This window comes from Ruminococcus sp. 1001136sp1_2201st1_G3_2201SCRN_220225 (assembly GCF_040924365.1).
Classification (GTDB): domain Bacteria; phylum Bacillota; class Clostridia; order Lachnospirales; family Lachnospiraceae; genus Blautia_A; species Blautia_A faecis.
In genome coordinates this window covers 1-57,671 of the sequence record NZ_JBCOME010000004.1, presented here as the reverse complement: position 1 = coordinate 57,671, position 57,671 = coordinate 1, and the positions used below count along the sequence as shown (strand labels likewise).

Below are 57,671 nucleotides of genomic sequence, written 5' to 3'. Positions count from 1 at the left end.
GTGTGATCGATCTTCTTAGTCCGACTACAGATAATTACCCATATGTGGTTGACTTTCGGTCGGATTTTTATTACATAGCAAATCAGGCTCTTGAACGCTTCTGTATTCCCAAAAATGGTTTTCATAATGTAATTTCGAAGCATAAGGAATTTGTATATGCACCGGATTATGAAAAACTGAAAGCGGAATTTGATGATCTTCTGGAAACAGACCGCTGCACCCATAGCATGGAATATCGTTGGCTGGATCTGAAAAAAAAGCCGATCTGGATTCATTGCAAAGGGTATCTGGTCCGTGACGATAACATGAAACCTCTTTACATGATTGGTTGTGTGAACGAAATTGGAAAGAGACAGAAGGCAGATAATGTAAGCGGACTATTGGGAGAGTCTGGTTTCCGGGAGTATATGAACCAGCTGGATACTCCTTTGGAGACAGGATATCTGCTTCGTATAGGAATCGATCATTTTAAGGAAATCAATGATAACTTCGGACAGGAGTACGGTGACTTTGTACTTAAGAAAACGGCGGAGTGTATTTCAGGCTGTACATCAGAAGGACAGAAGGTGTACAAGCTTGTGGCAGATGAATTTCTGATTCTGGATGTTGCTTCTGACGAAGCGAAGGATGCGGATAAGCTTTATGATAAAGTGAGAGAGGCAATAGACAGATTTATTGAAACCAATGAATTTAAAGTCATGTATACGGTTTCAGGAGGAATTGTACCATTTGCGGCATTAAAGGGAAATCAGTGTTCAGAAGCATTGAAGCTGACGGATTTTGCCCTGAATGAGGCGAAGAAGCTGGGAAGAAACCGTTGTTATATATTTAATGGGGAAACCTACAGAAAATTTCTTCGGAAAAGGGAGATCACCCAGGAACTGCGGGAAGCTGTAATTAATGGATTTCAGGGCTTTACAGCTTTTTACCAGCCTGTATTTGCTGAAGACAAAAAAGTGCCTTATGGAGCAGAAGCTTTAATGCGTTTTACCTCAGAAAAATTCGGAATGATTTCACCGGCGGAGTTCATTCCCATTCTGGAAGAAACAGGTCTGATTATTCCTGCTGGCCGTTGGATGATGAAAGAGGCTATGGGAAAATGCAGTGAGATCAGGAAGATACTTTCAGGGTTCCGGATGAGTATTAATATTTCCCAGGTACAGGCCTCTAAGTCTGATGTGATTCAGGATATCAGTGCAGAAATGAAAAGGACAGGGCTGCCGCTGGAAGCGGTGATCGTGGAATTGACAGAGAGCGATCTTCTGGAACAAAATATAAATGAGAAGCATTTTCTCACAGAACTGAAGCGAATGGGAATCAGTCTGGCGCTGGATGACTTTGGAACCGGCTACTCGAACTTCCATTATCTCAGCGAGCTGAAACCAGAGATCATTAAGATCGACCGTTCTTTCACTGCGAAAGCAGTTGCAGATGAGCAGGAATATTATCTTCTGAATCAGTTTTGCACCATGATTCATAATCTGGATATGAAGATTTGTATCGAAGGTATAGAAAGTGCCCAGGAATGGCTCAAAATCCGAAAGCTGTGCCCGGAATTCACACAGGGATATTTCTGGGGGAAGCCTTGTGGGTATGAAGAGTTTGTGAGAAAATTTGTACAAGAAAAATAAGAGAAATCCGGTACAAAGTGTATAAAAATGCTTTGTGCCGGATTCTTTTTATGTGTGTATAAAATAATCTGCTACAGCACATAAAATTAAAAAAATGTAAAATACAAAAGTTTTAAAAATACATTTTAAAAACTTGAAAAAATATCAGTGATAAGCAGTTAGGAAATGAGTGAGAAAATGGAAAAAATGATAGAGATAATTTGATACTGGATGTTGATGGCAATAAATTAGATAGATTTTGCAAATTGACGTTGCGTGGGATTTAACCTATAATGAAATTAGTTTTATGAGTGAAATGGGGGAAACTATGCGCGTTGATGAGGTCATGACAGAAATTATACAACGGTGCAGATTGTATGGGGCACAGAAGATAATTCTGTATGGATCCCGGGCAAAGGGAACTGCGACAGAGCGGAGCGATATTGATATTGCAGTGTCTGGAGTCGCTTCACACGAAATTCTTGATTTGCAGGAGAATTTAGAAGAGATTCCAACATTGTACACAATTGATCTGGTTGATCTTGATACTTGTCAGAATCAGCTGTTGTTGGAGGATATAAAACAATATGGACGAGAAATTTATAAGAAGATTTGAGTCGTTTAGAAATTCACTGGACTCTCTGGCGGAGGCGAAACAGCGTGATTTGTCAGATTCTTTTGTACTTAGTGGAACCAGTGCTAAATTCAGTATTACATTTGACTTGGCGTGGAAGGTTATGAAAGATATTCTGGTACAGTATTATGCAATAACTGGATTTGTCACTGGCTCACCAAGAGAAGTTCTCAGAGAATCATTTCAGGCGAATCTGATTACTGGTGATGAGTGGATGGATATGCTGAAAGTAAGAAATCAGCTTGCACACGACTATGATGGAGTGATTGTGAAAGAACATTGCGGGACAATTGTTCATGTGTATATTGATAAATTATATGATTTCAAAAAGGCTGTTGAAAAATTGCTGAAAGAATAATACATCGACCGGGGCATGCCCGGTCGGTTGTTTTTAGGGAGTTTGGGTTATGGCTAAGGTGTATTTTGTGAGGGAAGAGATTAGTATAGAGGTTCCGGTTGGAACCAGCGTTCTGGAGGCGGAGATTCAGGCGGGGCTTGCGCCGGATGTGCCTTGCGGAGGGCAGGGAACCTGTGGGAAATGTCTGGTGAAGGTAGATGGAAAGCCTGTGCTGGCATGTCAGACGAAGGTGGAAAAGGACTGTCAGGTGGAGATTCCCGGGAAGAAAAATAGAGGTAAAATTTTGAGCGAAGGATTTTCCAGAAAGGTGAATTTCCAGCCAGAATTGCAGGTGAAAACAGTGTGGCTGGAGAAGCCGGAGACTGGGGAAAAAAAGTCAGAGTGGGAGCGGCTGGTGGAAGACGTATATGGAATCTCAGACAATAAAAGAACGTCAGATGTAGATTATGGGTGTATAAAAACAGATGTAAAACTTGCCGGAAGTCTCTATGAAAAACGAAGCTTCAATCCAGAGTGGCAAGTAGCCTATACAGATGAAGAAATCCTTGATTTAAGACCAATTGTTGGCGTCCATGAAGATTCTGTCCATGGAGTGAATAGTAGTGGTGAAAAAGGTGATGGGATTTTTACTGCGGCAATCGACCTTGGAACGACTACAATTGTGGGGTATCTTCTGGATGGTAGAACTGGGGAAAACTTGGCAGTAGAAAGTAGAATGAATCCTCAGATGCAGTATGGCGGAGACGTAATTCAAAGAGCCAATTATGCGCTGGAACATGGCACAGAAACGCTGAGCAAGTGCGTGCAGAAGACAATAAATAAAATACTGGAAAGTCTTATTGTAAAAACTCAAAAAGCTCCCAAAATAGCAAGTGGAAGGAAAAAAGTGAATGATCAAACTGTCAATGGCAAGACGAAAAGCGCTGAATGGATGCCTGGAGTGGAAGATATCTATCAGGTAAGTCTTGTTGGAAACACCTGTATGCACCACCTGTTTCTTGGAATTTCCCCGGCTTCTTTGGTACATGCGCCATATACGCCTGCAATCAGTCAGTCCCTTACTTTGCGCGCAGCCGATTATGGTATTCACATCCACCAAAAAGGCCAGTTGCTCCTTCTTCCGAATATCGCCGGATACATAGGCGCAGACACCAGTGGCTGTCTTCTGGCTCTTCGACAGGATCTGAAGGATGAAATAACTTTAATGCTGGATATCGGAACTAACACAGAGATGATTCTTGGAAATAAATATGGCCTGGCAGCCTGCTCCGCGGCATCTGGCCCAGCCTTTGAAGGGGCGAAGATCCAGTGCGGAATGCGGGGGCTTCCGGGAGCTATTGATCATGTAAAATATGAAGATGGAAAATGGCAGTATACCACAATTGGCGGTGAGAAGCCTGTAGGCCTATGCGGTTCCGGGCTGATTGATCTGGTGGCAGAGCTTCTGCGTGCAGGTCTGTTAGAGGAAAATGGAATTCTTCACAGTGGGCAGGAAAGATCAGACACGTTTATGCTTGTGCCACCACAAGAAACTGTTTTTGCCCAATGTGAGCAGAATATGTCAGAGGATGCGCAAAGTGAGAAAACGGAGTGCCTACAGAGAAACGAAAAAAATGGGAGTGGGCAGTCGCGTTTTGAGAATGATTGCGGAGTCTATCTTACCCAGAAAGACATTGGCGAGGTTCAACTTGCCAAAGCAGCCATTGCCGCTGGAATCCAGCTTTTATTAAAGAAAAGAAGCATAGAAGAATCCCAGATCCAGACCGTGTATCTGGCAGGTGGATTCGGCAATTATATGAGTGCAGAAAACGCAGCCCGGATTGGGCTGATCCCGGAAAGCTTTGTGAAGAAAGTACAATGTGTGGGAAATATCGCCGGGGAAGGTGCTAAGATTGCATTGCTAAATAAGAATGAGCGTCACGAGATTGAAAATGCAGTGCGAAACATGGAATTTCTGGAACTGGCGGCCTGCCCGGAATTTCAGGATTGTTTCGTAGATGAGCTGGGATTTGAAAGGTAAAGAGATTTCCGTGTTTATTACAGGAAATTTTAGTGCTGATTTTATAAAAATAGAAGCAAGATAAAAAATAGAAACAAGATATAAAAATAGAAGACAGAGAATTATAAAATGTTTTTGCATATTGTTATCTGTGGATAATAATGATTAAAAAAGGATTAGAGACATGAATTTCAAAGACTTAAAACAACTATGCCTGTCCCACGGTTTCACCAACGTGGTACCCCTTGCCTGCGATACCATTGAACTAAAGCCAGAAGTACGCCAGATGTGCGCCTCCGATTCCTGTCACAAATACAACAAATGCTGGAGCTGTCCGCCCGGCTGCGGAACCCTGGAGGAATGCAAACAAAGAGTAAGAAAGTATAAACTTGGAATCTTGGTACAGACAGTGGGACAGCTGGAGGATTCCATGGATGGGGAAGGTATGATGCGCACAGAAGCTATGCACAAAGCCTCCTTTTACAGCCTGGAAAAAGATCTGCGGAAATTTTACCCGAATATGCTTCCAATGGGCGCAGGCTGCTGCACAAAATGCAAAACCTGTACCTGTCCGGACGCTCCCTGCCGCTTTCCGGACCAGGCCTTTTCCTCTATGGAAGCCTATGGAATGCTGGTCATGCAGGTTTGTCAGGCAAACCACCTGGACTATTACTATGGCCCGGGAAAGATTGCATATACCAGCTGTTATTTATTAAAGTGAAACTGGGAAGATGAAATGCAGGTGGCTGGACATTCTGCATATGCATTAAGCTGTGAAATTATTCACAGTAAGATAGTATAATCGAATGAGAAAATAACAGAAGAGGAATTTCCCCCAATTGATATAAAATGAATTTGTAAAAAGCAAGTCCATTTAGCGGAGGACTTGCAGCGGAGAGAACGAAACTGTTACAGCTTGCGGAGAAGATTGTGACAGAAAATTACAAGTTACTGGTCACGGAGTGAACAGTAGCAATTACAATTTCATATTGGAGGGAAAATGCCATGATTATTATTGGTGAGAAGCTGAACGGATCCATTCCGTCAGTTGCAAAAGCCATTGCTGAGAAGGATGCGGACCTGATCAGAGAAAGAGCCAGAATGCAGGCAGAAGCGGGAGCCACATTTCTGGACGTATGTGCCTCAGTAGAAGAGGCTGTAGAAGTAGAAACCTTGAAATGGATGATCGACCTTGTACAGGAAGTGACAGATACACCAATCTGTGTGGACAGTCCAAGTGCCAGATCCTGCGTTGCAGCCATTCCATTTTGTAAAAGACCGGGACTTATTAACTCTGTTTCCCTTGAAGGAGACAAAATTGACACGATTTTTCCAGTGATCGCAGACACAGACTGGGAGTGCGTAGCCCTTCTCTGCGATAACGATGGAATTCCGGATTCCGTAGAGCGTCGTATGAAAATTTTCTTTGGAATTATGGAAAAAGCGAAACAGTACGGCATTGCACCAAGCCGTTTACATATTGACCCACTGGTTGTAACCCTGGGAACAGACCAGACTGCGCTGACTGTATTTGCAGACTGCTGCAGAAGAATCAAATACGAATATCCGGAGATCCACATTACAAGCGGACTTTCTAATATTTCCTTCGGACTTCCGGTGAGAAAAAATATTAACCAGGCATTTATGGTTCTTGCTATGAATGCTGGTATGGACAGTGCCATCGTAGATCCGACCAACAAAAACATGATTGGTATGATCTATGCAACAAACGCACTTCTGGAGCGTGATGAATACTGCCTGCAGTATATTGATAAATTCGGAAACAAAGCATCCGAGGAAGCCGCTCAGCCGGCTCCTGCATCTCCGCTTGATGAGAAAATGCAGAAGGTTTTCAAATTAACCCAGGATGGAAAAAATAAAGAAATCGGACAGGCTGTCCAGGAGGCACTTGATGCAGGATGTGATCCAACTGCAATCCTCAACGACGCCATGATCGGCGCCATGGCAGTTGTTGGCGATAACTTTAAGAAAGAGATTATTTTTGTACCACAGATGCTGGCTGCAGCCAGAGCCATGAAGGCTGGTGTGGAAGTACTGAAGCCATATCTTGCAACCGGAGAGGCCGGAAGCGCAGGAACCATCATTCTTGGAACGGTTGCCGGAGATCTTCATGACATTGGTAAAAATCTGGTTGGAATGATGTTCGAAAGTGCAGGCTTCGAAGTAATTGACCTTGGTGTTGATGTGCCGATCCAGACTTTTATTGATGAGGTAAATAAGCACAAAGAAGCAAGCATTGTAGCACTTTCCGCTCTTCTTACCACTACAATGCCGTCACTTCGTGACACAGTAGCGGCACTTCTTTCACAGCCATTCAGAAGCCGTATTAAGATTATGGTTGGCGGTGCGCCTATCAGCCAGGAATTTGCAGATGAGATCGGAGCAGACGCTTACACAGAGGATGCAGCTTCTGCGGCAGAGTGTGCAAAAAAATATGCGGAATCCGGATTCTGTGCAAAGGCAGCAGCCGGGGAATTTGACCAGGTTTCAGTAAAGGGCGAGGAAAGCGTAACTGCAGGTGCGGAAGACAAAGAGAAAAATATTGCGATGACTGATGCGCAGACAAAGTCAGAGCCGGATGCAGAAGAAACTCCGGAAGATGATTCCTACGAAACATCCGAAACCAATGGTACCTGGGTACGCAGACCGCTTCATGAGGCACCTCATTTTGTGAAGGATAAAGTGGATCTGAGCAAAATTCAGCTTCCAAAACCTGGTGAAGGCTACAAAGTAAATATGGAAGCTGCCAAAGAGAAATTCCGCAACTACTGGGCGCATAAGAACACGGGAAGACCGCTTATGTGCGTAATCGCAAGAAGACCTGAGGTGGAGCAGTACTCCGACGGAACACCTGTAGAGGGCGGTTATCTGGATCAGATCTGTCAGGGAAAATACTATAATATGCCGGAAGAACTGAAGTGGAAAGATATGGAGGACAAATACCAGAACCCTCAGAGAATTGTTGACCGCTATCGTTACTTCTGCCAGACACATGCATTCCTTGGAGAGAGCTTTCCGAATCTGAATATTGATTTTGGACCAGGCTCACTTGCTTCTTATCTTGGTTCTGAAATTGGGTTTAAAGAAGATACAGTATGGTTTAACAAATGTCTGGACGGCTGGGACGGTGTGCCGAAGCTGACCTTTGATCCGGAGAATAAATGGTTTAAGAAACATCTTCAGCTTGCAAAGGATTGTCAGGCACTTGCCGGAGATGACTTCTATGTGGATATGCCTGACCTTATGGAAAATATTGACGTTCTTGCTTCTCTTCGCGGAGCCCAGGACATTCTCTTCGATCTTCTGGATGAGCCGGAAATGATTGGGGAAAGAATCCAGGAGGTAACGGACATTTATTATGAATATTATGACCGTTTTTATGATGTTATCAAAGATGAAGAAGGCGGAAATGCATACACCGTATTCCAGATCTGGGGACCAGGCAGAACGGTGAAGCTTCAGTGCGATTTCTCAGCAATGATGTCACCGGAAGATTTCCGTAAATATATCCAGCCGTCCTTACGCAGTCAGTCTGAAAATGTGGATCATGTACTTTATCATCTGGATGGTCCGGCTGCAATTAAGCACATGGATGCGCTTATGGAAATTGATGGAATCGATGCTCTTCAGTGGACCAGCGGCGATGCCGGCCCGGACGGAACACTTCCGGATTGGGATGTGATCTACGACAAAGCTATCGCAGCAGGAAAATCTATCTGGGTAAAGGTATATTCCGGTGAGTTTGAAGACTGGATCCGCAACGTAGACCGAATTGTAAATAAATACGGCTCCCACAGCCTTTTCCTTCTTTTCCCGGAAATGTCCATGGAGCAGGCTGCATATCTTCTTGATTATGCAGACCGCAACTGGAGCGATGTGAAGGGAACTTTTGTAGAGTCTCTGGGACGCTGAAACATATGCAGTCTTATTGATGGAAGTAACCCATATTCAAATTAAGTTTGTTTTGTTAACTCCATAATAAAAACCAAAAAGCGCCGGCAGGTAAATCTGTCGGCGCTTTGCGTTGTCTGTATGAGATATACAACGTGCAATAATTCATATAAAACTAATAGGAATAATTATAATATTTGTGTAATTAGTACAAAAAACAATAAGAAAGTATAAAGTAACAGGAAGAAAATAGAAGAAAAAGTTTTTTTAAAAGATATAATTGAAATTAATACGCGGGGGAAACACAAAAATTGAATGGGGAAAAGAGGTATTTCAAACTATGAAACAGAAAGCTATGGATGTAAAACTTGTTGTAAGACCATTGATCGGTTGTCTGACACATACTCATTTCTGGGAGGGACCGTGCCGTGCCGGACGAAAAGAAGACATGACTGTAGAGGCAGAGACAAAGGTTGCTGATGAAACCTTCAAAAGCTCTGTAGAGGCCCTGAAGGACGTGATTAGCGAGGTTGAATTTAAAGAGGCATTGGATGTAAGATATAATGAATCCTTTGTTGTAGAAAAAGAAATGTTCGACAAGATCGGTGAAGATGTAGATGAAATTGACTGCTTCCTTTGCATGGGATGGAGAATTCCGAAGCTGGAACGCTACAGAAAACCGGTCATTATCTGGCAGAATGGAAATGAGGGCATTGATTTTGCAGCATATTGCCGCTCAATTGGCGTGGAAGCATATGTGGCAATGGATCTTCAGGATGTAAATGAAATCGCACATATTCTCTGGGTAAGAAAAGCAGTTCGCAATACAAGAGCACTTGTGCTGACCGCAGGTTCCCAGCCTACATTTGGAATTCAGAGCCTTATCCGTGATCCGGAGGTTCTTCGTCAGCGTTATGGATTTGAAGTGATCAAGCTTCCATTCACATCTATTTTCAAATATATGGATGAGATTACGGATGAAGAGGCAAAGCCAATTGCGGATAAGCTGATTGCTGGTTCTACAGATACTCAGGTAAATACCGACTGGTTTATCAATGACATTAAATATTATCTTGCAGCAAAGAAAATGATGGATATTTATGATTGCAATGCATTTTCCACAGCCTGTCATGAGCTTTGTACGACGGAAATTCCACAGAACCGTAAATTTACACCATGCATGTGTCATTCAATTATGAAGGATGAGGGAATTCCAAGTGGATGCGAGGAAGACTTGAATGCACTTATGGCAATGCTGATCATGCAATACGCTGCAAACCGTCCGGCCTTTATGGGAAATCCAAATCATGAGACAGATGAGCTGCTCAGGATCCATCATGCAGTTCCGGCACTTTGTATGAACGGATACGGAACAAAACCGCTGGAATACAAGCTGTGGGCATTTACCGGACAGGGCTTCGGCGGTAAGCTTCAGGTTGATTTTACACAGAACGAAGACGATTATATTACACTTGGTCGTTTCAATCCGGCAGGTGATACCATGTGCATTAAGAAAGGAAAAGTAATCCGTTCGGAATATGCCGAGACCTATTGCAGCCCGTATTACTATATCCAGATGGATGATGCAAGGGAGTTTATGCACAATCTGGCTGGCTTTGGACATCATCAGGTTCTGATTTTTGGTGATTATACCAGGCTGATCAAAAAAATTGCAAAGGTTATGGATTTCAATATCCTGGAAGGATGAGTTAGATGATCTATCTGAACAATGCGGCCACTTCCTGGCCCAAGCCTTTCTCTGTATGTGAAGCTGTACAGGCGTGTCTTATGGACACGCCTGCTTCGCAATTCCGGGGAGGAAGCGCAATTTTGAAAAAAGATACAGAAGAAAGGTGCAGGGAAAAGCTTGGAAAGCTGCTGGGCATCCAGGCTCATGACCGGATCTTTTTTACCTCAGGTGCTACGGAAAGCCTGAACACAGTGCTGTGTGGACTGGATTACGGAGAAGAGGGGTGTGGAATCCTGGCAACCCAGACAGAACACAATAGTGTATTGCGCCCGCTTATGAATCAGCCGGTATTAAAGAAGCATCCGGTAACAATCATTTCCTGCCTGGAAAATGGAGCAGTTACCCGGAATGCGCTGGAAAAAGGTCTGAAAGAAGCAATGGAAAACACAGGAAAAAATCCGTCAGCTCTTATTGTAAACCACTGTTCCAATGTGACCGGATATGTGCAGGATATGAAGCTGATTGGAAATTTTGTAAGAGAAAATAATCTGCTTCTGCTTGTTGATGTATCGCAAAGTGCAGGCTGTATTCCGGTGGATGCAGACAGCTGGAGGGCAGATGGGGTTATTTTTACAGGGCATAAAAGTCTTTTGGGAATACAAGGCACCGGGGGCTTTTTCATAAGAAAGGGGCTGGAACTGAAGCCATTGAAGTATGGCGGCACAGGGCGGAACAGTCAACAGCTTACTTATGAAGACGGTGATTATGAGTATGAGGTCGGCACTCAGAATCTGCCGGGGATCAGGGCACTTCTTGCCGGTGTGGAATTCGTGCTGGAAAACGGCGTGGACAGGATAAAGAAAAAAGAAGAAAGGATGATGAAGCTTTTGTATGAAGGGCTTGGGAAAATTCCGGGGGTACAGGTATATGGCAGCTTTGCGGAATGTAAGGGACCTGTTATGAGCCTGAATTTTCAGGGGCTGAAGGCTTCGGATGCGGCATATATCCTGGAAAATGGTTATGAAATTACAGTGCGCGCCGGATTTCATTGTTCCCCCCTGATTCATGAGGCAATGGGAACAAAAAATAGTGGAACTGTGAGAGTGAGCGTTTCCTGGTTTACGAAAGAAGAGGAAATCCTTGCATTTCTGGAGGCAGCAGGCCAGATTGCAGTATCATTGAGAGGAGCCGATTAAATGAAAATTCTTGGAAAACAGCCGTCAAGAGAAAAGTGTGCAGAATCAGGCTGGTTCGCAACGGATTACCTTCTGGATGCGCCTATAGACAGAGCTTTTATATTAAGTCTGAGACCTCTGGGAAGTTTTGTGTATCTGGATATGCTGAAAGAGCCTTTTTTCAAAATAGAAAATGATTATTATATGATAAAGGGAGTGCAGGGAAAAGATTATTTCAGAATTGCAGTTCATGGGAAGCATGAGGATGAGCTGCAAAGGTTAGAAGAATTTTTGTATTCCGGTCAAAAAAAAGAATAAGTTACTGCTTACTCCGTGTTCCTGTTCACGGAATGAACAATAACATAATCTTTAAGGCTGATTGCATGCAGAACACAAGTCTGCTATACTGTGCTCATGAGATTATTACAGGGGGCAGAGTATGAGACTGGAACGAGACAGCATTCCTCTTGATAAAGAATTTCCTTTTCAGATATCAGAAGTGGAGCTTAACCCTTCCAACAGTCATCCGGGAACCTGGCACTGGCACAGCTATTTTGAGATCACCTGGGTTCTGGAAGGAAAGGGAAACTATTTCGTCAATGGACAGGAATATACCATGGAAGAGAATGATATTATCATTTTCAATAATGTAGAGCCGCATGGCTGGAAGCTTCTGGGAGGCAGAATGAAGCTTTTGGTTATGATCTTTTCGCCGGAGTTTGTAGCAGAGAAGATCAGTACTTTTGATACGGAATATCTGCGGCCCTTTGTTGAGCGTGGAACTAATTTTAAGAATAGAGTGGGCCATGAAGAACCGGTGAATACGGAGATCCGTACCAGCATACAGGAGATTTACCAGGAATGGCAGGAGCGCAAGGAGGGCTATCCGCTTATGATTAAGGCGAATGTTCTGCGGATTCTGACCATGCTGATCCGGGCTTATCAGGATGAGACCAAGTCCGGTGAAATGCTTCGGGAAAAGAAAAATGCCATGAAACGTCTGGAGCAGGCTTTTACTTACATAAACGCTCATTATTGTGAGAAGATTACGCTGGAGGAGGTTGCAGCGTCTGTTTATATGAGCTCCAACTATTTCTCCTCCTATTTCCGTAAGTTCACCAACATCAGCTTCAGTGATTATGTGACACGTCTGCGTGTGAACCGGGCCCGGGAGCTGCTTCGGGAGGATGGGGCAAATGTGACTGAGATTGCCTTGGCATGTGGGTTCAATAATATTTCCAATTTTTACAGATTATATAAGAAGCATATGGGAAAAACTCCCGGATATGAGAAGAGTAAAAATAATTAAAATTCAGGAGCAGATAAGACATAGACCTTTTTCAGGCTGGCATGTTAGGATAAAAGCAGGAAGCTTTGTCCTGATGTGCCAGCTTTTTATGTAATGGAAAATTTCGTTGGAATTTATTATCACGCAAGAGGCTCTTTCAGACAGACAACGTAAAAAAAAGGGGATTGAAAAACGGAGGGAATGGAAAATGATAAAAACAGACAGGTATGTACAGACGGAAGCGGCAGGAATGTTATACCGGCTGATTCCGGTTACAGAGGAAATTATCCGCTGTGTAATTGGAAAAGAGGAGATTAAGGGAAACGACTCTCTTATTATTGAAAAAAAGGAATATCCGGCAGTTGAGTTTGCAGCAGAGGAAAACGAAGAAAAGCTGGAACTAAAGACTGGAAAAGTTCTGGCCTCTCTGGAACTTTCATCTGGAAGAATAGAGTGGAAGCACGCGGACGGAACCAGGTGGTGCATACAGGATAAGGCAGATTTAACAAAAATTGACGTAGTACGCTATACAACTGGAGGTGAGAAGCCGGTTATCAACCGTGTAAAAACAGTTGACGGTGAGCGTAACTTTATTCAGAATCTGAAGCCGGAGAAGGTGCGCGACGGTTATCGTGCAAGGGTATTTTTCGACTGGAAAGAGGAGGAAGAGATTCACGGTCTTGGCCAGGCGGAGGAAGGAATTTACAATTATCGCGGACACAATCAGTATCTTTACCAGCACAATATGAGGATCCCAATGCCTCTGTTTGTTTCTACAGAAGGATATGGAGTGCTGTTTGACTGCTGTTCTTTGATGACTTTTAATGATGAGGGAAGGGAGTCTTACCTGTTTTTGGATACAGTGGATCAGATCGATTATTATTTCATGGGCGGCAATACCATGGATGGAATTATCCATGCTTATCGCTATTTGACAGGCAAGGCGCAGATGCTGCCGAAGTGGGCTTATGGTTATATCCAGTCCAAGGAGCAATATTATACTTCCAAAGAATTAGAGGAAATTGTACGCCATTACAGAGAAATCGGGGTTCCGCTGGATTGTGTGGTTCAGGACTGGAATACCTGGGATCCGGGCAACTGGGGGGAGAAGATTCTGGATCAGTCCCGTTATGGGGATAACAAGGAGTGCATGGAGCGGATTCATGAGATGCATGCCCACAGCATGGTCTCTGTATGGCCGAATATGAATGCCGGAGGAAAAAATCATCAGGAATTTTTTGATGCCGGATATCTTCTGTATGATTATGCAACCTATGATGCTTTTAATGAAAAAGCAAGAGAAATGTACTGGAAACAGGCGAAGGAGGGGCTGTTTGACCAGGGCTTTGATTCCTGGTGGTGTGACTCCACAGAGCCGTTTTCCGGTCCGGACTGGGGCGGTGCGGTGAAAAGAGAGCCCTGGGAGCGTTTCCAGCTGGTTGGAGGCGAGCACAAGAAATACCTGGATCCTGCTGTGGCCAACGCTTTTGCCCTGGAGCATGCAAAGGGAATTTATGAGAACCAGAGAAAGGATCGGGAGGATATGCGTGTACTGAATTTGACACGTTCCGGTTATGCATCTGGTCAGAAGTATGCAGCTATGCTGTGGTCTGGAGATACCTGCGCGGACTGGAAGAATCTGAAGATCCAGATCGTAGAAGGTTTGAATATGGGACTGAGCGGTTATCCCTATTGGACCTTGGATATCGGAGCCTTTTTCACAGTTGCAGATAAGTGGCAGAACCGTGGATGCGGATGCAACACGGATCCGGAGCCCAAGTGGTTCTGGCAGGGAAAATATAATGAGGGTGTGAAAGATAAGGGATATTGTGAGCTTTATACACGCTGGCTTCAGATGGGAACATTTCTTCCTATGTTCCGGTCTCATGGTACAGATACGCCGAGAGAAATCTGGAATTTCGGGGAAAAGGGCACTATGTTCTATGATGCTATCGAGAAATTTATCAAGCTGAGATATCATTTTATGCCTTATATTTATTCGCTGGCAGGGGCGGTACATTTTGAGGATTATACCATTATGCGAAGCCTGTTGTTTGATTTCCCGGAGGACAGGGAGGCGCGAAAGGTGGAGAATGAGTTTATGTTTGGACCATCCCTGCTGATCTGTGCAGTTACGGAGCCTATGTATTATGGTCCGGAAAGTACCGTGCTTAACAGGGAAAAGACATGGGAGTGTTATCTGCCGGCTGGTACGATCTGGTACGATTACTGGACAAATGAGAAATATGAGGGCGGCCAGTATGTGAAGGTGGAGACACCTATTGACCGGATCCCGATTTTCGTGAAGGCGGGTGCGATCATTCCGGTGGCTGATGGGCTGGTTTATGCAGAGCAGGAGCCAGAGAAGCCGGTACAGATTATCGTTTATCCTGGGGCAGACGGAGAGTTTGTGCTGTATGAGGATGAAGGAAATAACTATAACTTTGAGAATGGGGCGTATGCGATGACCAGATTCCAGTGGAAGGATGCGGCAGGACAGCTGGTGAATGGGCGTAGAGAGGGCAGCTTCCCGGGAATGAGGGAAGCGGTTTATGAGACGGTGATTATAAAGTAGGATACTGCGGTGCGGGAAGCGAAAGTGGAGAGAAGGAAAGATATATGGTTGTAGAGAGAAATAGGGCTGTATTTACTGAGGCTCCGACGGCTGTACCAGACGGAAATGTGGATGTTTCCGGGGGAGGACGATGGAAGATCTGGCAGAATGCGGGGACGAAGATTGATGCGCCGATTTTGGGAAATGGAGATTTGCTGGCGGCAGTGGCTGGGGATGGGAGGTATCCACAGTTCTGGTTTACTACCAATGACTTCTGGCAAATGGAAAGTGCGGCGAACTGGGAATTCTTTCATGATAACAGTTCTGCCAAATGTGATCCGGCGGTAAGCGGCGGAAGCCCCAGACCGGTAGGGCGTATGGTGTTTGATATTCCTGCTATGGAAGGTGCCCGGTGGTATACGGAGCAGGAGTTTGCCATGGGAGAAACGATAACAATATTGACAAATTCCGCCGGAGAGAAATGTTCTCTGAGAAGCTGGGTGGCTGCGGATGAGAACATTCTTGTGGTAGAGTTTGAGAGTGAGACAGATCTGGATGTGGAATTTGATTTTTATTTTCCGGACGAAACGGGAAAAGGCTGCGAAAAAGCTGTGGATGTCTGGGGAAGCGGCGAGTCGGAGAATGTCCAGAACGGAATGTTCGTAGGACTGGTGACGGGACGTCCGCTGCAGGTAAAGAAAACCGGCGGTGGGATTGTAAGTGGATACCGGCAGTTTTCAGATCATGTTGATATTCCAACTAAGGTCGGTTTTGCAGGGGGCTTTCTGAAGGAAACGAAAGTAATTGGCGGCGTTGAAAGTCTGGCTTCTTTAAAGAAGGGATCTATTATATTCACTGAGGAAAGTGGGAATAAATCAAATAAAGCGGTATTTACAGAACCTTCGGCGGGAAACGGTATTTTAAAGAATGCTGAGGCAGTTAAAGCATTTGGAAATACAGGAAAGCTAAGTGACAGAAGCACTCATAAAAAAATAAAAGCCGGTAAGCGGGCAACATTCGTTCTGCCAGTGCGCTCCTGGGCGAAGTGCAGCAGGCCTTATGAGTATGCCTTTTCCAGGGCAAGGTGGATAACGGAAAAAGATGTGGAAACTCTTCATGAACGGCACCGGGCATGGTGGAAAAAGTTTTGGAGTGTTTCCGAAATTTCCCTGGATGATCCGGTGATCGAGCAGAGATATTATCTGTCGAAGTATATGCTGGCAAGTGTAGCACGGGATCCGGAATATCCGCCCAATATTCTGGGAATCAGTACTTTTGACCGTCCGGCATGGAATGGAAATTATAAGATTAATTATAACCATCAGTCTCCCTATCTGAATCTGATGGTCTCCGGACATTTCCAGCAGTCTGATCCTCACGATGCGCCTTATCTGAAACTGATGGAAATTTCAGATGAGATGTGTAAGCGGCTGCTTCACCATGAGGGACTTTATTATCCGCTGGGACTGGGACCTCACGGCCTGGTAAGTGAGGCCCTGCTTTTGCATATGAAATCTCCTGCCATTCACGGTGCTTTGAATATGATCTATCGTTATGGAATCACGGAGGATGAGGCGTATGCACAGAAGGTTTATCCCTATCTTCGCGGTGTGGCAGATTTCTGGGAAAAGGATCTGGTGTGCAGGGATGGCGTTTACCATGTAGTTGGAGATGGTATGCACGAGCGCACAGATGGGAACATCCGTGACAATGGCGTTCCGGAAGATCCGGTGAATACATTAGGTTATCTGAAAACCTTCTTTACCTGGATGCCGAGAATCAGTGAGGCACTTGATCTGGATGAGAAAAAGAGGGAAAAATGGCTGGAAATCGCAGAGAACCTGGCACCTTATCCAAAGGGGACAATTCGGGAGATTCAGGAGAATCCAACTCTTTGGAAAGAGGTGGATGTGAAGCTGGAGGATCTGCTTCCGGAAGAAATGCTGGACAAAGAGATTTATTATGATGAAGGTATCGGTGGCAAATGGTCTTTCCATTTTCCGGGAAATGTGATGCAGATATATCCGGGCAATGCAATTGGGCTTGGAAGTGCCCCGGAAGAGCTGGAAGTGGCGCGAAATACAGTGCAGATACATGCACTGGTGGAGAATGCGCTGGGAGAGCTGGAATACAGGAAGGCACTTGAAGAAGCAGAATTTGCAGATAAAGATAATGCAAATAACTTGCTGTTCAATAGCAATGGTGAATTAGAAAATGGCGAAGCTTACAGCAATGGAATGGAATCTGGTGGAGTAAAAAATCCTCATTTCTACAAGGCTGGTGCTTTTAATGCCTCTAACCTAAGCTGTCTGTTTTTCACTGCCGCAGTACGTGTAGGCTACGCTCCGGAAATCATCTGGAAAGAAATGCGCGATATGATCCTGAACCGGGGAATCCCAAACGGTTTTCTGAAGGAAAATCCTCATGGAATCGAGCAGCTGAACACCATCCCGGATGCCATCCAGGAGATGATGCTGCAAAGCTGCGAGGGCATGATCCGCATTTTCCCAGTATGGCCGAGAGCTGAGCATCCAAACGCCTTTTTCCGGAATTTCCGTGCCTGGGGAGGGCTTGAGGTAAGCGCTGCTTTGAAAGACGGTGAGGTAGAGCGGGTTAGCATACTCAGCCACAAAGGACACCCATGCAGAGTGGAAAACCCATGGCCAGGAAAATCTGTGAAGGTTTCCTATGAATACGGAAGACCAGATGAAGTGCACTTTGGAGAGTACTTAAATATAGAGCTGTATAAAGAAGAGCATGCAGAATTATTCCGGATCTAGAGCCTGTTTGAAAAATCATTCCCGCAATCTGTACGCCCCGCTTTGCGGTATATTTCACCCGAATTTGGTTGCTGTAGCCCGCTACGGCGCCCTCATCCGGGCGAAATCTCCCACAAATTGTGACGCACATCTTGCAGAAAGCCTTTTTCAAACACGCTCTAGAGCGTGTCAGAAGGCCGGCAGGGAACAATCCCTGCCGGTCTTCAAAGCTTTACCCCCGGAATTCCAACGGGCTTTTACCTGTATGTTTCTTAAAAATTCTGCTGAAATATCCCTGATCATGATAGCCGCACATTTCCCCGATCTGTTTCACGGACAGACCAGGCTCATGGACCAGAAGACGCTGGGCGTGGCTCATGCGCAGGGTGCTCAGATATTTGGACGGGGTACAACCGTAGACCTGGCAGAAAATTTTGGTCAGGTAGCTGGGACTGTAGTTCATGTTATCTGCGATCAGGTTCAGATTAATGTCCTCGCTGTAGTTTTTTACAATGAAATCTTTCAGTAATGTGGCGATCTGAGTTGGTGTCATGGCAGCAGTCCGGGCATTAAACACCTCTTCGTAATCATTTCCGGCAATCTGAAATTCCTGTTTGATCTTGGAGAGAGCTTCTTTAAGCTCCTCTGAATCAACTGGCTTCAGCAGATAATCAGAAACCTTTAAAGTGATGGCCTTTTTTGCATATTCGAAATCTGAAAATCCACTGGTGATAATAAATTTAGTAAATGGAAACTGCTCCCTTACTTTTGTGAGCAGGGTGATTCCATCCATCACAGGCATACGGATATCCGTAATTACAAGATCAGGGCTGAGCTTTTCTACCAGAGCCAGAGCCTGATCGCCTGTTTGTGCAGTTCCTGCCACCAGAAAATCCGGATCCGCTTTCTGGATTTTCTGGACAAGATTTGTGAGCAGAAGTTCTTCATCCTCCGCAACGATGACAGTGTACGTCATACTGTTTTGATTCCTCCTTGCTTATTCACTTATGCAGTCAGTTTCATCTGCTGATTTAGCTGTCTTGGAAAAATACCGTCCAATAGACACGATTCCGTGCCCTTCAGCGGTATTTCCATATCTGAAAATAATGTCTCCTTTACAGAATATTTTCCATCTGAGATACACATTTATAGTTCCCAGCCCATTTATTTTTAGTTCCGGAAGTCCCGGATTCTGAATGGCTTTCATAATGTTGGCAGTGATCCTCTCTTTGGCTTCCTCTGTAAAGCCAGGACCGGAATCCGTTACTTCAATCTGCCAGCTTCCTTCCGTGACCACGCTGGTGATCGAAATGTTCCATGGCGGTGCACAGTTCGAACCATAGCGAATGGCATTTTCCACAATAGGCTGGATGATCAGCTTGGGGACTGGTTGGGAAAGAAGGCTTTCATCTACATGGATGCTGTAATTCAGGCTGGACTGATAACGGACCTTCATACAATACAGATATTTCTGTACATAATCCAGTTCATCCTTTAAAGTGACCGTTGTCTCTGTGGTATTGGTAATATAACGCATGATCCGGGAAAGATTCCGGCACATTTTTACCACGGTCTCAGAATCTCCGTTCTCTGCCAGAACTATAATGCTGGACAAGGTATTGTAGTAAAAATGAGGATTGATCTGTGTCTGCAAAGCCATGCTTCTGGCTTTCATTTCCTGCTCCTTAGCTTGATTCAGCTGCTCCATGGAATCCTTCAGATTGTCGCTCATCAGCTGAAAGGCCTGGTAGAGCTCTTCCAGTTCATTAACGGAAACCGGATATGCAGTTACCTTTTCCTGTCCAAGTGTATCAAGCTCCATGCGCTGAATAATATGCTTCAGATGCTTTACCGGTTTTACGACTGAACGGGAAAGCCGGTAGGAAATAAAGATGGAGATTGTCAGAAACAGCGCAACAATTGCCGCAAGAATACGAAGCAGATTGTAAACCGGAGCCAGAACTACAGATTCCGGCTGAATTGTAAGATAGGTATAGCCGGTATAAGAGGATACGGCCTCTGCTGCATACTCTGTTTTTCCTGTAAGAGGACTGATAAAAGTGAGGGCTGAATCATCTCCCTTGGTAAGTTCATAGTAGGGCTGAAGTGCTGCTTTGTATTCCTGGGAAATATCGTAGGGATAGATCAGATCGCCATTGCTGTCAAAAACATAGATGCTGGCAGCATCTTCATGGTTCTTTTTTTTATAAGTGATGATACTTTTAAAAACAGATTTGCACTGCTTGGCTGTTTCAATCACACCCACGCCACGTTTATATTGATTATTAAAGGATCGGTACAGGGAAATAAACCACTGGTCATAGGTGGCTGTTTTTGTATATTCTCTGGTACAGTAGGGTGGAGTAAGGACTTTTTTTCCCTCCAGTTCACGGGCGACCTCAATCCACTCATCCTTTGAGCCATCCGTCTTTTTGACTATAGTTGAGATGCCGGCTTCCAGAACATATCCGGAAAAATCATAGAGATTTACCTGATCTGCCTTCAGCTCGGTTCCGGAAAGGGAAATAAACAAATCAGACATGGCAGAAAGCATGTTGCTGGAAATATTTAAGTTGAAGGAATTGTCCAGAATGGTTTTTGACTGATTGCTGTAGTTAATGTTTACAGATACTGCATCCAGATTGCGGATGGCGGAATCTACCTGAGTCTGAAAGCTGGAATTGAGAGTGTTCATGGCACTGATCTGACTTTGCTTGAGCTGTCTGGAAACAAAAGCATAGAAAAAAACAGCAAAAGAAAAAAGAATCAGGCAGGCCAGACTGATATAGGCAAAAAAAAGCTTGGATTGTAAACTGCGTGATTTCATCTGGCGATACCTCCTGTAATTGTTTTGCCCGCGCTGCTGACTATATTATGAAAGCAGATGCAGAAATCCATGTGTGAAACATTAAAAATCAGTATATCATATTTGTTTAAAAAGTACAAATAAATGCTCGAAAACAGAGAAAATATATATAAGAATTTCGGGTGACTTTTCGAAGAAACATAAGCTTATGTGAAAAAAGTATAATATGTGGTGAAAAAAGTACAAATTGAAAGTAAGAATATCCATGGATTAAAAAGCATCTGGCTGATAAAATAATATCATCAAAAGAACAGAGGAATCAGCGGAGATTCCTGAATGAGGTAAATGCCATTTTATTAAAAGGAGGATATGTAAATGAAAAGAAAGAGTTTTGTGGCAGTGGCTTGTGCAGCAGCAATGATCGCGTCCATGACAAGCGGACTTACCGTATTTGCAGAGGAGACTGCAGATTTTTCCGGTGAGGAACTGAGTATTCTGGTATCAGCAGGCTGGATGGATAACAGATATGATGCAACAATCGAGCGTTTTGAAGATACTTATGGTGTAACAGTTGACCTTCAGACTATTCCGGCTGACCAGTATTCTGACCTGCTTCAGTCCAAACTGGCTACTGATTCCTGCGCAGATATTTTCTGGATTCAGTCTAACCCATTTGCAATCGAGTCTACAATCGTTGATCCAGAGAAATACTGTATTGATTTCACAGGAGCTTCCTGGGAAGATCTTATGCCGGAAGCAAGAAAAACATCCTGTGTATACAATGATAAATTATACGGACTTCAGATCTGGCACAATTCACCAGAATATGTAATGGTTTATAACAAAACATTGTTCGAAGAGAATGGTTGGGAGATACCATCTACTTATGCAGAGCTGAAAGACCTTTGCGCTAAGATCGCAGAACAGGGAATTACTCCATGGTTTATGCCAGGTGCAGATGGATGGCAGCATCAGCTGGCATTCTTCCAGATCGGTGGTGTTTACGAAGAAGCTACACCAGGACTTTACGATGCTTTGAATACAAATCAGGCTACATTTGCTGACAATGAGAAAATGCTTGAGGTTCTGAACGAGTTCAAAGAGCTTTCCGATGCAGGATATTTCGGAGAGGACTGGATTGGAACTGACAGCACCAACCTGACAAATGAATTTGGCGACAGAAACATTGCAATGGCTATGGCAAACTCCAGTTACATTCAGCAGATCAAAGATGACACAGGCACAGAGGATGAGTTTGGTATGTTCCTGATCCCACTTGGCGATAACACCTGGTATCCGACCAACCCGGCTGGACCTACCATGTTTGGTTACAAGGGAACAGAGCATGAGGATCTTGTAAAAGAATTCTTCAATTTTGTTACAACCACAGAGAGTCTTCAGGAAATCCTTGACAACTCTCCTGCATACACAAACGTTGATATGAACGATGATGCAATTGAGCAACACTGGCTGCCAGAGGAAGAAGAGTTCCTTGCAACAGTAGATGACAGTAAGAAGAGCGTATCTGTTCTGCAGACCGGCACAAAATATACAAACGATTACTGGATGCAGTTTGGTCAGGATATGGTTGCATTCTGCCAGGGCGAAATGGAAGCAAATGACGTTCTTGCAAATATGGACACCAACCGTGCAGAGGCTGCCAAGACAGTTGGCGATGCAAACTGGAACTAAATAAAGTTTTCCGGTAAGAAATTGACATAATTATTTAAGCATAAGATATTTAATAAGGGTATATCTTCAGTGCGAAGGAGTGATTCCTTCGCACTGTTTGATAGAGGGGAGGTATCGCCTTTGAATAAGAAGAAAATTTATCCACAGTGGTTTCTGATACTGCCGCTGGCTTTGTACATTATCTTTTTCCTGCTTCCCAGTATAATGGGTGTTGCATATTCATTCACAGACTGGAATTCAAGAAGTGTATTAAATGGTGTCCATTTTGTGGGACTGGACAATTTTAAAGAGATTTTTACATCAAATAAGGATTACTTAAGCGGTATTGGAAATACATTAAAATTTACCATTATTTCCAATATTGTGAAGCTGATCCCGGCACTTCTGATTGCCATCATGCTTCAGGAAGGACTGAAGGGAAAAGGACTTTACAGAACCTTACTGTATCTGCCGTCCATTCTTCCATTTGTTATTATCGGTCTTGTTTTTAAGTCTATCTTAAACTATAACAACGGTCTTCTTAATGCAATCCTGGATGCACTGCATCTTGGTATCCTGAAACAGAAATGGCTTTCGGATCTTGGCGTTGTATGGAAATCCATTTATGGTGTGGATGCATGGAGAGGTATTGGTTATGTAATGACGATTTTCCTTGCCGGTCTGAATACCATTCCGAGATCCTACTATGAGGCAGCTGAGATCGATGGGGCAAACTTCTGGCAGAGACTTCGCTATGTGACACTTCCAATGCTCAGCGGCGCCATTATGATCAACCTGGTATTTGGTATTACATACGGTCTGAAGGTATTTGATATTGTTTACGTTCTGACAAACGGTGGCCCTGGACATGCAACAGAGGTTCTTACCACCTATGCATTCCAGCTTTATTCCAGAGGTCAGTACGGTATGTCTTCTGCTTTGAACAGTATTCTGCTTCTGATCACAGCAATTGCTGGTGTTGTAATTGTTAAAACTTTAGGAAAACAGGAGGTACAGCAATGACAAAGAAAAAAGTTCAGAATCTGCTGAAACATCTGGTCTGCCTCCTGCTGTGCCTGACCGTTATCCTGCCTTTTTATATGGTAGTTATAAACTCTTTCAAGAGTAAAGGCGAGGCTTCCCGAATGAGTCTTGCCCTTCCGAAAGAATGGTTGTTTTCCAATTACACCGAGGTTATCGACAAAGGAAATCTGCTCCAGGGATTTTCAAACAGTTTACTTTACGCACTGGTTGCAACCACTCTTGGTGTTGTGCTCTGTGCAATGGCTGCCTTTGTAATGTGCCGTAAGCGTACCAGATTAAATGTATTTTTATATTATTTCGTACTTTGCGGACTGTTTTTCCCGGTTAACTATGTAACATTGGTGAGAGTATTAAGCACTCTTCATCTGAACGATACACGACAGGGAATTATTATGGTGTTTACCAGCGCCATGATTCCGTTCTGTGTATTCACCATCCGCAACTTTGTGGTTTCTGTTCCTGTGGAACTGGACGAGGCAGCAGTTATTGATGGCGCAGGTCCTATCAGCCTGTTTTTCAAGATCATCATGCCGCTTCTGAAGCCTACTATGGTAACCTGTTTTATCCTGCAGTTTATGGGTGTGTGGAGCGATTTCCTGACTCCGTTGTATCTGTCAAGCAAGAGCAAAATGTTCCCGATGACCATGGCAGTTTATCAGTTCTTTGGAAAGAATAAAAGCTATTGGAATTATATTTTTGCGGATATTGTGCTTACCTGTATTCCAGTTGTGATCGTGTATATGATTGGCCAGAAATATATTGTGGGCGGTATGACTTCCGGTGCGGTGAAAGAGTGATCTGGGGTGCGCAGTGCGACCGCGGCAATCTATAATTGAAATTCCTTCTAAAAACGGGAATGGTTCTTTAAATTTTAGAATTTATAGAGCTGTTCCCGGTATTTTTTTGCCCAAAAGATGTCTGTATTTGCCAGAATGCTGAAAAATAAGAAGAAATCTGTTATCTTCATTTGAGGGGAAAATGATTGTGCACGGCGTGGTTGCTGTTCACAGGGAAGATTCGGCGAAGCGTGTTTCTGTGAACGGAGTGAACAGTAACGCAGTTGGCGGTTTCTGGGCTGCAAATTGCGGATTTTGCAGGAAATGTTTTGCGAAATGTGATAATGTATTTGAAGAAAATGTAGGAGTGAGAAATGATGAAACAGAAAATTGAGAAGACAGCAGATGAAAAAATGTGGAACCGGATCAGCCGGATTCCCGCAGTTATTCTGGTGTTACTTTCCGGAATTGATATTGTCCGGTTTGCAATTCTGGGAGATAAGACAGCATTTATTACATTCAGTATGATTGCGGTGACTTTTATGCTGGTGGCGTATATGGCATGGAAAAGCAAAATGCCTTTTCTGTATCTGGTGATTGCAGCGGCAGCTTTTGTTTTGTATTTTAATACTAATTTTTCTACCAGCATTTATTACTTTAACTGGTTGTTTCTGGTAGAGAGTATTATTGCGGCGCTGGGAGGAATCCTGGGAATCGCAGTAATGATCGGGAAAAAAATCCCTGTGGGGCGTGTGGCAGTTTTGCCGCTTTTGGCAGCTGTTTTAATTCTGGCAGGTTTCCTAGGATTTTGGAAAGTAAGGTATGAGGCAGGGCATGAGGCGCAGGGACAGGCCCGGGATGAGCTGTGGGCAGTTCCGGCGAAATATGATGCGGAAGAATCAGAACAGGCGGGAACTGTGGAAGAAGTAGTGTACGATACCAAGGCATATGCTACTGATGAGCGGGACGTGAAAAAGACAGCTTATGTATATCTGCCTTATGGCTACAGCGAGGAGAAAGAGTACAATATTCTGTATCTGATGCATGGAACAGGTGATGATGAAAAATACTGGCTGAAAACAAATCCGTATAACAAAACTATGCTGGATAATATGATTGCAGATGGAGATATTGAGCCTTTGATTGTGGTGACACCGACTTTTTATGTGGAAGATGACTGTGCAGATGATCTGGATCAGCTGACCTATTCTTTTGCAAAGGAGCTGCGAAATGATCTGATGCCTGAGATTGAATCCGTTTATTCTACATATGCAAAATCGGCAGATGATGAGGGATTCGCAGAGAGCCGGGATCACAGAGCATTTGCCGGTTTGTCAAGAGGGGCGGTAACGATGTATCATTCTGCGTTGTGTCAGAGTCTGGATTATTTTTCATGGTTCGGGGCATTCAGCGGAAGCAGGACAGACAGGACTGCATTTGAAGATACCATTCAGACAGGCGATTTTGCAGAACTGCCAATTCATTATTTATATGTGGCAAGCGGCAACTTCGACTTCGCCCTGCCTGGACAGGTTCAGGATTACCAGGCTCTGCTGGATATAGAACCCAGATTGCGGTCTGGTGTAAATACCTGTTTTGATGTATTTCCAATGCGGTATCATTCTATGGGAAACTGGCATCTGGCGTTGTATAATTTTTTACAGAAGATTTTTTAGCGGGAAACACGTTGCTGTGAATTGGGAGAACAGCAATCCGCTTTTTTCACAGTTTACGTGTGTTTTCGGGCAGGTTGCGATTAAAATATGGCAGCCTGCTTTTTATTTGGTAAAATACGGGTAGAAAATAGCGACTGAGATATAGTTGGGAATTTTAAATTAAACGAAAATTATAGAAAATTTCAGGAGGAAATCATGAAGCAGTCATTTAACGAAAACTGGGTATGCTACAGAACCGGAGAGAAAGAAAAGGCATTTGCAGTGACTCTTCCGCATGATGCCATGCAGCTGGATGAGAGAAGCGAGACAAGTGCCGGCGGTGTGAATATAGGATGGTATGAGGCGCAGGATTACACTTACGAGAAAACATTTATCCTTCCAGAGAAAGCGAAGGACGAGAAAGTGATACTGGAATTTGAGGGCGTTTACCGTAAGGCAACTGTATATCTCAACGGCGAAAAAGTGGCTTATCATTCTTATGGATATATCGGATTCTATGTAGATGCCACCAAGTATGTAAAATTCGGGGAAGAGAATGTGATCCGCGTGGAAGTGATCAACCACGATCAGCCAAACAGCCGCTGGTATTCCGGTACCGGAATTTACCGTCCGGTGTGGCTGTATACAGTGCCGAAAAACCATCTGAGATTTGACAGTGTGAAGATCACTACACTGGATTATAAGGAGCCGAAGATCCGCGTGGAGGCATGGCCGAATGCTGCCGGCGAGGTGAAAGTGGAGATTCTGGAGAAACAGATTGTTACCAGAAAAGCTGTGGCTGGCGAAAGTGCAGGCCAGACAGACGAGACCATAGAGCCGTGTATTGACGAAAATGCAGTACAACCAACTGTTCAAAATTCTGACAAAGCATCAGATAAGATCATCGCCTTGGAAATTCTCCAGGCAGATGGTAAATTTTCCAGAGAAATTGCTCTTCCGGGAGCAAACCTTTGGAGCCCGGAAGCACCGAATCTTTACACCTGCCGCGTAACCTTCGGCGAGGATATTCAGGAAGAAACCTTTGGAATCCGTGTAGTAAGCTGTACTCCGGAAGAGGGCTTCTGTATCAACGGAAAACGTGTCCTGTTAAAAGGTGGCTGTATCCATCACGATAACGGTCTTCTTGGTGCATGTGCGTATGAATTTGCAGAACGCCGTAAAATCCGCATTCTTCTGGACGCTGGCTATAATGCAATCCGTTCTGCACATAACCCATGCTCCAAAGCACTTCTTCGTGCCTGTGACGAAATGGGAATGCTTGTAATGGACGAATATATTGATGGCTGGTATATCCATAAAACAAAGTATGACTATGCAGATGAGATTCTGGAAAACTACAGAAAAGACTTAAAAGATATGGTGGATAAGGACTATAATCATCCATCTGTGATCATGTATTCTACAGGAAATGAAGTGTCTGAGACTGCGCAGAAAAAGGGAATTTCCCTTACAAAATCCCTTACAGACAGACTTCATGAGCTGGATTCCACCCGTCCTGTAAGCTGCGGAATCAATATCTTTTTTAACTTCTTAAGCTCTATGGGATTTGGTGTTTACAGCGATAAAAAAGCAGACGAAGCTGCTGAGAATGCCAAGAAGAAAAAGGCTGTGGGAAGTGAATTTTATAACACGGTAGCCGGAATTTTTGGTGCCGGATTTATGAAAACAGGAGCAACTCTTTATCCATGTGATGTGAAAACAAGAGATGCATATGCCAATATGGATGTTGCAGGATATAACTATGGAATCAAGCGTTACCATCATGATTTAAAGAAGTATCCCAAGCGAATTATTCTTGGAAGTGAAACCTTCTGTGCAGATGCGTACAGATTTATGCAGGAAGCAAAACGTGATAAGCGTATCATTGGTGATTTCGTCTGGGCTGCTCAGGATTATCTGGGTGAGGTTGGAATCGGCGCATGGGAATATAAGGATTATGCACCTCGTTTTGATGGCGGCTGTGGCTGGGTAAGTGCCGGATCAGGCCGGATTGATCTCACAGGAAAGCCTCTTGGCGAGATGGCATATACCAGAGTTGCCTTTGAACTGGAGGATCTGGCAATTGCAGTTATGCCGGTTGATCACACAAAGGATGCCCATTCCCCATCTGCATGGAAAATGACCAATGCCATGGAAAGCTGGTCCTGGGAGGGCTGTGACGGGAATGCTGCAAAAGTAGAAGTTTACACCCGTGCAGATCATGTGAAGCTGTATATAAACGGTAAGTGTGTAGGCACTAAGAAGCCGAAAAATGACTGCAAGGTATTCTTTGATACAACCTATCAGAATGGAGAAATCAAGGCTGTTGCCTATGATGCAAATGACAATATAATTGCAGAAAGGACACTGACAACAGCTGGAAAAGAGACGATTCTTGTAGCAGAACCAGAGCTTACCCGCGTGAATGCAGACACCGATCTTTGCTATGTGAGAATGCGCTATACAGACGAAAATGGTCAGACAAAACCGCTGGTAAGAGGTCGAATCCAGCTTACAGTAGAAGGTGGCGAGCTTCTGGCATTTGGAAGCGCTTGCCCATATTATCCGGAAAGCTACCAGAGCAATGAGACAGATACTTATTATGGAGAAGCGCTGGCGATTATCCGTCCACAGGCTGGAGCTGGTAAAGTAGTTGTGAAAGCTGAATCTGAGCTTGGAAATGCAGAGACAGAGATTGAAATATTAGATTGATTTAAAGTTCATATGCTTACCAGTTTTGCCAGAAACGGTTCCAAATTTGCCGAATTTTTCACAAATCCCATTCCTTTTGCTATAGTAAATCCAGCGGTTCAAACAGAACTGAAAGGACAGAGTAACTATCTGAAAAGTATGTGTTTATCTGTCAAAGGAAATTTATTAGGAGGAAAGGAAATATGAAAAAGCATACCGGGAAAATCTGGCGTGGTTTGGCAACAACTACAGCCTCACTTCTCACAATCACACTGGGCGGAAGCTCAATTGCAAATGCAAGAGTGGATTTCATTAATGCGACACTTGGAACCTCAAGCTACAAAATCGAGCAGGGAGATTCTGACTCTGATGGCATTTATTATGAATCTGAATTTGATAATGTAGAGGATCTGGTAAAGGCTAAAGAACAGCTGGCTGCTGAAATTTCTTCAGAAGGTTCCGTTTTATTCAAAAATACAGATCAGACCCTTCCACTTGACAAATCCAAAGAAGCTGTTACCCTCTGGGGCTTAAACAGCCATCTTCCGGGAACCGGCGGATTAATTGGTTCCTCTGTTGTGGCTGATTCAGAGAATGGTCAGATCGCTTATGGTATTGAAGAAGCTATGGATGAAAGAGGCTTCACAGTAAATGAAACCATGAAAGGCTTTTATGCAAGTGAAACCTGCGCACCATATTACAGAAAAGCTTCTTTCTTTGGAAATGAAGTTCCGGGCCATAGCCTTGTACCTGCTTTTTCCGCTTCTTATAATGAAGCAGATACATATACAGTAGGTGAGGCACCTGCTGAACTTTACACAGATGATATTCTGGAATCTGCTAAGGATACAACAGCAATTGTTGTTCTTTCCAGAGACAGTTCAGAGGCGTCTGACTACAGCACAAATATGAAGGATCCTAATGGGGACAGCTTCGACACCCCGATGTCTATCTCAGCTTACGAAAAAGAGATGATCCAGCTTGCAAAGGAAAATAGCAATGGCAAGGTGATCGTTTTGATCAACTCTGACGTTCCTATGGAAATCCAGGAACTGAAGGATGATCCGGAGATTGGAGCAATTCTTTGGACTGGACTTCCGGGAATGAATGGATTCCTTGGAGTATGTGATGTACTTTCTGGCGATGTGAATCCATCCGGTCATATTTCTGATACTTATGCCACAAGTTCTGTTTCTGCTCCGGCAATGACCAACTTTGGTCTTTATACTTATACTAATGCTTCCAATGCAGAATCTGGTGCAGAACTTACAGAAGCAGACAAGGGTGACTGGTATGTAGTAGAAACAGAAGGTATCTATATTGGTTATAAATATTATGAAACCCGTTACGAGGATACTGTTCTGGATCAGGGAAATGCAGCCACCACAGAAGGCTCTTCTACTGGCAAAGCATGGAACTATGTAGATGAAGTAACTTATCCGTTTGGATATGGTTTATCTTATACAACCTTTACTCAGGAGCTGGAAAGTGTAGATGTAATATCTGGGGAAAAGGGACTTGCAAAAGTGAAGGTAACCAATACCGGTGACGTTGCCGGAAAAGATGTTGTCCAGCTTTATGTACAGACACCATATATAGAGGGCGGACTGGAGAAAGCTTCTATTCAGCTTCTTGATTTTGGAAAAACAGAGGTTCTTGAGCCTGGCGAATCACAGACTCTGGAAATTGAGTTCGCTCCGGAATATATGGCAAGCTATGATGAAAAAGCTGTAAAAGAAGATGGAACAGAGGGCGCATGGGTGCTGGATTCCGGTGATTATTATTTCACAATCGGAAACGGTGCGCATGAAGCATTAAACAATGTCTTGGCGGTAAAAACAGATTCCACAGACGATCTGATCACAATTACAGACGATGAAACAATTGAGCCGGAAAATGTAGTGACAGTTTCTCTTGGTGAAGATAAAGAGACTTATTCTGAAAACGTAGAGAATGCATTCCAGGATTGCGATATTAACAATCTGATCCCGGATACTGCTGAATACACTACACGTTCTGACTGGAGCAAGGGTTGGAAAGAAGTGGAAAGCATTACTCCAATAGAGGAAATGATGAAAGGTCTTACAAACTCCACTTATGAACTTACTGAGAATAGTGACGAAGAAGTTGTCTGGGGAGCTGACAACGGATTAAGCACCGTTGATTTCCTCCAGTTTAATGAGGATGGAACTTTCGCAGGTGCACTTCCTCTGTCTGATGAAAAATGGGATCAGCTTATGGATCAGCTGACTTTGGAAGAGGCTGCCAACTTTATTGAGAAAGCAGGAGATAAAAACTTTGAGAAGCTGGATTCTATTTTCCTGCCAGAAGCAATCTGGTATGACGGACCGATCGGTTACAGCTACGACCAGATTGCAGGATATGCAACCCGCTGGAATGAATCCAACTCTTCCGAGCCGACTTATGTTTCTTCAGACAACGAATATGCTTCCTACTCTATGAGCTCCATGCCTACAGAACCTGTAGTTGCAGCAACATTCAATAAAGAACTTGTAGAGAGAGAAGGAGAGCTCTTTGGTGAAGATGGATTGTGGTCCAATGCCAACTCCATTGCAGCACCTGGTCTTAACATTCACCGTGCACCTTACTGCTCCAGAAATCATGAATATTATTCAGAAGATGCCATGCTTACCAACCTGTTGGGACAGGCTGTCTGCAAAGGCGGAAAATCCAAAGGTCTTATGATGATGCCGAAACACTATATCATGAATCATCAGGAGTTAAACCGTTCCGGTGTTTCCACATTCTTCACAGAGCAGGCTGCAAGGGAAAATGAACTCCGTGCATTCCAGGGAGCTATGGAAAATAACTATGCGCAGGGAATCATGACAGGCTTCAACCGTCTTGGAACTGTATATTCAGGAGCTTCCGAAGCTTCACAGGTGCAGGTTGCACGTAACGAGTGGGGCTTTGAAGGCTGGATCGTAACAGATATGATCAACGGTGCTGATTACATGAACTGGAGAGATATTGTATTTGGCGGCGGTGGCGGATGTCTTACAACTTCCGCATATGAAAGCGCTAATATTGGTTCCATGACTTCAACCGAGAACCTGAAGCTGATTGCAAAGGACTCTGCTTTCCAGAAAAAGATGAAAGAAACAATTAAATATTTCGTATATAATACAGTTGCAAGTAATGATATGAATACAATTACAACCTCCACTAAATATATTCACGTTCTTACATGGTGGCAGATTGCCTTTATGGCAGCAGAGGTGGTATTTGGACTTCTGACACTTTTGTTTGCAGTTATGTACCTTCGAAATTCACTTCGCAAAAAGACAGTTTACGTGAAGGAGGACAAGTAATATGGGATATCTGAAAAATAAAACATTTGGTTTTTACTTAAGCTTTGTGGCTGCAATCCTTGCGCTGATCGGCTTTGTAATGTACCGCCAGTCAGGACATACAGAATCTTATATTGAGGTTCTGCTGCTTGTAACAGTGGTTCTGCAGATTCTTGCGATGATCGTTTTGAAGGTGGCACCTGATTTTAAGTGGACAAGCCTTCTGCTTACTGCAAATGCAATTCTGACTGCAGCAGCACTTGTTAACAGTTTTTATACACAAGTTGATTTTATTGGATATGTGGTATCAGGACTTTATGAGTTTGCAACCATAAAAAAATTCATAATTTCAGCCGTACTTATGGCACTTTCCATGATTGCATATATTGTTTCCTCTTATTCTGGATTTCAGAAATGCACTTGTAAGGATGAGACAAAAGCTTGATTTATCTGCTGTAAAATATGGCACAAATTAATATTTACATGGTATAATGAAAAAGCCGGAATGCCCAAAAGGACTCCGGCTTTTTCATTATACCATGGAGGATAACTATGATTACCATTGCTATTGTGGAAGATGATAAGAAAAGTGCAAAAATTCTTCAAGACTATATATTACGCTATTCAGAAGAAAAACAGGAACCGTTAGCTGTAGAATGCTTTGAAAACGGATTAAATTTTATCAGCGATTATAAAGCCAGCTGCGACATTGCTCTTATGGATATTGAAATGCCTCATATGAATGGTCTTGACACCGCCAGAAAACTGCGGGAATTTGATAGCCAGATTCCTCTTATTTTTATTACCAATATGGCGCAATATGCCATTAACGGATATGAAGTGCAGGCTCTTGATTTTATGGTAAAGCCTATTGAATATTTCAACTTTTCGCTGAAACTGGACAAAGCGATCCGAATCTGTAAAAAGCTTCATGGTTATCAGATATATGTTCCTTCTGAACAGGGAACTGTTAAAATTGATATTGCAGATCTGATTTATATTGAAAGTGCAAAGCATTATCTTTATCTTCATACTTCGAAAGAGACTTTTCGCCTGCGAAGCACAATGGGAGATTTTATAGCACAGCTTCCGACAGGTCGCTTCTCCTGTTGCAGCAAATCCTTTTGTGTAAATCTGGAATGGATTTCCCGCTATCAGGGAAACAGCGTGTTTGTAAATGGAAAGGAATTATCGATTTCCCGTTCTTATAAAAAAACTTTTATAGATCAAATGACAATGTACATTAACCGGGGAGGAAACTGACGTGGCAATTTATGAAATATTAGCTTCATCTACAAGTGAAATACAGGGAATTACCTGTTTTATCATCCAGCTTTTTATAGCGGAAGCTATGTTCTTTTTCCATCTAAAAAAAAGGAAACGCTTCTGGTTACGCCTGCTTGTAGGGGGAACTGCCTGTCTGCTTTTGGGAGTTACCCTTCCAATTATAATTGGTCAATATATAAGCGGAATTCGAACCTTTATTGTGCTTGTTTTTATGCAGCTTTACATGTGGTTTTGCTTCAGGCGTTCTTTTTTGGATATTTTATTTTGTACAATTGGAGCTTTTACTGTACAGAATCTTGGAAGCAATATTCAGGTGCTGATTTGTATCGTGACCAAAACTTCTTTCAAGATGCTTTCCACGGAAATGGTCATTGGATTTACCATTGTATATATTATTTGCTATCTCACTTGTGCAGCAAAAATAAAAAATTTTCCGAATATCAGCCAGAACAGAGTCCGTGTACTTTGGGTAGCCATTATTTCCTTATGTGTCTGCTGGCTCCTTCAAAGCTGGCTGATCAGTGAAAAGTTGGATATGGTTATGGCGTGCCGTGTTCCATTTGTATTCTGCTGTATTTTATCTCTTTTTATGCAGTTTGGGCTTCTGGAGCAGTCCCGGCTCAATGAAGAAAATCTGGCTCTTGAGCAGTTAATAAAGGAAAATGCAAAACAGTATGAGTTGTCAAAGAAAACAGTTGAAATCATTAACATGAAATGTCATGATCTTAAGCATCGGATTCTGGAATTGGAACAAGCCGGAAATGCAGATCATGGCCAGCTGGAAGAAATACGTAAAGCAGTAGATATTTATGACGGGCTTGCGAAAACAGGCTGCCAGCCATTGGATATTATTCTTTCAGAAAAGAATCTTCTTTGTGAAAAATATCAAATTAAGTTTTCATATATGATTGATGGAGAGAAGCTTACTGGTATTAAATCGGGAGATATCGCTGCCATATTTGGAAATGCTTTAGATAACGCTATTGAATGTGCAGCGGAGCTGCCAGTTGAAAAGAGAATTATCAGCCTCATCGGATATGCGAGACAGGATGTGATGGGGATTCATATTGAGAATTATTGCGAGGATGAACTGGAATTTCGTAATGGGCTTCCGGTGAGTACCAAAGGAGATGATAATTATCATGGCTTTGGCATGAAAAGTATTCAATATGTGGTGGAAAAATATGGCGGAAATCTTGTGGCGAATTTGGAAGAAAAGATTTTTAGTGTAGATATTATTTTTCCAGTTCTAGATTAGAGCCTTTTTCAAACTGGGGAGGTGCCTTTTTTTGAACGCAGATAAGTATTCTCCCGCTTCAAGTGCGCGGAGCACTAAGCGGCAGGTGAGGGGGGATGCTTCTGTCAGTGGGAGCCTTCAGCTCCTACTGACAGATCACGAAGCGACTGCGTTCATGAGCAAGTAGCGAAGCGGACCTGGAATGTCCGCTTTACTAATATACGACAGCAATAAGTTAACTGGTAGTATTCCGGCGAATCAGCACCGGAGTGATCTGTTTGTGAATTGGCTTTTCCAGTGGCTTAGGCGCTCGCTTTTTTTGCTCTTCCATCTGCTGCACCAGAAGCTCCATGGCAGTCTGTGCAATAACATCAATTTGCTGACCGACAGTTGTGATCGGAAGGATTGATTCACTGGCAATTGGAGAATTATCAAAACCTATAATTTCGTAAGTAGGTGGTAATTTACCATATTTCTGGAAAATTAAATTGAGAAACATATTGGCATAGGTATCATTCGCAAGAAAGATACCTTTTTTTTGATTCGGATACTTTTCTTCAATTCTTGTAAAGATACGTCTTATCACATTTAAAATCTCTTGATAAGAATTGCCGCTTACGCTTAGATCAATGTCATAAGGAACCTGATATTCTTTACATGTTTCCTCAAATGCACGTATACGATCATAAGCCGGGACTGTTTTTTCAACATTGACATTGATATGAATCAATATATCACATTTATCACGAATTAACAGGGAGGTAGCCTGAAGGGAACCCATATAATTGTCAGTGGTAATGCTGCTGATATATTCTGCCTCTCGCTCAATGGCAATGACAGGAATCTGATAGGAAGCCAGTTTTTGGGATGACAGTGTATGGCTTAAAACAATAAGCCCCTCAATCTGATAGGAAAGAAGCTCTTCAATATACTGTTGTTCCTCTTCGGCACCGTGTTCACTGGAAAAAACAAGAAATTTGTAATGGTAGTTACTATAGCTTGAAAGAAGCTGTGTCAGCATTTCAGAGTAGTAATGCAAGTAGAGATTTGGAACAATAATTCCGATAAACTCACTTTTACCATTTGCCAGAACTTTTGCAAGTTTATTTTTTTTATAGCCAAGGGTATCAAGGGCCTGTGAAATCTTTTCCTGATTTTCAAGCGTAAGAGAATCGGGATGATTGAAATACCGTGATATTGTAGTTTTTGAAAAATGAGTATATTCTGCAATATCTGCAAATGTCACCTGTTTTTTTGCCATAAAAATTTAATCTCCTTATAAATAAATGAGAATAATATTGGGGAATCTTTTAATTACTGGGATTATATTATTTTTTTAGTATAGCAATTATTTAAAAAAAAGGCAATGCTAAAATAACCGATTACGTAACCGGTTATTTTAGCTTGAAAAAGTGTTGACATATGAACTTGGATGTAGTAACATCGAGTTATAAAGTAACCGGTTACTTAACCGGTTCCAAGAATGGAAAAGGAAAGGAATGGAGGAGAAGTGCATGAAAAGAATGCAGAACCAAACAATGCCCGTGAAAAAGCAAACGTGGAGAGATAAGGCTACATATGTGAAGAAAAACTGGCAGTTATATCTTTTTTTCTTAATGCCAGGACTTTTACTGACAATCATTTTTAAGTATCTTCCTATGGGGGGACTTCTGATTGCATTTGAGGATTACAACGTAATCAAGGGAGTGCTTGGAAGTCCATGGGTTGGACTTGAATATTTCAGGCGGTTTTTATCTTCACCGGATTTTATGAACTACCTGTTGAATACGTTAAAACTGAGTATTTATGGACTGTTGTGGGGCTTTCCGGTTCCGATCATTCTGGCATTGCTTTTAAATCGTATCCGCAGAACCGGAGTTAAGAAGAAAGTACAGCTTCTGGTCTATATGCCGAACTTTATATCTGTAATTGTACTTTGCGGTATGGTACGAATGCTGCTTTCTCCAGTCGGACCTCTGAATAAACTGTTAGGAATCAGTACAAACTGGATGACAATGCCATCTGCTTTCCGCACCATTTACATAGCAAGTGGAATCTGGCAGACAGCAGGCTGGGCCTCTATTATGTACACGGCTGCTTTATCCAATGCAAGCAAAGAACTGGAAGAAGCAGCTATTATGGATGGCGCAAATCTTCTGCAGCAGATCTGGTATGTGGAGCTTCCTGCAATCAAGAATATTATTGTAATTCAGTTTATTCTGTAGGCTGGAAATATTATGAGTATTGGATTCGAGAAAGCCTATGCATTACAGACAGATATGAACCTGCCGGCATCAGAAATTTTATCAACATATGTATACCGTATTGGTCTTTTGAACGGCGATTATGGTTATTCGACGGCTGTTGGTCTGTTTAATTCAGTAGTAAATGTAATTCTGTTAGTTTTTGTAAACTGGGTGGTAAAGAAGCTGAACGACGGAGAAGGATTATAGGAGGAAGCGAAGATGGAGAAAATAAAGAAAAAATATTCGAAGACAGACGGTCTTATCCTTGGAATTGGATTCCTGATTCTTGGACTGTTTGTACTTTCTATTGCAATTCCAATCGTGTATGTAGTGCTTGCCTCTTTTATGGATCCTACAGTTTTGAATAATCAGGGACTGAGTTTTCATATTAAGGACTGGACTTTGGATGCATATCGCAGAGTACTGGAAAATGAGATGATCTGGCGTGGATTCCTGAATTCTTTTCTGTATTCACTTGCATTTACAGCTATTTCTGTTTTTATAACATTGCTGGCAGCGTATCCATTGTCCAAGAAGGAATTTGTGGGAAGAAAATTTTTCAATCTCATTTTCCTGATTACAATGTTCTTTGGCGGTGGAATGATCCCGACTTTTATTTTAATCAATCAGCTGCATATGGTAAATACAGTCTGGGCAGTTTTGATTCCTGGAGCATTTAATGTATGGAATATGATCCTTGCAAGAACATACTACCAGTCAATCCCGGCAGAATTAAGAGAAGCTTCCGCAATTGACGGAGCCAATGAGATCCAGCATTTCTTCAAAATCATGATGCCGGTATGTAAGCCGATCATTGCAGTACTTGCACTGTGGTCATTTGTAGGAATGTGGAACAGCTATTTTGATGCAATGATTTATCTGAATGATGCAAATCTTCAGCCTCTGCAGTTAGTACTTCGTTCCATTCTGGTACAGAATACTCCGCAGCCAGGTATGATTGCAGATATTCAGAGTACTGCTGAAATGGCAAAGGTAGCGGAACAGCTGAAATATGCAACCATTGTAGTATCAAGCTTACCGCTTTTAGTAATGTACCCATTCTTCCAGAAGTATTTTGATCAGGGAATTATGGTCGGATCAGTAAAAGGCTGATAAGAAAGGAACGATACAGATATGAAGAAAAACAGAGTAAAAGGTTTACTTGCACTTGGACTTTCTTTGACGATGATGATAAGTACGGCAGGGTGTGGAAAAGAGCAGCAGCTTAATGCGGAGATCAACCCGGACACACCAGTATCTGAGGTACAGTTTCCATTAAAGGAAACAGAGGAGCTTTCTTTTATTACAAGTGCACCGGCTACTTCCACACAGGATCCCAATGAAAGAGTGATTTTCCAGCGACTGGAAGAACAGACAAATGTTCATATTGACTGGACCTGTTTTGTATCCGATCAGTTTTCAGATAAAAAGAATCTGGCTCTGGCTCAGTTTGGAAATCTGCCGGATGGTCTGTTTAATGCAGGTATGAGTGATTATGACCTGCTGCGTTATGCCAAGCAGGGAATTATTATTCCATTGGAAAATCTGATTGACAAATATATGCCGAATCTTCAGGCTGTGTTTGAAAAATACCCAGAGTACAGGACTATGTGTACAGCACCGGATGGACATATCTATTCTTTCCCGTGGATTGAACAGCTTGGTGCAGGAAAAGAAGCAATTCAGGCGATTGGAGATATTCCATATATTAATAAAAAATGGCTTGACTACCTTGGACTTGAGATTCCTACAACAACAGACGAACTGGAACAGGTACTGATTCAGTTCCGCGATCATGCAGAAGAACTGGAGAAAGAATTTTCCATTGAAGGTGATGTAATTCCAATGTCCTTTATTATCAATAACGGAGATCAGGATCCGGCGATTTTAATAAACGGATTTGGAGAGGGTTACGGAGACACAGGAGATCATTTCGCGGTAACAGATGAAGGAAAAGTTATTTATACAACTGTTCAGGAAGGCTACAAGGAAGGAATTGAATGGCTTCATAAACTGGTGACAGAAGATCTTGTAGATCCGGAAGCCTTTACACAGGAGTGGTCTACCTATGTTGCAAAAGGAAAGAATCACCGTTACGGACTCTGCTTCACATGGGATATTGCGAATATAGATAACAATACAGATTATGTGATGCTTCCAGCACTGACCGGGCCAGATGGCATGAGAAATATTACCAGACAGAACAACAGTGAAACCAGTGGATTTGACCGTGGAAGATGTGTTCTTACATCCAGTTGTCGTAATACAGCACTTGCTGCTGCATGGATTGATCAGATGTATGCACCCCTCCAGTCTCCGCAGAATAACTGGGGTACTTATGGCGAAGAGGATTCCTTTAACATTTTTGAACTGTCTACAAACAAAGACGGCGGCGAAATGTTAAAACATATGGATTTGGGAGAGCAGTCTCCAGTGGAAGTGCGTGAGGCGCAATCTGTAAATGGCCCTCTGGCTGTGCTGAATGAATATTATGATGTATATGTGACACAGCCGGAAGATGCGAAATGGCGTCTGGATAATATGCATGAGACATATTTACAGGATATGAACAGCAAATATGTTTATCCGAATGTATTTATGAGTATTGATGATACAAACAAAGTATCACAGTATGATACCGATATTAAAAAATATGCAGAACAGAAGAAAGCTGACTGGATCCTGAATGGAGGAATAGAGGAAGAATGGGATTCCTACCTGGAAAAAATGGAGAAGTACGGACTTTCAGATTATCTTTCAATCAAACAGAAATATTTTGATCAGTATCAGGAATCCTTAAGCGCGGAAAAGTAACAAAAGATGTAAGAACTGAACAACGACTTTGACAGGAGATTTTTCATGAGCGAAATGTTAGAAAAGGCAAGAAAATATGAATTTACACAGGGACAGCAGATTAAAGAGGAAGACAGACCGGCTTTTCATATAACTCCTTATGTTGGATGGATGAATGATCCCAATGGATTTTCCTGCTATAAGGGAGAATACCATTTGTTTTATCAGTACAATCCATATAACACACATTGGGACAGCATGCACTGGGGGCATGTGGTAAGTAAGGATCTGTTGCATTGGGACTATCTCCCGGCAGCATTGGCACCAGACCAGGATTACGATAAAGTGGGCTGCTTTTCCGGAAGTGCCATAGAGCTGGAGGACGGCAGACAGCTGCTTATGTATACTGCTGTGGACCGGGAAATACTGGAGGACGGAACCGCAAGGGATGTTCAGACACAGGCGGTGGCTGTGGGAGATGGAAAGGATTACGTGAAGTATGACAAAAATCCGGTCCTGACCTTTAAAGATCTGCCGGAAGGTGCAAGCAAAGTAGATTTCCGTGACCCAAAAATCTGGAAAGAAAAAGACGGAAACTTTTATTGTGTTATAGGAAGTCGTCCTGCTGATGGAAGCGGACAGATTCTTCTTTACAGAAGTAAAAATGGTTTTGAATGGGAATTTGTAAGTACTTTGGCAGAGAATAAAAACCGCTATGGAAAGATGTGGGAATGTCCGGATTTCTTTGAACTGGACGGCAAATATGTGCTTCTGACAAGCCCACAGGACATGATTCCGGAAGGAATGGAATATCATAATGGAAATGGAACATTATGTATCATAGGAGATCTGGATTCTGAGACACATACTTTGAAGGAACAGTCTTATCAGAGTGTGGATTATGGAATTGACTGTTATGCAATGCAGACATTGCTTGCTCCAGATGGAAGAAGAATTATGATTGCCTGGCTGCAGAACTGGGATACTCTTGCTTATCGCAGAAATGAATCTAAATGGTTTGCACAAATGAGCCTTCCGAGAGAATTGTCTGTGAAAAACGGAAGATTGTATCAGGTTCCGGTCAGAGAACTGGATTCCATGCGTGCAAATAAAGTCGAGTACAGGGATGTTGTGATTAAAGACACCAGAATCACACTTGACCAGATTGAAGGACGTACCGTAGATCTGGAGCTTGTAATACGACCGGTAGATAAAGATAAGCTTTATAAAAAATTCGAACTCTGTTTTGCAGAGAATGAAAAATATCATTCCACTTTACGATTCCGTCCAGATGAATCAGTTTTGAAAATCGACAGAAGCTTCTCCGGAAGCGAACGTGCAGTGGTTCATCAGAGAGAATGTCTGGTAAATGGTGACTGTAATGAATTGAAATTACGAGTAATTCTGGACAGATTCAGCGCGGAAATATTTATCAATGACGGAGAACAGGTTATGTCTGCTGTGATTCTTACAGAACAGAATGCAAAGGGAATTTCTTTCTTTGTTGACGGTGCGGCTAAGATCGATGTAGTGAAATATGATTTGGTATGAAAGTTCCAGAAGCTTGTCATGAATGAGTAAGGTAAAAATACAAGAATTGGGAGCAACGTATGAAGAAATATGATGTAACGGCACTGGGAGAATTATTGATTGATTTTACTGAAAACGGAAAAAGCAATCAGGGAAATCCACTTTTTGAAGCAAATCCCGGAGGAGCACCTTGTAATGTGCTTGCAATGTTAGCAAAGTTAGGGCATAACACGGCATTTATCGGAAAGGTAGGAAATGATTTCTTCGGAGAACAGTTGAGGGCTGCAATAAAAGAAGTTGGAATTGATGACACTGGATTATGTACAGACGAAAAGATCCATACAACCCTTGCTATGGTACATACATATCCCGATGGAGACAGGGATTTCTCTTTTTACCGTAATCCAGGTGCAGACATGATGCTGAATAAAGCTGAAATTTGTGAAGATATTCTCAAAAATACGAAAATTTTTCATTTTGGTACATTGTCTATGACACATGAAGGGGTGCGGGAGGCAACGAAAGAAGCAATTCATATTGCAGAAGAAGCTGGCGCTATTATTTCATTTGATCCCAACTTACGTCCACCGCTCTGGGAGTCTATGGAAGAGGCGAGAAAGCAGGTATTATATGGTCTTGGTCATTGTCAGATACTGAAAATTTCAGATAATGAAATTCAGTGGCTGACAGGAGAAGAAGATTATAGTGATGGCGTAAACTGGATTAGAGAACGTTATCAGATTCCGCTGATTCTTGTGTCTATGGGAAGAGAAGGAAGTCGTGCTTATTATAATGAAATGATGGTGGAAGTAAAGCCGTTTTTACAGGATAATACCATCGAGACAACCGGAGCAGGAGATACCTTCTGCGGCTGTGTATTGCACTATGTCTGTGAACATGGAATTAATGGACTAAAAGAGGAAAATCTGGCTGAAATGTTAACATTTGCCAATGCAGCTGCCTCAATTATTACAACAAGAAAAGGTGCGCTCAGAGTAATGCCGGAAGAAAAAGAAATAAAGCTATTAATATAAAATATTCAAAAGAATAGGAATACAATAAAGGGACTTCTTCGGAGGTCCCTTTTAAAATGGGAAAATGTTAATAAAACTTTTTCTTGCTAAATCGTAAAAGTTTGCTAGAATAGTTGTAACAAACACAGTCAGAAAGAACGTTCACAAACGAGGTGACCGCTATGATTACACTGAATGATTATTTATATTCCGGAGATACGGTTTTAAAAATTTTACAGAAATATACAGAGGATCTGCGTAAGGAAGCGAAGAAGAACCATAACGAAGTTGATTTGGTGCACAGCAATTTTCTGCTCCAGATCACGGAACTTCTGGAGCATAATGATTTCCTGACAGCTCAATCTCAGAAGATTCGGGAATTTTATAAATATATGGCCCATGAATATCCATTTCTTGCTTTTACATTTAAAGGCAGGATTAAGTCATTGATCCGGGCAGAAGAGAAATTTAATGGATATGTAGTGGAATATATTTACGATTATTACCGGGAAAATGGTACCTATCCGTCGGTTGCAGAGCTGAAAAATAAGCTGAGCTGCTTTCGTGATTTTATTGCTTACCGGATTGTGGTCTGTATGCCAAGATGTCACTTGAAGCCAGGGGAAGACCAGGAGCAGGCGTCTATCCGCTATCTTTATGAGATCGCAAATGTGCTGCCAGGATTTCTGGAAGAGAGAGGCTTTACAGCAGAATCGGCTCAGGGAGTGAAATTGAGTACTTCTGATCAACTAAATGATGATGTAAAGCCCTATTACAGAGATTATATTTGTGGTACCAGTGAATATGGGTATCAGTCTTTACATATTACATTTTATGATAACAGCTCCAGATCCTACATGGAGGTACAGCTCCGTACCCAGAAAATGGATGACATTGCAGAAATCGGTCCGGCCAATCACCTGGGCTATGAGAAACGCCAGCAGGACGAGCGCGCCAGAAGAGATGTGATCCCGGAAGGGGAATGTGTTTACTTTGATGAGGCTTATGAGCGGGGGATGAAGCTGCTTTCCCTGGAATTAGCAGATCTTGACGTGAATATGTTTTCTGCGGTAAATAACAGTCTGATCAACGATGGCTGTGGATTGTTCCGAGGCAGATTGATTCTGCCTTATGAGCATTTGTCCAGATTTCAGAATGATGTGATTGATTGAGAAAAAAGTAAGTGGAGCAATAAAGATGTTAAAGAAAAAGATGTTAATTGCTTTAGGGGTGGCAGCAGTATTGAGTGTGAGCTGTGTAAGTGTGACTGTCTGGGCTGAGGAAAACGCAGAAGAGCAGACAGAGGAAGCAGAGGACAGTTCTAATTCTGAAGGAGAGGAAGATGCTGATTTAGAAGAGTCTGACAATCCGGAGATTGAAGAGGGATACACTACAGAACTAGAAGGCTGCACAAAGGTGGTTTCCTGGTGCAAAAATGGAGACAATAATATTTACGGACAGTTCTATTATCCGGAAGATTTTGACGAAACAAAGACTTATCCAGTAATCATTATGAGCCACGGAATCGGTTCTACTTCCCAGATGGTAGAGCGTGCAAAATGGCCGGAAAAGGCGGCTCAGGATGGATATGTGGTTTATACATTTGACTTCTGCGGCGGTTCCCTTAACGGAAACAGTGACGTAGATTTCATGGATATGACAGTGATGACTGAGAAAGAAGATTTAAGTGCTGTTATGGACTTTGTGAAAACAAAGGATTATGTGGATCAGGATCATCTTTTCCTTCTGGGACAGAGCCAGGGAGGACTTGTAAGTGCTCTGACTGCTGCAGACAGAAAAGATGATGTGGCTGCTATGATCCTGATTTATCCGGCGTTTTGTATTGCGGATAATGCCCGGGAAATGTATGATTCCGCATATGATATTCCGGAAGACAGAGCTGAGATGCCGGTAGGAACTGTGGGTTCTGAGTATGTGAAAACAGTTTATGATCTGGATGTTTATGGCACTATCAGCGCATATGACGGAGACGTGATGATCATTCACGGAATCAATGACAGCCTGGTGCCATACAGCTATTCTGAAAAGGCAATTGAGGAAGCGTATACAGGGGAAGGTTCTGTTCTGATTCCCATTTATGGAAAAAAATCTACCCATGGTTTCGAGATGAACTTTGAAGAGGGAAGAGACTATGCGGAGACAGTTGGATTGGAATTTTTTGATGTGCATTTGAAAGAGGAAGAATAAAGGTTTAGGAAACCAAAAAGTGAAAAAACATGTAGGGCGTATTTATAGATCGTTATGAATTAAAGGCATTGCAAGGATATTATACCGCGTACTAAAAGTTAGATTTTAATGTCTGACTTTTGGGCGGCATGTTCTACAATGCCTTTTTTTATTTAAGTATATATTTTATAAAAATAATATTGTATAAAATAAATACAAATGGTATAATATTAACGAGGAATGATTCTTAAAAAAATATAAACTCCTTGCAGTACATTATATTTTATGTTACGCTGAATTCACATCTCAGGAACTCTATGTACTATTCGTAGGCGGTTCAGCTCATGAACAGCAGTCTATTCATTGCCATTCGGTGAAGTATTCCTGTGAAATAAGCGTAATAAAGAAGGTGGTGAAACTTGGGTGTAAAAGACCAGGGACTACAGGAGTATCTGAAAGATAACGAACGCTTTGCAGATTTTGTGAATGGTACCTTATTTGCAGGAAAGCAGATTGTGGATCCATGTTATCTTAAGGAAGTACAAAGGAAGAAGAGAGTATCATATAAACAGTCGATTATGGCAAAAAATATACAAAAGAAAAACAGTTCTGAAAAATACGGCGAAGAGGAAATTGCCAGGGAAAAAGGTGTTTTTGAAGAGGGAGAATTCGGGGATGACAGCGCGAAGCTCATGTATCTGGAAAGAGAGCGCGATTTCCTTCGTCTCCACGATAAGCCAGGCTGTAGATTTTTGTTGGCATGTGAAGTTGAATCTGGGGCAAATTATGAGATGCCTGTGAGATGTTTTACATATGACAGCATAGAATATACAGATCAGCTAAAAGAGTGGAAAAGAAAATCCCAGCAAATGTTTTGGGGAAGAGGAAAACGTGGGAAAAAACGGCGCCGAATCCGTCGTCCATTGCTTCCGGTATTTCATCAGGTATTATACCTGGGAGAGAAAAGGTGGAAGAGTAAGTTAAAATTACAGGAAATGATGGACATCCCGGAAAATGTGATGAGTTTTTCAGACAGGCTTCCTGATTATGATATTTGTATGATAGATATTCATGAACAGAATCCTGAGTTGTTTCACACGGAATGGAAAGATATTTTCCAGCTTATGAAGCACAGCCGTAAAAAAGACGAATTGAGAAAATACGTAGAAGAGAGTACCGAAGAAATACGAAAGCTAAGTCAAGAAACCAGATGGCTTCTGGCGATATTACTGGAGCAATATGAATTTGTTGATGAAGAGGTTGTGGAGGTGAAGGATATGTGTAAGGCATGGGATGGCGCAATGCAAATGTATGCAGATGAAGCGAGAGCAGCAACGCGGAAAGAAATGAAGAAAGAGATGAAAAAAGAAATGAGAAGACAGGCCAGAGAAAAAGATCGCAGGACCGTTTTTAACATGTTTTCTCGGGGGTATTCACAGAAAGAAATTGCGGCAATTTCCGAGCTGCCGCTTAAAAAAGTACAGAAAATGTGTGAAGGGTTTATCGAGAATACAACAATGGCAGTACATACTTCTTGATTTGGATTAGAAATTACAGAATAGTAGCTGAGAAAGTTTAACGAGAAAAGGCATTGCAAGGAATTATATGGCGTCTGTAAACGATTTGATTTTGGAGTCAAACGTTAGGGAGAGGCTATATCCTGCAATGCCTTTTAAAATCCTTCAAATTTATATGAAAACTGCTAACAGGTACGCTTATGCATCTTGTTTCTCCGGAAACATTTTCCCGAAGAGAAAACGGATCAGCGGTCCACAGTACATAAGCTGCCAGAAGAAGGCTACCGGGAAGTTCATGAAAGTGGTCTGGAGCCATACGGCAACGAACTGGGAACCCGCATTTTTAAACAAGATTGTGGCAATTAAGCTCATGATCGGGCACATAATGCAGATGATCATAACAGAAATTGCAACTGTGATGGCGAAAGGTCTGTCTTTAGGTGTGACAATACGAAAAGCAAGCTTATGGGCAAGGTTATCAACAATAAAGAACTCCAGTACAAATGCAACCGGCCACATAATCTTCATTTCGCCGAAAGCCATGAGAAATACCTGGTTGCTCATTCCACCGATGTTCAGGGAAATGTTGTAGCAGATCATGGCGTAGACCATAAGGAAAGCCATCATCAGAGTGAAAATAACATTTTGAAACTTAGTTTTTGGCATAAAATTGTTCTCCTTTTTCTAAAAATGGGTACAAAAAAGACACATGTGTTGTTCGTTATCAAGTGTACACTTGTGTCGTTTCCAATTTTATACCAGAGCTAATTTGTTATTGAATTGTTTACCGAATGATTATTATACCAGATAAATGGGAAAATGCAATAAAAAAAACGATATATAAGATGGACTAAGAAATGATAATGGGGATTTTTTATAAGTCAGAATGCAGTTTTACTTAAGTTCCTTGGTTATATTAAACTAGTGGTTTATTGCAGAATATATAGTTCTTCTGGTAATATAAAACATGTAAGAAATCATATCGGTCATTATCCCGTTAAGGAGGCGGAGCGGACTGTAAATCCGCTGTTATCATAACACGAGTGGGTTCGATTCCCTCATGGCCGAGTATACTCCTGTAGCTCAGCTGGATAGAGCACGCGTCTACGAAGCGCGGTGTCGAGAGTTCGAATCTCCCTAGGAGTGCTTCCAATGGCAGATGTCTTGGAATAAAGTGAATCAGGTAAGGAAATGGTGCAAAGGAAGAAAGCTGTCTGTGACTAGACGGCTTTTTTTCATTGAGATTCAACTTCTGGATTTTGAAGATGTGCTATTTGCGATGGATTTCTTACACTTTACGTAAAAAACAGGTACAGAAATTGCAGGGTGTTATAATAAATCCATATTATGAATTATGTAAAATAATCGATGGAGGATGAAGGTATGAAAACAAAGCAGGCTGTAAATCCGTACCTGCCAAGCTGGGAATACGTGCCGGATGCGGAGCCGCATATTGTGGACGGACGTGTATACATATATGGTTCTCATGATCTTTTTAACGGTTTGAATTTCTGTCTTGGAGACTATGTATGCTGGTCAGCACCGGTAGACGATCTTGGCAACTGGCGTTATGAGGGTGTTATTTTCAAAAGAGAGCAGGATCCGGCAGCGCCGAAGATCCGTCTTACAAATGGTCTGGCAGCACCGGATATGATCCAGGGACCGGACGGAAGATTTTATCTTTATTATTTCATGGGCGGCACCAAGATGATCTCTGTGGCTGTCTGTGACAAGCCGGCAGGCAAATATGAATTCTATGGTTATGTAAAATATGCAGACGGCACTCCTATTGGAAAGAAAGAGGAGCCGCTGCAGTTTGACCCGGGCGTTTTTATGGATGACGATGGAAAACTGTATCTTTACACAGGCTTTGCCCTTCAGGGAAATCCTCTTCTGCTTGATGGCTCCAAGCCGACTGAGCACGGTGCAATGTGCTTCGAGCTGGACCCCGCAGATATGCTTACTGTAAAAATGGGACCGAAATACATTGGAATTGCCAGTGAGAAAGAAGCACCAGGAAGTTCTTATGAGGGACATCCCTTCCTGGAAGCAAGCTCCATGCGTAAATTCAATGGAACCTATTACTTCATCTACAGCTCCCTGAACAGCCATGAGCTTTGCTATGCAACAAGCGATAACCCTACAGATGGCTTTGAGTTTGGCGGTGTTCTGGTCAGCAACGGGGACATCGGCCTTCCTGGAATCACAGATGTAAAAAATGCAAGAAACTGTACCGGAAACACTCACGGAAGCCTGATCGAGATTAATGGAAGCTATTATGTTTTCTATCACAGACACAGTAACCGTAAGCAGTCTTCCCGTCAGGCCTGTGCAGAGCGCATCCGCTTCGAGAATGGCAAATTCTATCAGGCAGAGATGACCTCCTGTGGTCTGAATGACGGACCGCTTAAGGGAAAAGGAAACTATCCTTCCTACATTGCCTGCAACGTATATGGCAAAAAAGGAACCCGTTTCTTAAGTATGATCAAACATCCAAAGTCCGGTCATCCATATCTGACTCAGGAAGGAAAGGATCGTGAGCAGGGGTCAGATCAGTATATTGCCAATATGTGTGACGGAGCAGTTGCAGGCTTCAAATATTTTGACCTGCGTGAGACCTCTAAGGTTCGTATTAATATTAAGGGAAAAGCAACTGGAATTGTTTATGTATCCACAGAGGAAGGCGGCAAGCCAGTGGCAAAGATTCAGGTAAAACCTTGCAAGGAACAGCACGGTTTTGCAGCTGATGTAAACGGACTCGGTGAGAAAGAGGCACTGTACTTCATTTACAAGGGAACTGGCGCATTTAATTTTATGTCTTTTGATCTGAAGTAAGATTCCATTAAATGTGCAGGAAATATTCTGCCTGCAAATGGAAGACAGAGCTTAAATAAAGGGAAAAAGAGTTTATCTTAAGAGTCAAATAAACCCAGGAGGCGAAATATTTGAACATTACTAATTTTGCAAAAAAACTTGCAGAAAAGCCGGTTTTTAAAACAAGAATCAAATCCGATCAGGTGAAGCTTCCGGAAATTGCCATTGGATATTTTCTGGCGCCCTTTTGCGCCATGTTTGCCAATGCCATTTTCGGTGCCTATCTGAACCGTTATTATGTGGATGTACTTGGCTGGACGAAATTCGGAGCATTTGCCACACTTCTGCCAATCGTATCTGTGATTTTCGTAGTTCTCGGAAATCTGATGATCGGGCAGTGGATCGACAACACCAGAAGTACCCAGGGAAAAGCAAGACCTTATATGATCATTGCGGCCCCCATGCTGATCATAGCCATTATTCTTATGTTTATGACACCAGCTAAGGGCAATAATGCGGTGCAGATGATCTGGATCGCAGTGTCCTATAACCTGTACTATGCACTTGCATATCCATGTTTTTACTGTGCACACAGCTCCATGGTCTCTCTTTCTACCAGAAATTCTGAGAGCCGCGGACTTCTTGCAACACTGTCAAATGCAGCAATGGTTGCTTCTGCCGGAGTTGGAGCCAGCATTGTAGTGCCGATCCTTCTTCAGAGCTTTCTGTTTGTGACAAAGGAAGGCGGAATTGATGTGGATGCAAGCTATTCACACTGGAGGATTATTTCCATAGTTCTTTGTCTGGTAAGTGCATTTGGCTGTATGCTGGAATATTATTTTACCAGAGAGCGTATTACAGAGGAAACCATCAATCTGAATGTAAAGGAAGAGAAGATGCCGCTGAAAAAACAGCTGGAAGGCTGTATCCACAACAAATACTGGTGGATCATCATTCTCTATTTCCTGATTTTCCAGTTTGGCCAGCTGATCAAAAACAGTTCCATGAGCTTCTATGTAAGATGGATGTTTGACAGTGTAATTAATTCTGCAAATCCGGAGCAGACTTCCGGAGCATTAATGTCAACACTTGGTCTGGTTGGTGGAATCCCTACTGCGGTTGGTATGGTAGTGGCATGGCCAATTGCCCGTAAGCTGGGCAAAAAGAGAGCCGTTGTTACAGGACTTTGCTTCTCCGTTGTAGGTGGCCTTGTCTGCTTCCTGAATGTACACAGCTTCGGAATGGTTGCTGCAAGTATGGTGCTGAAAGGAATCGGAAGTATTCCGGCAGTGTATGTGACGATGGCACTTCTTTCTGATGTGCTTGACCATCTGGAAGCGAAAAATGGTTTCCGAAGCGACGGATTTACAATGTCTGTGTACAGTTCCATTATGGTAGGCTTAAGTGGACTCTGCATCGGTGTGCTGAACAGCCTTCTTACCTTTGCAGGCTACAGCAATACCGGCATTGCCTGCAATCCGCAGACTCTGGAAATTGTTGAAAATGTGGCAAACTATACAGGCCAGATCGTCTACCGTCAGATGGGCGGCGTGGAGCAGGTGCTTGCATTTGCATTTTTGGCGGCAGATGTGATCACATATGCAGTTGTTATCATTCTCATGAGCCGTCTGGATGTGGAAAAACACATTGAAGAGGACCAGAAAAAGATCAAAGAAAATCAGAAGAAAGCAGCTAATATTTAATTGTTTCAGAACCTGATTCCTGTTATACTATTCTTAGTTAACGCAAGTGATTCCGGCTCCCTGGTGCAGTGTCACTGTGCCAGGGGGCCGTTTTAGCCGAATTAACTGTGAAGAAGCTATTCGGGTATGAGAAGGCAGCAAAACGGATTGGAATATCCGTTTGATTGAATAGGATAGGTGAGAAATAATTATGATAAGAATTGCAATTGTAGAAGATGACAGGCATGACCGGGAGGCGTTGAAGAAATGCCTGAATCGTTATGAAAAAGAGAACCAGGTGAAATTTACTGTAACAGAATTTCAGGACGGAGAGGATATTGTAACTGATTACACTGCCAGCTATGACCTTATTATTCTGGATATTGAGATGGCGTTTCTCAATGGAATGAAAGCAGCAGAAAAAATCCGCGAGCTTGATACAAATGTAATTATTATTTTTATTACAAACATGCCTCAGTATGCCATTCAGGGATATAAGGTAAATGCGCTGGATTATATTTTGAAGCCAATTTCCTATTTTTCATTTTCAGAGAGTATGGTAAGGGCTCTGGCAAAGGTGAAGACACCGGAGAAGGAGTACATTACCATTGTTCTGAAGGGAGGTAAAAAGAAGCTGGATGTGGCGCGGATCTGTTACGTGGAGGTTCAGGACCATGTGCTGATCTACCACACTCTGGATGGGGATTTTGAGACAAAGGGCACTATGAGGGATACAGATAATCAGTTTGATCCCAAGAAATATTTCCGGTGCAACCGCTGTTATCTGGTAAATCTGCTCTTTATATAATTATTCCTCTAACTTTCCCCATTTTACAGGCTTTTCCGCCTGTCCATTAGTGAAATGATATGTAGTTTCCCTTATTTTTGCCCTTATGAGATAATCACAAGGGAAATAAGGGAATTTTTTTAGTCATTACCTACCACTTTATCAAGAAGCCGAACCGATTTTCGTTTCGCATCTCTTGTGGAGTGAGCATAGACATTCATTGTGGTACTGACATCTGAGTGTCCCAACAATTCCTGTACATCTTTTGGGGCTGCTCCATTTGCTAAAAGGTTGCTTGTATAGGTGTGACGTAACTGGTGGAAATGAAAGCCTTCAAATCCCTCTAATGCTTTTGCCACCTTTCTGCATACCGTCCCCAAAGTAGTCGGAAGTTCCAGACAACCATCCGGTCTTAAGCAGACAAAAGAAATTTCTTTATAATCTGCCGGGACTTCCTGCGTTCTGTCTAAGCAATAATATTCGTAGTACACTCTGTTTTTCTCTTTGACCTCTTTGTAGTAGTTCGTGTGATAAAGTTCTTCGTACTGCATTCGATTTTTTAACTGCTCTTTCCGGGCATTACGGAAAATCTCTACCAGTGTATCTCCAAAATCAACAACCCTTACTTTTTTCCGCTTGGTTGGTCCGATGATATATTTGCGCTTTGAGCCATCATATCGGATGCTGCGTCTTATGGTAAGGCATTGTTCTTCCAGATTTACGTCCTGCCATGCCAAACCACAGGCTTCTCCAATACGAAGCCCGGCATAATAGGCTATCTGGATTGGAAGTATTGCGGCTGGGTTCTTTTTTTGCAGATAAGCAAGCAGTCTTTCATAATCTTCTCGTGAAATTGGTTGGACATTTCCGTCCATATCCTCATCAGAAAACAAATCCACTTCATCCGTCTGATACCGCAGTTTAATATACTGCATGGGATTGAACGTAATATACTGTTTTGGAAATACTGCAAAGCGGAATGACTGCTGCATGACTGCGGAAAAAGAATGGATGTAATCTTTGCTGTAACCCTTTCTCTCTTTTCCATCGGGATGAACTCCCCCGAAGGAAAGCAAATCGAAGAAAGATTGCAAATGTTCAGAGGTTACATTTTTCAGTTTACGTTCTGCCAATGGGTGTTTCTTAATATTTCGGATTGTTCCGAGGTAATTCTCCACCGTACCATTGCTGAGCGTACCTGTTTTTAATTCCTCCTCTGCCCACACATCCAAAAGCTGTCCGACTGTGAGATTATCCGCTTTGGCAACAAATTTCTTTTTCTCATAATCATCCATTGCCTGACGGAGCAGTTTTTCAGTTTCACTTTTGCTTTCTGTTCCAACGCATTCTTTCTGAACAAGATTGCCGCTTGCGTCCTCTACATAGAAGCGGTAGTACCATTTCTTTCCTTTTTTTCTTACAGATCCTTTTGCCATAATCGTATGTCTCCTTTCGATATTAGACAATCGGAACTGATGAAATGCTTCGTGCGTGTAAGTATATCATAACTCCGGTTGTCTTACTATACCGATTCGGAATCTTCGTATAAGACTTCTGATAAAAGATTTGCAAGCCTTTGTTCTGCTGTTTTTGGTTTCTTGGAATAGAGCCTTACAATGTCTGCCATCTCATTAAAAGCATTGATGGTATGAGTGATTTCCCTTAAGAACATAATCTCATTATATTCCTCATTCGATTCAAACCCTATTGTTTTGGCAATATCCGTCTGACCAGCATTTCCCTTGAAGTTTTTGCAGGCGAACTGGAAGGAATCCAAAAACAGACCATATTGTTTTAACATCAGCAGTAATAAATCTTTTGAAAAAGCATCTTCTTCTTTGGTAAGGGCAAGCGGTAACTGTTCCAGAATATCTCCCATCGCATCACGAATCTGTAATTCTCTCTTATCCGTAATGTCGGTTTCATATTCATCTGTTTCCCCTTTGAGCCATTCCACAGATACATGGAGTGCTTCCGAAAGACCTTCCAGCACCATTTTTTTCGTATTGTCAATCGAACCATTCTCATAACGCAGGATTGTAGAAGCGGTAACTCCCATCTTCTCTGCGACATAAGGCTGTGTCAGATTCAATTCCAGACGGCGCTGTTTTATTCTGCTGCCTATCAGCTTGCGTAATTCTTTATCTTTCATGCTGACTGCCTCCTTTTTCGGTATGTATGAATTATAGCATTGTTTTTCCGAAATTGCAATATGCAATGCAATATTTATTTTTAACATTTCGTAACGCTTGACAAAAAGATGTGAAAAGGATATACTTACATCACAGGAATTGCATAATGCAATTTATAAGGAGGTGATTATATGACGCAAAGAAAAATTGCATTATCCATCGAAGAAGCTGCCGACTATACGGGAATCGGCAGAAACACCTTAAGACAGCTTGTAGAATGGAAGAAACTTCCGGTATTAAAGGTTGGTCGTAAAGTCCTGATTAAAACCGATATTCTGGAAATGTTTATGGAAGCGAATGAAGGTCGTGATTTGAGGGATAGAGGAAATGTAAAAGCCGTAACAAGAACTGCGGCAAATTAAAAAGGCGGCTTCCCAAGAAACCGCCAAAGGTTCTATCAGACCGAAGCCATGATATACCTACACGCAAGAAGATTATACCATGTGCTTCTTCTGATACGCAACCAAGAACTTATGTTTGTGAAGGAAAGGAGAATGTAAGAATGGCAAAATCAACAAAAAGTTATGAAGCACGAATGCTTGAAATGGAAAAGAAAGAGCAGGAAAGCCTTGAAAAGGCGAAACGATATGCGGCACAGAAGAAAGAACTTCTGAAGCGAAAGAAAGCCGAAGAAAGTAAAAAACGAACCCATAGGCTCTGTCAGATTGGCGGTGCGGTGGAATCCGTTCTCGGTGCGCCTATTGAGGAAGAAGACATCCCAAAGCTGATTGGTTTTCTGAAAAGGCAGGAAGCCAACGGGAAATTTTTCTCAAAGGCAATGCAGAAAGAAGTCAATACCGATATGGAGGAAGTGTAATGGCGGAGGGGATGAGTTTTTCATTCCCTTCATTGCTTTTTCATGAAGGGCGCACTTATGGACAACCAGAGGTCGTCCCAATAAGTTTGCCACAAGTGGCAACCGGTCTGCGTTCACGCTTGCCGGGCTCGTTCCGTCGGCGGGGCTTTCAGCCAGACCTGCTCATGCCGCAGGAGGCACTCTTCGCCAGAGAGGCGCATTCCATGCAGGCTGCTATGCGCAGGGCACTCTTACGCAGAGGGCGTTCCGGCAATGCTGCTTTTCCTAAAACCGAAAGCAATGTTGCCGGAAATCTATGCCGGATGTGCAGAAAGGAGGAATCCAGACATGGCGATTTTTCATTACACAGTCAAAATAGTCGGACGAAGTAAAGGGAAATCTGTTATCTCCGCTTCCGCATATCTCAATGGGGATGTGATGAAAAACGAGGAAACCGGGAGAATCAGTTATTACACTTCTAAAAAAGAAGTGGTCTACACTCGGCTGATGATGTGTGAAAACGCACCTCCTGAATGGCAGATAGTACCAGAAGAAAATATAAAACGCTTTCAAAAATCTGTCCGATACAAAAGATCAGAAGATAAAGAAGCTGCTTTAGAAAAATTTAAAATCACATTTCAGAAACAAAGGTTATGGAATGAGGTATTGAAGATTGAAAAAAATGCAGATGCCCAACTTGGCAGGTCATTTGAATTTGCCCTTCCCAAAGAATGGAACAGACAGGAACAAATTCAATATACAACTGACTATATTCAAAAAACTTTTGTAGATAGAGGAATGTGTGCTGATTGGAGTATCCACGATAAAGGGGATGGCAACCCCCATGTCCATCTGCTTCTGACTATGCGTCCTTTTAACCCGGATCATTCTTGGGGAAAGAAAGAAGTCAAGGATTGGGATTTTCTCAGAGATAAAAACGGAAATATCGTGATTGATGAATCCCATCCGAACTGGTGGCAGGATAAGAAAAACCCTGACCGTCATGGAATCCGTATCCCTGTATTAGACGAAAACGGAATTCAGAAGATGGGTGCAAGAAACCGCCTGCAATGGAAACGGGTGCTGACCGATGCTACCGGATGGAACAATCCAAAAAATTGTGAACTGTGGCGGAGTGAATGGGCAAAGGTGTGTAATGAACATCTTCCTTTGCATAATCAGGTCGATCACCGTTCTTATGAAAAACAGGGAAAACTCCAGATTCCTACCATCCATGAAGGCGCTGATGCAAGAAAGATTGAACAAAAGTTTCTTGCCGGGCAGGAAATAAAAGGTTCGTGGAAAGTAGCGGAAAATCAAATCATAAAACAACAAAACACGTTATTGCAAAAGATACTGGACACCTTTGGAAAAGTATCGGGTGCATTATCATTATGGAAGGAGCGATTAAATGACATTAGAAGAAAGCCGGGAAATTATACCCTTAATGGAATCCATGATTGGGCAAATCGAAGAACAGCAGACCTTAATGGCAGAAATGATTCTGGAAATGCAGAACCGGGACACCCAACTCTCTCTTATGCAGGAACAGAATCAGAAATTGCAAAAATTAAACAGCGAGTTATCCGAGCTGCTCAACATTTTGCCAAATACCGAGGAACTGCTTTCCAAGATGGAAGAACAGAAAACGAAGATAGAACTTTTGGAAAACGAAAATCAGCAATGGCAGAAATTGGCACAGACTCTGAACAGCGAAAACAGTTTATTGCTGAAACAGAACACCGAATTGCTGAACTGGAACAGCAAATAAGGAAAGGACGTGATATAGATGAACGAATCCAGAGAATCAAAGAACGCCGAACAGTTGGAAGAACTTCTGCTCTTGACCGAGGAGATACAAGAAGAACTGGAACAGAAAGACCAGCTTATCGAGGAACTGAAGACGCAGCTCAGCGAATCTCTGACCTTGAACGAGAAATTAAACAAAGAGAACAAAGCCGGGAATATTCAAGCATTAAAGAACGACTTGAAGCTGGCAGACAGAGCATTGCAGATCGAGAAAGAGAAGCTGCGAAGCGCAAACGTCATGATCGGGGAATGTCAAGATAAAATACGATGCTTAACACAACAACGGGATTATGCCCGGACACATCAGAAAATCGTAGAGATACCGGTAGAAAAGCCGGTACTCTATGAAAAATGTGAAGCCTGTGACCGGACAGACTATCAGAATGCAAAAGCAAAATACGAAACACAAAAAGAGCGACTTGCAGGACAATATAAAGCAAAAACGGTAATGTTCCAAACAACCTTGTTCCTTCTTGCATGGTATTCGCTGACAACCACTCTTTTTCAGGCAGTACAGTCAGATGTGCTCCTTTCCGATTGTAAATCATTCTTCCATGATGCAGCGTCATTCATACAAACTTTTATCGGATGGACGATTGATGCTGGGCAATCTGTGGCACAGATCAGTACAAAAATTCCCAATGCGTTTATAGCCGGAATCATATATTGGTTATTGCTGATATTAGTTGTTGGAATATACGTAGCAGGAACAGGGATACTTGCGATACTGATAGAAATAAAGATTATAGAATTATATAAGAAAAACTGTTGGGATGTTATTACTCTACTAATGATACTGACAAGTGCTGTTGTCATCATTTATTTTGGAGAATCAATCAAAAAAGTAATGCCCATAAATCTTTTGTTTCTTTTATTATTTATACAGGGAATATATCTTGGAATCCGGTGTTATCTGAACACTCTTTACTGGACAAACCGATAAAAGAAAGGGCGGCAGTATTTTACTGTCGCCCTCTGGTTACTTATAAAGATTGGGTATTCTCTCTAATTCTATTGCTATATCCAATGATACTAACCACTAAAGAAATTCTAAAAATCCTGATTATAAATCTATCTTCTAATCTCACTTATGATATTCTCTTTTCCCATCTTCCAAGCCGGAAACATTACTGCCACTACTGCAATCACTACATTCAGCACCATAATTCCATTCAGAACCAGATTCGGAATATTAGTAGTATAATGTAAAAACTGCAGCACATGAGCCAGATAATAATTCATCACTCTGCGAAGAACTCTGTTATAAATAAGATAGATAAATACATCCGCCAACAATCCATACAGAATACCTGTCTGTAAAATCATCTTGTAAAATCCGCCGTCCGTAATCCCTATTGCTCTGATAATCCCGTACTCTCTTCTTCTGGTCAGAATCGTATGACTCATGCTGTTTACGATATGGAACAGGCTGATAATCAGCAGAATCACTGCAATACTGGAAAAGAAGATCTGCTGCTGTCCAAGATAACCTTTCTGTGTTGCAATTGCGGTCGTATAATCCTGCAATACTGCCTTGGGAACATCTCGGATTACTTGTAATAACTGATTGCTCACGATCTTTGCATCCGCACTATCAGCCGGCGATGCATTGATAAAACTATAATCTGTAATTCCAAAGTTTTCTTCCATCTGTTCGCCTGTCATAATCACACTCTGCGCATTTTTCCAGACTTCTGTATTCAGAAAATCTTTCTCCTGCGCCAACGGTCTGTTTACGATTGCCGCAATCTCAAACTCTTTTTCAATATAGTGGTCCTATGTCAAGATTTAGTACAAGTTAAAATAAGAAATTTCTCCCTATTTTAACCTGCCAGAAGCTCAGCCTCA

At 42.4% G+C, this 57,671-nt stretch carries 42 protein-coding genes, 2 tRNA genes and 5 pseudogenes (1 of these 49 running past the window's edge); 41 read left to right on the top strand and 8 right to left on the bottom strand.

All coding sequences use genetic code 11. The features are described 5' to 3' along the window. The 12 genes and pseudogenes from AB5642_RS02705 to AB5642_RS02650 form a co-directional block, all read left to right on the top strand. A protein-coding gene (locus AB5642_RS02705) for an EAL domain-containing protein (protein ID WP_195409251.1) crosses the window boundary here: on the top strand, positions 1-1,631 show its end. It extends 1,747 nt beyond the left edge of the window; only the last 1,631 of its 3,378 coding nucleotides appear in the window; its start codon lies beyond the left edge, outside the window; the stop codon is at positions 1,629-1,631. 286 nt (positions 1,632-1,917) lie between these two features. After that, the gene (locus tag AB5642_RS02700) at positions 1,918-2,226 is read left to right on the top strand and encodes a nucleotidyltransferase family protein (RefSeq protein ID WP_226814871.1); all 309 of its coding nucleotides are present in this window, start codon (positions 1,918-1,920) and stop codon (positions 2,224-2,226) included. Then, positions 2,198-2,602, top strand: a complete 405-nt coding sequence (locus tag AB5642_RS02695) for an HI0074 family nucleotidyltransferase substrate-binding subunit (RefSeq protein ID WP_118577587.1) — start codon at positions 2,198-2,200, stop codon at positions 2,600-2,602. Before AB5642_RS02700 ends, AB5642_RS02695 begins: the two co-directional genes overlap by 29 nt. A 49-nt stretch (positions 2,603-2,651) precedes the next feature. After that, on the top strand, positions 2,652-4,622 hold the full coding sequence (locus tag AB5642_RS02690; RefSeq protein WP_237925443.1) for an ASKHA domain-containing protein: 1,971 nt from the start codon (positions 2,652-2,654) through the stop codon (positions 4,620-4,622). A 163-nt stretch (positions 4,623-4,785) separates the two neighbouring features. Next, the gene (locus tag AB5642_RS02685; protein ID WP_173718065.1) at positions 4,786-5,322 is read left to right on the top strand and encodes a DUF2284 domain-containing protein; all 537 of its coding nucleotides are present in this window, start codon (positions 4,786-4,788) and stop codon (positions 5,320-5,322) included. A gap of 284 nt (positions 5,323-5,606) precedes the next feature. Next, positions 5,607-6,386: pseudogene (locus AB5642_RS02680) on the top strand (methyltetrahydrofolate cobalamin methyltransferase); the annotation flags it as partial. Positions 6,387-6,440: 54 nt separating this feature from the next. After that, positions 6,441-8,534: a corrinoid protein gene (locus tag AB5642_RS02675; RefSeq protein WP_237925449.1), complete on the top strand. Its 2,094-nt coding sequence runs from the start codon at positions 6,441-6,443 to the stop codon at positions 8,532-8,534. Between the two features lie 319 nt (positions 8,535-8,853). After that, positions 8,854-10,221, top strand: coding sequence for a hypothetical protein (locus AB5642_RS02670; RefSeq protein ID WP_118577584.1), 1,368 nt, complete (start codon positions 8,854-8,856; stop codon positions 10,219-10,221). A 5-nt stretch (positions 10,222-10,226) separates the two neighbouring features. Next, a complete protein-coding gene (locus tag AB5642_RS02665) occupies positions 10,227-11,399 on the top strand; it encodes an aminotransferase class V-fold PLP-dependent enzyme (RefSeq protein WP_237925442.1) in 1,173 nt (390 codons plus the stop codon). Beyond that, the gene (locus AB5642_RS02660; protein ID WP_195391788.1) at positions 11,400-11,696 is read left to right on the top strand and encodes a hypothetical protein; all 297 of its coding nucleotides are present in this window, start codon (positions 11,400-11,402) and stop codon (positions 11,694-11,696) included. A gap of 121 nt (positions 11,697-11,817) precedes the next feature. Beyond that, positions 11,818-12,687, top strand: coding sequence for an AraC family transcriptional regulator (locus AB5642_RS02655; RefSeq protein WP_148461547.1), 870 nt, complete (start codon positions 11,818-11,820; stop codon positions 12,685-12,687). Between the two features lie 187 nt (positions 12,688-12,874). After that, complete coding sequence (locus tag AB5642_RS02650) at positions 12,875-15,241, top strand: TIM-barrel domain-containing protein (protein ID WP_173734775.1); 2,367 nt, start codon at positions 12,875-12,877, stop codon at positions 15,239-15,241. A 2,601-nt stretch (positions 15,242-17,842) separates the two neighbouring features. On the opposite strand, the pseudogene AB5642_RS02645 reads toward AB5642_RS02650, so the two are convergent. Further along, positions 17,843-18,091 (bottom strand): annotated as a pseudogene (locus AB5642_RS02645) (DUF6783 domain-containing protein); the annotation flags it as partial. Here AB5642_RS02645 and AB5642_RS02640 point away from each other — a divergent pair. Continuing rightward, positions 18,068-18,118 (top strand): annotated as a pseudogene (locus tag AB5642_RS02640) (DUF6783 domain-containing protein); the annotation flags it as partial. The pseudogenes AB5642_RS02645 and AB5642_RS02640 overlap by 24 nt on opposite strands. 93 nt (positions 18,119-18,211) lie before the next feature. Here the strand turns inward: AB5642_RS02640 and AB5642_RS02635 are convergent. Beyond that, positions 18,212-18,955, bottom strand: coding sequence for a response regulator (locus tag AB5642_RS02635; protein ID WP_237925441.1), 744 nt, complete (start codon positions 18,953-18,955; stop codon positions 18,212-18,214). 21 nt (positions 18,956-18,976) lie between these two features. Then, positions 18,977-20,806: a histidine kinase gene (locus tag AB5642_RS02630; RefSeq protein ID WP_237925440.1), complete on the bottom strand. Its 1,830-nt coding sequence runs from the start codon at positions 20,804-20,806 to the stop codon at positions 18,977-18,979. 354 nt (positions 20,807-21,160) lie between these two features. Here AB5642_RS02630 and AB5642_RS02625 point away from each other — a divergent pair, with 354 nt between their 5' ends. The 10 genes from AB5642_RS02625 to AB5642_RS02580 all read left to right on the top strand — a co-directional run bounded on the left by AB5642_RS02625 (position 21,161) and on the right by AB5642_RS02580 (position 34,478). Then, positions 21,161-22,477, top strand: coding sequence for an ABC transporter substrate-binding protein (locus AB5642_RS02625; protein WP_118577574.1), 1,317 nt, complete (start codon positions 21,161-21,163; stop codon positions 22,475-22,477). A gap of 120 nt (positions 22,478-22,597) precedes the next feature. After that, on the top strand, positions 22,598-23,479 hold the full coding sequence (locus AB5642_RS02620) for a carbohydrate ABC transporter permease (RefSeq protein ID WP_173770266.1): 882 nt from the start codon (positions 22,598-22,600) through the stop codon (positions 23,477-23,479). Then, entirely contained in the window at positions 23,476-24,297 is an 822-nt protein-coding gene (locus AB5642_RS02615; RefSeq protein WP_237925439.1) for a carbohydrate ABC transporter permease, read from the top strand. The genes AB5642_RS02620 and AB5642_RS02615 overlap by 4 nt, the downstream gene beginning before the upstream one ends. A gap of 181 nt (positions 24,298-24,478) precedes the next feature. Next, on the top strand, positions 24,479-24,670 hold the full coding sequence (locus AB5642_RS02610; RefSeq protein WP_173718073.1) for a hypothetical protein: 192 nt from the start codon (positions 24,479-24,481) through the stop codon (positions 24,668-24,670). Beyond that, the gene (locus AB5642_RS02605) at positions 24,651-25,952 is read left to right on the top strand and encodes an alpha/beta hydrolase-fold protein (RefSeq protein WP_237925438.1); all 1,302 of its coding nucleotides are present in this window, start codon (positions 24,651-24,653) and stop codon (positions 25,950-25,952) included. The genes AB5642_RS02610 and AB5642_RS02605 overlap by 20 nt, the downstream gene beginning before the upstream one ends. A 195-nt stretch (positions 25,953-26,147) precedes the next feature. After that, positions 26,148-28,643, top strand: coding sequence for a glycoside hydrolase family 2 TIM barrel-domain containing protein (locus AB5642_RS02600; protein ID WP_207748568.1), 2,496 nt, complete (start codon positions 26,148-26,150; stop codon positions 28,641-28,643). 182 nt (positions 28,644-28,825) lie between these two features. Next, entirely contained in the window at positions 28,826-31,954 is a 3,129-nt protein-coding gene (locus AB5642_RS02595) for a glycoside hydrolase family 3 C-terminal domain-containing protein (protein ID WP_195982729.1), read from the top strand. A gap of 1 nt (position 31,955) precedes the next feature. Beyond that, positions 31,956-32,378, top strand: coding sequence for a hypothetical protein (locus tag AB5642_RS02590; protein WP_173715761.1), 423 nt, complete (start codon positions 31,956-31,958; stop codon positions 32,376-32,378). 107 nt (positions 32,379-32,485) lie between these two features. Continuing rightward, positions 32,486-33,196 carry a LytTR family DNA-binding domain-containing protein gene (locus tag AB5642_RS02585; protein ID WP_118577566.1) on the top strand — a complete coding sequence of 237 codons (711 nt, stop codon included), beginning with the start codon at positions 32,486-32,488 and terminating at the stop codon, positions 33,194-33,196. A gap of 1 nt (position 33,197) precedes the next feature. Further along, positions 33,198-34,478, top strand: a complete 1,281-nt coding sequence (locus AB5642_RS02580) for an ATP-binding protein (RefSeq protein WP_173715762.1) — start codon at positions 33,198-33,200, stop codon at positions 34,476-34,478. A gap of 214 nt (positions 34,479-34,692) precedes the next feature. Here the strand turns inward: AB5642_RS02580 and AB5642_RS02575 are convergent, their stop codons facing one another. Continuing rightward, entirely contained in the window at positions 34,693-35,718 is a 1,026-nt protein-coding gene (locus AB5642_RS02575) for a LacI family DNA-binding transcriptional regulator (RefSeq protein WP_118577564.1), read from the bottom strand. Positions 35,719-35,971: 253 nt separating this feature from the next. On the opposite strand from AB5642_RS02575, the pseudogene AB5642_RS02570 reads away from it, so the two are divergent. The 8 genes and pseudogenes from AB5642_RS02570 (at position 35,972) to AB5642_RS02535 (ending at position 45,764) form a co-directional block, all read left to right on the top strand. After that, positions 35,972-36,910: pseudogene (locus tag AB5642_RS02570) on the top strand (ABC transporter permease). Between the two features lie 12 nt (positions 36,911-36,922). Then, positions 36,923-37,816, top strand: coding sequence for a carbohydrate ABC transporter permease (locus AB5642_RS02565; RefSeq protein ID WP_237925437.1), 894 nt, complete (start codon positions 36,923-36,925; stop codon positions 37,814-37,816). Between the two features lie 21 nt (positions 37,817-37,837). After that, on the top strand, positions 37,838-39,517 hold the full coding sequence (locus AB5642_RS02560; protein ID WP_173718077.1) for an ABC transporter substrate-binding protein: 1,680 nt from the start codon (positions 37,838-37,840) through the stop codon (positions 39,515-39,517). 45 nt (positions 39,518-39,562) lie between these two features. Further along, positions 39,563-41,047 (top strand): glycoside hydrolase family 32 protein, encoded by a 1,485-nt coding sequence (locus tag AB5642_RS02555; RefSeq protein WP_237925436.1) that lies wholly within the window; start codon positions 39,563-39,565, stop codon positions 41,045-41,047. A gap of 59 nt (positions 41,048-41,106) precedes the next feature. After that, positions 41,107-42,060, top strand: coding sequence for a carbohydrate kinase (locus AB5642_RS02550; protein ID WP_118577559.1), 954 nt, complete (start codon positions 41,107-41,109; stop codon positions 42,058-42,060). A 161-nt stretch (positions 42,061-42,221) separates the two neighbouring features. Next, the gene (locus AB5642_RS02545) at positions 42,222-43,211 is read left to right on the top strand and encodes a guanosine polyphosphate pyrophosphohydrolase (protein WP_237925435.1); all 990 of its coding nucleotides are present in this window, start codon (positions 42,222-42,224) and stop codon (positions 43,209-43,211) included. A 25-nt stretch (positions 43,212-43,236) separates the two neighbouring features. Further along, positions 43,237-44,247 carry a S9 family peptidase gene (locus AB5642_RS02540; protein ID WP_195699781.1) on the top strand — a complete coding sequence of 337 codons (1,011 nt, stop codon included), beginning with the start codon at positions 43,237-43,239 and terminating at the stop codon, positions 44,245-44,247. A 398-nt stretch (positions 44,248-44,645) separates the two neighbouring features. Beyond that, positions 44,646-45,764: a hypothetical protein gene (locus tag AB5642_RS02535; RefSeq protein WP_118577556.1), complete on the top strand. Its 1,119-nt coding sequence runs from the start codon at positions 44,646-44,648 to the stop codon at positions 45,762-45,764. A gap of 177 nt (positions 45,765-45,941) precedes the next feature. Here AB5642_RS02535 and AB5642_RS02530 read toward each other — a convergent pair whose 3' ends face one another. Continuing rightward, complete coding sequence (locus AB5642_RS02530; RefSeq protein WP_118577555.1) at positions 45,942-46,409, bottom strand: DUF2798 domain-containing protein; 468 nt, start codon at positions 46,407-46,409, stop codon at positions 45,942-45,944. Positions 46,410-46,726: 317 nt separating this feature from the next. Here AB5642_RS02530 and AB5642_RS02525 point away from each other — a divergent pair. From AB5642_RS02525 to AB5642_RS02505, 5 genes are all read left to right on the top strand, one after another. Further along, positions 46,727-46,811, top strand: a tRNA-Tyr gene (locus tag AB5642_RS02525). A gap of 4 nt (positions 46,812-46,815) precedes the next feature. Beyond that, a tRNA-Arg gene (locus tag AB5642_RS02520) sits at positions 46,816-46,889 on the top strand. Positions 46,890-47,126: 237 nt separating this feature from the next. Then, positions 47,127-48,578: a family 43 glycosylhydrolase gene (locus AB5642_RS02515; protein WP_237925434.1), complete on the top strand. Its 1,452-nt coding sequence runs from the start codon at positions 47,127-47,129 to the stop codon at positions 48,576-48,578. Positions 48,579-48,688: 110 nt separating this feature from the next. Beyond that, positions 48,689-50,260, top strand: a complete 1,572-nt coding sequence (locus tag AB5642_RS02510; protein WP_237925433.1) for an MFS transporter — start codon at positions 48,689-48,691, stop codon at positions 50,258-50,260. Between the two features lie 190 nt (positions 50,261-50,450). Next, positions 50,451-51,047 carry a LytR/AlgR family response regulator transcription factor gene (locus AB5642_RS02505; RefSeq protein ID WP_368371447.1) on the top strand — a complete coding sequence of 199 codons (597 nt, stop codon included), beginning with the start codon at positions 50,451-50,453 and terminating at the stop codon, positions 51,045-51,047. A 119-nt stretch (positions 51,048-51,166) separates the two neighbouring features. Here the strand turns inward: AB5642_RS02505 and AB5642_RS02500 are convergent, their stop codons facing one another. Beyond that, positions 51,167-52,462: a tyrosine-type recombinase/integrase gene (locus AB5642_RS02500; RefSeq protein ID WP_006859611.1), complete on the bottom strand. Its 1,296-nt coding sequence runs from the start codon at positions 52,460-52,462 to the stop codon at positions 51,167-51,169. Between the two features lie 86 nt (positions 52,463-52,548). Further along, positions 52,549-53,178 (bottom strand): helix-turn-helix domain-containing protein, encoded by a 630-nt coding sequence (locus AB5642_RS02495; RefSeq protein WP_015529844.1) that lies wholly within the window; start codon positions 53,176-53,178, stop codon positions 52,549-52,551. A gap of 171 nt (positions 53,179-53,349) precedes the next feature. On the opposite strand from AB5642_RS02495, the gene AB5642_RS02490 reads away from it, so the two are divergent. From AB5642_RS02490 to AB5642_RS02470, 5 genes and pseudogenes are all read left to right on the top strand, one after another. Next, on the top strand, positions 53,350-53,580 hold the full coding sequence (locus tag AB5642_RS02490; RefSeq protein ID WP_004843519.1) for a helix-turn-helix domain-containing protein: 231 nt from the start codon (positions 53,350-53,352) through the stop codon (positions 53,578-53,580). Positions 53,581-53,720: 140 nt separating this feature from the next. Continuing rightward, positions 53,721-54,035, top strand: a complete 315-nt coding sequence (locus AB5642_RS02485) for a hypothetical protein (protein ID WP_006859613.1) — start codon at positions 53,721-53,723, stop codon at positions 54,033-54,035. Continuing rightward, positions 54,035-54,393 (top strand): annotated as a pseudogene (locus tag AB5642_RS02480) (hypothetical protein). Before AB5642_RS02485 ends, AB5642_RS02480 begins: the two are co-directional and overlap by 1 nt. Continuing rightward, on the top strand, positions 54,363-56,084 hold the full coding sequence (locus AB5642_RS02475) for a MobA/MobL family protein (RefSeq protein ID WP_020994093.1): 1,722 nt from the start codon (positions 54,363-54,365) through the stop codon (positions 56,082-56,084). The pseudogene AB5642_RS02480 and the gene AB5642_RS02475 overlap by 31 nt, the downstream one beginning before the upstream one ends. After that, positions 56,062-56,766, top strand: a complete 705-nt coding sequence (locus tag AB5642_RS02470) for a DUF6040 family protein (RefSeq protein ID WP_044952226.1) — start codon at positions 56,062-56,064, stop codon at positions 56,764-56,766. The genes AB5642_RS02475 and AB5642_RS02470 overlap by 23 nt, the downstream gene beginning before the upstream one ends. Before the next feature lie 128 nt (positions 56,767-56,894). Here AB5642_RS02470 and AB5642_RS02465 read toward each other — a convergent pair whose 3' ends face one another. Continuing rightward, positions 56,895-57,488, bottom strand: a complete 594-nt coding sequence (locus tag AB5642_RS02465; protein WP_368371446.1) for an ABC transporter permease — start codon at positions 57,486-57,488, stop codon at positions 56,895-56,897. Between the last annotated feature and the right edge of the window lie 183 nt (positions 57,489-57,671).

Excerpts from the sequence above, each read along its gene's own strand:
- AB5642_RS02660 (WP_195391788.1), top strand. The coding sequence starts at position 11,400 with ATGAAAATTCTTGGAAAACAGCCGTCAAGAGAAAAGTGTGCAGAATCA.
- AB5642_RS02650 (WP_173734775.1), top strand. The coding sequence starts at position 12,875 with ATGATAAAAACAGACAGGTATGTACAGACGGAAGCGGCAGGAATGTTA.
- AB5642_RS02515 (WP_237925434.1), top strand. The coding sequence starts at position 47,127 with ATGAAAACAAAGCAGGCTGTAAATCCGTACCTGCCAAGCTGGGAATAC.
- AB5642_RS02555 (WP_237925436.1), top strand. The coding sequence starts at position 39,563 with ATGAGCGAAATGTTAGAAAAGGCAAGAAAATATGAATTTACACAGGGA.
- AB5642_RS02540 (WP_195699781.1), top strand. The coding sequence starts at position 43,237 with ATGTTAAAGAAAAAGATGTTAATTGCTTTAGGGGTGGCAGCAGTATTG.
- AB5642_RS02670 (WP_118577584.1), top strand. The coding sequence starts at position 8,854 with ATGAAACAGAAAGCTATGGATGTAAAACTTGTTGTAAGACCATTGATC.
- AB5642_RS02605 (WP_237925438.1), top strand. The coding sequence starts at position 24,651 with ATGATGAAACAGAAAATTGAGAAGACAGCAGATGAAAAAATGTGGAAC.
- AB5642_RS02485 (WP_006859613.1), top strand. The coding sequence starts at position 53,721 with ATGGCAAAATCAACAAAAAGTTATGAAGCACGAATGCTTGAAATGGAA.
- AB5642_RS02550 (WP_118577559.1), top strand. The coding sequence starts at position 41,107 with ATGAAGAAATATGATGTAACGGCACTGGGAGAATTATTGATTGATTTT.
- AB5642_RS02560 (WP_173718077.1), top strand. The coding sequence starts at position 37,838 with ATGAAGAAAAACAGAGTAAAAGGTTTACTTGCACTTGGACTTTCTTTG.
- AB5642_RS02475 (WP_020994093.1), top strand. The coding sequence starts at position 54,363 with ATGGCGATTTTTCATTACACAGTCAAAATAGTCGGACGAAGTAAAGGG.
- AB5642_RS02610 (WP_173718073.1), top strand. The coding sequence starts at position 24,479 with ATGATTGTGCACGGCGTGGTTGCTGTTCACAGGGAAGATTCGGCGAAG.
- AB5642_RS02500 (WP_006859611.1), bottom strand. The coding sequence starts at position 52,462 with ATGGCAAAAGGATCTGTAAGAAAAAAAGGAAAGAAATGGTACTACCGC.
- AB5642_RS02600 (WP_207748568.1), top strand. The coding sequence starts at position 26,148 with ATGAAGCAGTCATTTAACGAAAACTGGGTATGCTACAGAACCGGAGAG.
- AB5642_RS02695 (WP_118577587.1), top strand. The coding sequence starts at position 2,198 with ATGGACGAGAAATTTATAAGAAGATTTGAGTCGTTTAGAAATTCACTG.
- AB5642_RS02675 (WP_237925449.1), top strand. The coding sequence starts at position 6,441 with ATGCAGAAGGTTTTCAAATTAACCCAGGATGGAAAAAATAAAGAAATC.
- AB5642_RS02495 (WP_015529844.1), bottom strand. The coding sequence starts at position 53,178 with ATGAAAGATAAAGAATTACGCAAGCTGATAGGCAGCAGAATAAAACAG.
- AB5642_RS02700 (WP_226814871.1), top strand. The coding sequence starts at position 1,918 with ATGAGTGAAATGGGGGAAACTATGCGCGTTGATGAGGTCATGACAGAA.
- AB5642_RS02505 (WP_368371447.1), top strand. The coding sequence starts at position 50,451 with ATGATAAGAATTGCAATTGTAGAAGATGACAGGCATGACCGGGAGGCG.
- AB5642_RS02575 (WP_118577564.1), bottom strand. The coding sequence starts at position 35,718 with ATGGCAAAAAAACAGGTGACATTTGCAGATATTGCAGAATATACTCAT.
- AB5642_RS02490 (WP_004843519.1), top strand. The coding sequence starts at position 53,350 with ATGACGCAAAGAAAAATTGCATTATCCATCGAAGAAGCTGCCGACTAT.
- AB5642_RS02615 (WP_237925439.1), top strand. The coding sequence starts at position 23,476 with ATGACAAAGAAAAAAGTTCAGAATCTGCTGAAACATCTGGTCTGCCTC.
- AB5642_RS02630 (WP_237925440.1), bottom strand. The coding sequence starts at position 20,806 with ATGAAATCACGCAGTTTACAATCCAAGCTTTTTTTTGCCTATATCAGT.
- AB5642_RS02585 (WP_118577566.1), top strand. The coding sequence starts at position 32,486 with ATGATTACCATTGCTATTGTGGAAGATGATAAGAAAAGTGCAAAAATT.
- AB5642_RS02465 (WP_368371446.1), bottom strand. The coding sequence starts at position 57,488 with ATGACAGGCGAACAGATGGAAGAAAACTTTGGAATTACAGATTATAGT.
- AB5642_RS02470 (WP_044952226.1), top strand. The coding sequence starts at position 56,062 with ATGATCGGGGAATGTCAAGATAAAATACGATGCTTAACACAACAACGG.
- AB5642_RS02530 (WP_118577555.1), bottom strand. The coding sequence starts at position 46,409 with ATGCCAAAAACTAAGTTTCAAAATGTTATTTTCACTCTGATGATGGCT.
- AB5642_RS02545 (WP_237925435.1), top strand. The coding sequence starts at position 42,222 with ATGATTACACTGAATGATTATTTATATTCCGGAGATACGGTTTTAAAA.
- AB5642_RS02685 (WP_173718065.1), top strand. The coding sequence starts at position 4,786 with ATGAATTTCAAAGACTTAAAACAACTATGCCTGTCCCACGGTTTCACC.
- AB5642_RS02565 (WP_237925437.1), top strand. The coding sequence starts at position 36,923 with ATGGAGAAAATAAAGAAAAAATATTCGAAGACAGACGGTCTTATCCTT.
- AB5642_RS02635 (WP_237925441.1), bottom strand. The coding sequence starts at position 18,955 with ATGACGTACACTGTCATCGTTGCGGAGGATGAAGAACTTCTGCTCACA.
- AB5642_RS02590 (WP_173715761.1), top strand. The coding sequence starts at position 31,956 with ATGGGATATCTGAAAAATAAAACATTTGGTTTTTACTTAAGCTTTGTG.
- AB5642_RS02625 (WP_118577574.1), top strand. The coding sequence starts at position 21,161 with ATGAAAAGAAAGAGTTTTGTGGCAGTGGCTTGTGCAGCAGCAATGATC.
- AB5642_RS02690 (WP_237925443.1), top strand. The coding sequence starts at position 2,652 with ATGGCTAAGGTGTATTTTGTGAGGGAAGAGATTAGTATAGAGGTTCCG.
- AB5642_RS02655 (WP_148461547.1), top strand. The coding sequence starts at position 11,818 with ATGAGACTGGAACGAGACAGCATTCCTCTTGATAAAGAATTTCCTTTT.
- AB5642_RS02665 (WP_237925442.1), top strand. The coding sequence starts at position 10,227 with ATGATCTATCTGAACAATGCGGCCACTTCCTGGCCCAAGCCTTTCTCT.
- AB5642_RS02595 (WP_195982729.1), top strand. The coding sequence starts at position 28,826 with ATGAAAAAGCATACCGGGAAAATCTGGCGTGGTTTGGCAACAACTACA.